Annotated in this window: 57 protein-coding genes (2 of these 57 cut by a window edge); 37 read left to right on the top strand and 20 right to left on the bottom strand. The window is 72.0% G+C overall.

What is annotated here, in order from left to right:
• The 9 genes from BCL76_RS25975 to BCL76_RS25935 all read left to right on the top strand — a co-directional run.
• On the top strand, positions 1–1,000 hold the 3' portion of the coding sequence (locus tag BCL76_RS25975) for a SchA/CurD-like domain-containing protein (RefSeq protein ID WP_109781805.1). Its footprint begins 98 nt before the window's first position; the window shows 1,000 of its 1,098 coding nt (coding positions 99–1,098); its start codon lies beyond the left edge, outside the window; it ends in the stop codon at positions 998–1,000.
• A 180-nt stretch (positions 1,001–1,180) separates the two neighbouring features.
• A complete protein-coding gene (locus BCL76_RS25970; protein WP_030758653.1) occupies positions 1,181–1,624 on the top strand; it encodes a cupin domain-containing protein in 444 nt (147 codons plus the stop codon).
• Complete coding sequence (locus BCL76_RS25965) at positions 1,621–2,892, top strand: beta-ketoacyl-[acyl-carrier-protein] synthase family protein (protein ID WP_109781804.1); 1,272 nt, start codon at positions 1,621–1,623, stop codon at positions 2,890–2,892. The genes BCL76_RS25970 and BCL76_RS25965 overlap by 4 nt, the downstream gene beginning before the upstream one ends.
• On the top strand, positions 2,889–4,115 hold the full coding sequence (locus BCL76_RS25960; protein ID WP_109781803.1) for a beta-ketoacyl synthase N-terminal-like domain-containing protein: 1,227 nt from the start codon (positions 2,889–2,891) through the stop codon (positions 4,113–4,115). Before BCL76_RS25965 ends, BCL76_RS25960 begins: the two co-directional genes overlap by 4 nt.
• 119 nt (positions 4,116–4,234) lie before the next feature.
• Positions 4,235–4,714 carry an SRPBCC family protein gene (locus BCL76_RS25955; protein WP_030758659.1) on the top strand — a complete coding sequence of 160 codons (480 nt, stop codon included), beginning with the start codon at positions 4,235–4,237 and terminating at the stop codon, positions 4,712–4,714.
• A gap of 18 nt (positions 4,715–4,732) precedes the next feature.
• Positions 4,733–5,074, top strand: a complete 342-nt coding sequence (locus BCL76_RS25950) for a TcmI family type II polyketide cyclase (RefSeq protein ID WP_109781802.1) — start codon at positions 4,733–4,735, stop codon at positions 5,072–5,074.
• A gap of 187 nt (positions 5,075–5,261) precedes the next feature.
• Positions 5,262–5,894 carry an NADPH-dependent FMN reductase gene (locus tag BCL76_RS25945; RefSeq protein ID WP_109781996.1) on the top strand — a complete coding sequence of 211 codons (633 nt, stop codon included), beginning with the start codon at positions 5,262–5,264 and terminating at the stop codon, positions 5,892–5,894.
• Positions 5,895–5,960: 66 nt separating this feature from the next.
• Positions 5,961–6,878, top strand: a complete 918-nt coding sequence (locus BCL76_RS25940) for a MurR/RpiR family transcriptional regulator (protein WP_030758662.1) — start codon at positions 5,961–5,963, stop codon at positions 6,876–6,878.
• A gap of 311 nt (positions 6,879–7,189) precedes the next feature.
• Positions 7,190–7,576, top strand: coding sequence for a hypothetical protein (locus BCL76_RS25935; RefSeq protein ID WP_030725700.1), 387 nt, complete (start codon positions 7,190–7,192; stop codon positions 7,574–7,576).
• Between the two features lie 6 nt (positions 7,577–7,582).
• On the opposite strand, the gene BCL76_RS25930 is transcribed toward BCL76_RS25935, so the two are convergent.
• Positions 7,583–7,966, bottom strand: coding sequence for a toxin Doc (locus BCL76_RS25930; protein ID WP_109781801.1), 384 nt, complete (start codon positions 7,964–7,966; stop codon positions 7,583–7,585).
• A gap of 68 nt (positions 7,967–8,034) precedes the next feature.
• The gene (locus BCL76_RS25925; RefSeq protein WP_109781800.1) at positions 8,035–8,889 is read right to left on the bottom strand and encodes a S1 family peptidase; all 855 of its coding nucleotides are present in this window, start codon (positions 8,887–8,889) and stop codon (positions 8,035–8,037) included.
• Positions 8,890–9,118: 229 nt separating this feature from the next.
• Between BCL76_RS25925 and BCL76_RS25920 the strand changes: the two genes are divergently transcribed.
• Both BCL76_RS25920 and BCL76_RS25915 read left to right on the top strand, forming a co-directional pair.
• Positions 9,119–9,625, top strand: coding sequence for a hypothetical protein (locus BCL76_RS25920; RefSeq protein ID WP_109781799.1), 507 nt, complete (start codon positions 9,119–9,121; stop codon positions 9,623–9,625).
• A 45-nt stretch (positions 9,626–9,670) separates the two neighbouring features.
• Positions 9,671–9,919 carry a hypothetical protein gene (locus tag BCL76_RS25915; RefSeq protein WP_109781798.1) on the top strand — a complete coding sequence of 83 codons (249 nt, stop codon included), beginning with the start codon at positions 9,671–9,673 and terminating at the stop codon, positions 9,917–9,919.
• Positions 9,920–9,946: 27 nt separating this feature from the next.
• Here the strand turns inward: BCL76_RS25915 and BCL76_RS25910 are convergent, their stop codons facing one another.
• Entirely contained in the window at positions 9,947–10,849 is a 903-nt protein-coding gene (locus tag BCL76_RS25910; protein ID WP_109781797.1) for an aldo/keto reductase, read from the bottom strand.
• 112 nt (positions 10,850–10,961) lie between these two features.
• On the opposite strand from BCL76_RS25910, the gene BCL76_RS25905 reads away from it, so the two are divergent.
• Entirely contained in the window at positions 10,962–11,948 is a 987-nt protein-coding gene (locus BCL76_RS25905; protein WP_181382748.1) for an ArsR/SmtB family transcription factor, read from the top strand.
• On the opposite strand, the gene BCL76_RS25900 is transcribed toward BCL76_RS25905, so the two are convergent.
• Complete coding sequence (locus tag BCL76_RS25900) at positions 11,929–12,207, bottom strand: SHOCT domain-containing protein (RefSeq protein ID WP_109781796.1); 279 nt, start codon at positions 12,205–12,207, stop codon at positions 11,929–11,931. The genes BCL76_RS25905 and BCL76_RS25900 overlap by 20 nt on opposite strands.
• A 331-nt stretch (positions 12,208–12,538) precedes the next feature.
• Here BCL76_RS25900 and BCL76_RS25895 point away from each other — a divergent pair, with 331 nt between their 5' ends.
• The 3 genes from BCL76_RS25895 (at position 12,539) to BCL76_RS25885 (ending at position 13,982) form a co-directional block, all read left to right on the top strand.
• Complete coding sequence (locus BCL76_RS25895) at positions 12,539–12,913, top strand: hypothetical protein (protein WP_030725676.1); 375 nt, start codon at positions 12,539–12,541, stop codon at positions 12,911–12,913.
• A gap of 181 nt (positions 12,914–13,094) precedes the next feature.
• On the top strand, positions 13,095–13,460 hold the full coding sequence (locus BCL76_RS25890; protein WP_030758679.1) for an ArsR/SmtB family transcription factor: 366 nt from the start codon (positions 13,095–13,097) through the stop codon (positions 13,458–13,460).
• Positions 13,461–13,547: 87 nt separating this feature from the next.
• The gene (locus BCL76_RS25885) at positions 13,548–13,982 is read left to right on the top strand and encodes a glutaredoxin domain-containing protein (protein WP_109781795.1); all 435 of its coding nucleotides are present in this window, start codon (positions 13,548–13,550) and stop codon (positions 13,980–13,982) included.
• Positions 13,983–13,997: 15 nt separating this feature from the next.
• Here the strand turns inward: BCL76_RS25885 and BCL76_RS25880 are convergent, their stop codons facing one another.
• Both BCL76_RS25880 and BCL76_RS25875 read right to left on the bottom strand, forming a co-directional pair.
• Positions 13,998–14,363: a darcynin family protein gene (locus BCL76_RS25880; RefSeq protein ID WP_109781794.1), complete on the bottom strand. Its 366-nt coding sequence runs from the start codon at positions 14,361–14,363 to the stop codon at positions 13,998–14,000.
• Positions 14,353–15,267, bottom strand: a complete 915-nt coding sequence (locus tag BCL76_RS25875) for an NAD(P)H-binding protein (protein WP_109781793.1) — start codon at positions 15,265–15,267, stop codon at positions 14,353–14,355. The genes BCL76_RS25880 and BCL76_RS25875 overlap by 11 nt, the downstream gene beginning before the upstream one ends.
• Before the next feature lie 113 nt (positions 15,268–15,380).
• Here BCL76_RS25875 and BCL76_RS25870 point away from each other — a divergent pair, with 113 nt between their 5' ends.
• Positions 15,381–16,364, top strand: a complete 984-nt coding sequence (locus BCL76_RS25870) for a LysR family transcriptional regulator (RefSeq protein WP_109781792.1) — start codon at positions 15,381–15,383, stop codon at positions 16,362–16,364.
• Positions 16,361–16,774, top strand: coding sequence for a hypothetical protein (locus tag BCL76_RS25865; RefSeq protein WP_146228426.1), 414 nt, complete (start codon positions 16,361–16,363; stop codon positions 16,772–16,774). Before BCL76_RS25870 ends, BCL76_RS25865 begins: the two co-directional genes overlap by 4 nt.
• 70 nt (positions 16,775–16,844) lie before the next feature.
• On the opposite strand, the gene BCL76_RS25860 is transcribed toward BCL76_RS25865, so the two are convergent.
• Positions 16,845–17,510 carry a response regulator gene (locus BCL76_RS25860; protein ID WP_030758691.1) on the bottom strand — a complete coding sequence of 222 codons (666 nt, stop codon included), beginning with the start codon at positions 17,508–17,510 and terminating at the stop codon, positions 16,845–16,847.
• Positions 17,507–18,724 (bottom strand): sensor histidine kinase, encoded by a 1,218-nt coding sequence (locus BCL76_RS25855; RefSeq protein ID WP_109781790.1) that lies wholly within the window; start codon positions 18,722–18,724, stop codon positions 17,507–17,509. The genes BCL76_RS25860 and BCL76_RS25855 overlap by 4 nt, the downstream gene beginning before the upstream one ends.
• Positions 18,725–19,027: 303 nt before the next feature.
• On the opposite strand from BCL76_RS25855, the gene BCL76_RS25850 reads away from it, so the two are divergent.
• The 3 genes from BCL76_RS25850 (at position 19,028) to BCL76_RS25840 (ending at position 25,967) form a co-directional block, all read left to right on the top strand.
• On the top strand, positions 19,028–20,284 hold the full coding sequence (locus BCL76_RS25850; RefSeq protein ID WP_146228425.1) for a hypothetical protein: 1,257 nt from the start codon (positions 19,028–19,030) through the stop codon (positions 20,282–20,284).
• Between the two features lie 357 nt (positions 20,285–20,641).
• Positions 20,642–24,463, top strand: coding sequence for a bifunctional glycosyltransferase/CDP-glycerol:glycerophosphate glycerophosphotransferase (locus BCL76_RS25845; protein WP_109781788.1), 3,822 nt, complete (start codon positions 20,642–20,644; stop codon positions 24,461–24,463).
• Positions 24,456–25,967 (top strand): hypothetical protein, encoded by a 1,512-nt coding sequence (locus tag BCL76_RS25840; RefSeq protein ID WP_109781787.1) that lies wholly within the window; start codon positions 24,456–24,458, stop codon positions 25,965–25,967. The genes BCL76_RS25845 and BCL76_RS25840 overlap by 8 nt, the downstream gene beginning before the upstream one ends.
• Here the strand turns inward: BCL76_RS25840 and BCL76_RS25835 are convergent.
• Entirely contained in the window at positions 25,951–26,919 is a 969-nt protein-coding gene (locus BCL76_RS25835) for an endonuclease/exonuclease/phosphatase family protein (protein ID WP_109781786.1), read from the bottom strand. The genes BCL76_RS25840 and BCL76_RS25835 overlap by 17 nt on opposite strands.
• A 114-nt stretch (positions 26,920–27,033) precedes the next feature.
• Between BCL76_RS25835 and BCL76_RS25830 the strand changes: the two genes are divergently transcribed.
• From BCL76_RS25830 to BCL76_RS25820, 3 genes are all read left to right on the top strand, one after another.
• Positions 27,034–27,993, top strand: coding sequence for an aldo/keto reductase (locus BCL76_RS25830; protein WP_258309906.1), 960 nt, complete (start codon positions 27,034–27,036; stop codon positions 27,991–27,993).
• 126 nt (positions 27,994–28,119) lie between these two features.
• Positions 28,120–29,628, top strand: coding sequence for an alpha/beta hydrolase (locus tag BCL76_RS25825; RefSeq protein ID WP_109781994.1), 1,509 nt, complete (start codon positions 28,120–28,122; stop codon positions 29,626–29,628).
• Between the two features lie 153 nt (positions 29,629–29,781).
• Complete coding sequence (locus BCL76_RS25820) at positions 29,782–30,507, top strand: helix-turn-helix domain-containing protein (RefSeq protein WP_109781784.1); 726 nt, start codon at positions 29,782–29,784, stop codon at positions 30,505–30,507.
• Positions 30,508–30,606: 99 nt separating this feature from the next.
• On the opposite strand, the gene BCL76_RS25815 is transcribed toward BCL76_RS25820, so the two are convergent.
• Positions 30,607–32,025 carry a nucleobase:cation symporter-2 family protein gene (locus BCL76_RS25815; RefSeq protein WP_109781783.1) on the bottom strand — a complete coding sequence of 473 codons (1,419 nt, stop codon included), beginning with the start codon at positions 32,023–32,025 and terminating at the stop codon, positions 30,607–30,609.
• 581 nt (positions 32,026–32,606) lie between these two features.
• Between BCL76_RS25815 and BCL76_RS39135 the strand changes: the two genes are divergently transcribed.
• On the top strand, positions 32,607–32,780 hold the full coding sequence (locus BCL76_RS39135; protein ID WP_181382732.1) for a hypothetical protein: 174 nt from the start codon (positions 32,607–32,609) through the stop codon (positions 32,778–32,780).
• Between the two features lie 92 nt (positions 32,781–32,872).
• Positions 32,873–34,213, top strand: a complete 1,341-nt coding sequence (locus BCL76_RS25810) for a DUF2252 domain-containing protein (RefSeq protein WP_109781782.1) — start codon at positions 32,873–32,875, stop codon at positions 34,211–34,213.
• Positions 34,214–34,217: 4 nt separating this feature from the next.
• Here the strand turns inward: BCL76_RS25810 and BCL76_RS25805 are convergent, their stop codons facing one another.
• Positions 34,218–35,510, bottom strand: coding sequence for an MFS transporter (locus tag BCL76_RS25805; RefSeq protein ID WP_109781781.1), 1,293 nt, complete (start codon positions 35,508–35,510; stop codon positions 34,218–34,220).
• A gap of 134 nt (positions 35,511–35,644) precedes the next feature.
• Between BCL76_RS25805 and BCL76_RS25800 the strand changes: the two genes are divergently transcribed.
• The 3 genes from BCL76_RS25800 to BCL76_RS25790 all read left to right on the top strand — a co-directional run bounded on the left by BCL76_RS25800 (position 35,645) and on the right by BCL76_RS25790 (position 39,763).
• Complete coding sequence (locus BCL76_RS25800; RefSeq protein ID WP_109781780.1) at positions 35,645–36,712, top strand: AI-2E family transporter; 1,068 nt, start codon at positions 35,645–35,647, stop codon at positions 36,710–36,712.
• 78 nt (positions 36,713–36,790) lie between these two features.
• Positions 36,791–38,842 carry a prolyl oligopeptidase family serine peptidase gene (locus tag BCL76_RS25795; RefSeq protein ID WP_109781779.1) on the top strand — a complete coding sequence of 684 codons (2,052 nt, stop codon included), beginning with the start codon at positions 36,791–36,793 and terminating at the stop codon, positions 38,840–38,842.
• Between the two features lie 123 nt (positions 38,843–38,965).
• A complete protein-coding gene (locus BCL76_RS25790) occupies positions 38,966–39,763 on the top strand; it encodes a class I SAM-dependent methyltransferase (RefSeq protein WP_181382731.1) in 798 nt (265 codons plus the stop codon).
• 13 nt (positions 39,764–39,776) lie between these two features.
• Here the strand turns inward: BCL76_RS25790 and BCL76_RS25785 are convergent, their stop codons facing one another.
• Positions 39,777–40,301, bottom strand: a complete 525-nt coding sequence (locus BCL76_RS25785) for a DUF4188 domain-containing protein (protein ID WP_109781777.1) — start codon at positions 40,299–40,301, stop codon at positions 39,777–39,779.
• A gap of 90 nt (positions 40,302–40,391) precedes the next feature.
• Between BCL76_RS25785 and BCL76_RS25780 the strand changes: the two genes are divergently transcribed.
• Positions 40,392–41,069, top strand: a complete 678-nt coding sequence (locus BCL76_RS25780; RefSeq protein WP_109781776.1) for a MerR family transcriptional regulator — start codon at positions 40,392–40,394, stop codon at positions 41,067–41,069.
• Between the two features lie 84 nt (positions 41,070–41,153).
• Here BCL76_RS25780 and BCL76_RS25775 read toward each other — a convergent pair whose 3' ends face one another.
• The 3 genes from BCL76_RS25775 to BCL76_RS25765 form a co-directional block, all read right to left on the bottom strand.
• Positions 41,154–42,179 (bottom strand): NAD-dependent epimerase/dehydratase family protein, encoded by a 1,026-nt coding sequence (locus BCL76_RS25775; protein ID WP_109781775.1) that lies wholly within the window; start codon positions 42,177–42,179, stop codon positions 41,154–41,156.
• A gap of 74 nt (positions 42,180–42,253) precedes the next feature.
• Complete coding sequence (locus tag BCL76_RS25770) at positions 42,254–42,802, bottom strand: GNAT family N-acetyltransferase (protein ID WP_109781774.1); 549 nt, start codon at positions 42,800–42,802, stop codon at positions 42,254–42,256.
• Positions 42,803–42,861: 59 nt separating this feature from the next.
• Positions 42,862–43,380 carry a GNAT family N-acetyltransferase gene (locus BCL76_RS25765; protein ID WP_109781773.1) on the bottom strand — a complete coding sequence of 173 codons (519 nt, stop codon included), beginning with the start codon at positions 43,378–43,380 and terminating at the stop codon, positions 42,862–42,864.
• 173 nt (positions 43,381–43,553) lie between these two features.
• Between BCL76_RS25765 and BCL76_RS25760 the strand changes: the two genes are divergently transcribed.
• The 3 genes from BCL76_RS25760 to BCL76_RS25750 all read left to right on the top strand — a co-directional run bounded on the left by BCL76_RS25760 (position 43,554) and on the right by BCL76_RS25750 (position 46,724).
• Positions 43,554–45,011 carry a L,D-transpeptidase gene (locus BCL76_RS25760; protein ID WP_258309905.1) on the top strand — a complete coding sequence of 486 codons (1,458 nt, stop codon included), beginning with the start codon at positions 43,554–43,556 and terminating at the stop codon, positions 45,009–45,011.
• An 85-nt stretch (positions 45,012–45,096) separates the two neighbouring features.
• Positions 45,097–45,795, top strand: a complete 699-nt coding sequence (locus BCL76_RS25755) for an HAD family hydrolase (RefSeq protein ID WP_109781772.1) — start codon at positions 45,097–45,099, stop codon at positions 45,793–45,795.
• 122 nt (positions 45,796–45,917) lie between these two features.
• Positions 45,918–46,724: a 3-hydroxybutyrate dehydrogenase gene (locus BCL76_RS25750; protein ID WP_109781771.1), complete on the top strand. Its 807-nt coding sequence runs from the start codon at positions 45,918–45,920 to the stop codon at positions 46,722–46,724.
• Between the two features lie 24 nt (positions 46,725–46,748).
• Here BCL76_RS25750 and BCL76_RS25745 read toward each other — a convergent pair whose 3' ends face one another.
• Both BCL76_RS25745 and BCL76_RS25740 read right to left on the bottom strand, forming a co-directional pair.
• On the bottom strand, positions 46,749–47,006 hold the full coding sequence (locus BCL76_RS25745; RefSeq protein WP_030758738.1) for a hypothetical protein: 258 nt from the start codon (positions 47,004–47,006) through the stop codon (positions 46,749–46,751).
• Complete coding sequence (locus tag BCL76_RS25740; protein ID WP_109781770.1) at positions 46,993–47,277, bottom strand: DUF6400 family protein; 285 nt, start codon at positions 47,275–47,277, stop codon at positions 46,993–46,995. Before BCL76_RS25740 ends, BCL76_RS25745 begins: the two co-directional genes overlap by 14 nt.
• 282 nt (positions 47,278–47,559) lie before the next feature.
• On the opposite strand from BCL76_RS25740, the gene BCL76_RS25735 reads away from it, so the two are divergent.
• Together BCL76_RS25735 and BCL76_RS25730 are read left to right on the top strand one after the other, a co-directional pair.
• Positions 47,560–48,966: a serine hydrolase domain-containing protein gene (locus BCL76_RS25735; RefSeq protein WP_258309904.1), complete on the top strand. Its 1,407-nt coding sequence runs from the start codon at positions 47,560–47,562 to the stop codon at positions 48,964–48,966.
• Positions 48,967–49,067: 101 nt separating this feature from the next.
• Positions 49,068–50,105 (top strand): NAD-dependent epimerase/dehydratase family protein, encoded by a 1,038-nt coding sequence (locus BCL76_RS25730; protein WP_109781769.1) that lies wholly within the window; start codon positions 49,068–49,070, stop codon positions 50,103–50,105.
• Positions 50,106–50,167: 62 nt separating this feature from the next.
• On the opposite strand, the gene BCL76_RS25725 is transcribed toward BCL76_RS25730, so the two are convergent.
• The 3 genes from BCL76_RS25725 to BCL76_RS25715 all read right to left on the bottom strand — a co-directional run bounded on the left by BCL76_RS25725 (position 50,168) and on the right by BCL76_RS25715 (position 53,256).
• The gene (locus BCL76_RS25725; RefSeq protein ID WP_258309903.1) at positions 50,168–51,127 is read right to left on the bottom strand and encodes an SDR family oxidoreductase; all 960 of its coding nucleotides are present in this window, start codon (positions 51,125–51,127) and stop codon (positions 50,168–50,170) included.
• 208 nt (positions 51,128–51,335) lie between these two features.
• Positions 51,336–52,448 (bottom strand): sensor histidine kinase, encoded by a 1,113-nt coding sequence (locus tag BCL76_RS25720; protein ID WP_109781768.1) that lies wholly within the window; start codon positions 52,446–52,448, stop codon positions 51,336–51,338.
• On the bottom strand, positions 52,441–53,256 hold the full coding sequence (locus BCL76_RS25715) for a response regulator transcription factor (protein WP_109781767.1): 816 nt from the start codon (positions 53,254–53,256) through the stop codon (positions 52,441–52,443). The genes BCL76_RS25720 and BCL76_RS25715 overlap by 8 nt, the downstream gene beginning before the upstream one ends.
• A gap of 123 nt (positions 53,257–53,379) precedes the next feature.
• Between BCL76_RS25715 and BCL76_RS25710 the strand changes: the two genes are divergently transcribed.
• The 3 genes in view from BCL76_RS25710 to BCL76_RS25700 are tightly spaced (each overlapping or abutting the next) and all read left to right on the top strand, a layout consistent with a single transcriptional unit that may run on beyond the window.
• Entirely contained in the window at positions 53,380–54,096 is a 717-nt protein-coding gene (locus BCL76_RS25710; RefSeq protein WP_109781766.1) for a glycosyltransferase family 2 protein, read from the top strand.
• Positions 54,093–54,713, top strand: coding sequence for a TIGR04282 family arsenosugar biosynthesis glycosyltransferase (locus BCL76_RS25705; protein WP_109781765.1), 621 nt, complete (start codon positions 54,093–54,095; stop codon positions 54,711–54,713). Before BCL76_RS25710 ends, BCL76_RS25705 begins: the two co-directional genes overlap by 4 nt.
• On the top strand, positions 54,710–55,060 hold the 5' portion of the coding sequence (locus BCL76_RS25700) for a class I SAM-dependent methyltransferase (protein WP_109781764.1). Its footprint extends 306 nt past the window's final position; the window shows 351 of its 657 coding nt (coding positions 1–351); it begins with the start codon at positions 54,710–54,712; its stop codon lies off the right edge, out of view. Before BCL76_RS25705 ends, BCL76_RS25700 begins: the two co-directional genes overlap by 4 nt.

Here is a 55,060-nt window from a genome sequence, read left to right as displayed (position 1 = left end):
GCAGTTCTTCGAGGCGTACGAACAGCTCCGCCACGACATCGCGTCGGTTCCGGGCCACATCAGCGACCAGCTGTGCCAGTCCTTCGAGAATCCCTCCCAATGGCTCATCACCAGCGAGTGGGAGAGTGCCCCGCAGTACCTCGCATGGGTCAACAGCGAACATCACGCCGAACAGGTGAAGCCGCTCGGCGCGTGCGCCCGCGCGATGCGCCCGCTCAAGTTCACCGTCCTGCGCGAGACCGGCCGCGGCTACGGCAAGGCGGACCGCCCCGCCGCCGTGCGCCTGCAGAAGACCCCCCGGCTGGGCGCGGGCATCGTGCGCCACGCCCTCACGTTCACCGTCAAGCCGGGCAGCGAGAAGGAGGTCGCCTCCATCCTCTCCAGCTACACCTCGCCACAAGCCCGGGTCGACGACCACACCCGGCTCTGCCGGACCTCGCTGTTCATGTACGGCAACCGCGTCGTGCGCACGGTGGAGGTCCAGGGCGACCTGATGGCGGCCCTGCGCCACGTCTCCGAGCAGCCCGGGGTCCGGGCGGCGGAGGAGGCACTCAACCCGCACCTGGAGAAGGACCGGAACCTGAACGACCCGGAGTCCGCCCGCATGTTCTTCATGCGTGCCGCGCTCCCGGCGGTCCACCACATCGCCGCACCCGAGCCCGAGTCCCCCGAGGTGCAGCGGCACGCGCTCTTCTACCCGGCCAAGCCCGGCTGCGGGGCCGCGCTCGCCAAGTTCCTCGCCCGACAGGACGAGGAGGCCGCACGGAACCCGGGCAGCCCCGTTCGGAGCAGCAGCATCTTCCAGCGTGACGACATCGTCGTCCGGCTCATCGACGTCCGCGGCCCGTTCGACGCCGAGCCCGACACCACCTTCGGCGTATCGGGACCGCGCAAGGCGGCGGTGCTCGACCGGCTGACGGCCCGGGCCGGCAGGCGGGTCCGAGCCACCGGCCACACCATGGACCTGATCACGGACCGCCGGGCACCCGCCGACTCCTGATCCTCCCCGGCCCGGCCGGTCCGACCGGCGCAACAGGCCTTCCCGGCGCATCCGGTCGGTCCGGTCGGTCCGGTCCGTCCGGCCCGGCCGGCCCACCCGGGCCCGTTCCACCCACTCGCCCCATCCCCGATCCCCAGCCATCCGCACCCAGGCTCTCCCCACACGCAGGAGGAACCCGCCATGACCCAACAGCGCCCACGCATCGTGGACCTCAGCGAGACGCCCCCCAACCGCCGGCGCGGCGGAGACCTGAGGGCGGTGCTCACCCCGACCTCCGTGGGTTCCACGAGCGGCTTCATGGGCCTGGCGATCATGGCCCCCGGTGAGTCGATCGCCGAGCACTACCACCCGTACTCCGAGGAGTTCGTGTACGTGGTCAGCGGCCGCCTGGAGGTCGACCTCGACGGCGAGGCCCACCCGCTGCGCACCGACCAGGGACTCCTGGTTCCGCTGAACGTGCGCCACCGCTTCCGCAACGTCGGGGACACCGAGGCCCGCATGGTCTTCCACCTCGGCCCGCTGGCCCCGCGCCCCGAACTCGGCCACGTGGACACCGAGCAGGCCCCGCACCCGGAGGGCACCGCGTGGGAGCAGCCCCCGGACCGTTCGGGAGTGGTCTCGTGACCCGCCGACGGGTGGCCGTCACCGGTGTCGGTGTCGTCGCGCCCGGTGGGATCGGCGTCCGCGACTTCTGGGACCTGCTCTCCAACGGCCGTACGGCGACCCGCGGGATCAGCCTCTTCGACCCGGCCGGGTTCCGCTCCCGGATAGCCGCCGAGGTCGACTTCGACCCCGCCGCGCACGGCCTCGAACCGGGCGAGGCGGAGCAGGCCGACCGCTACATCCAGTTCGCCCTGGTCGCCGCCCGCGAGGCGGTGAAGGACGCGGGACTCGACCTCACCACGGACGAGGCCTGGCGGACCGGGGTCTCCCTCGGCACGGCCGTCGGCGGCACCACCCGACTGGAGCACGACTACGTGGCCGTCAGCCAGTCCGGCTCCTGGTGGGACGTGGACCACAAGCGGGCCGGCCCGTTCCTGCACCGGGCGTTCACCCCCGCCACCCTCGCCTCCGCCGTCGCGGAGCAGACGGGTGCGCGGGGCCCGGTCCAGACGGTCTCCACCGGCTGCACCTCCGGGCTCGACGCCATCGGGTACGCCGTCCACTCCATCGCGGAGGGCCGCATGGACGTCTGCATCGCGGGCGCCTCCGACTCACCCATATCGCCCATCACGGTGGCCTGTTTCGACGCCATCAAGGCGACCTCGCCGAACAACGACGACCCGGCCCACGCCTCCCGGCCGTTCGACGCCGACCGGGACGGGTTCGTCCTCGGCGAGGGCGGTGCCGTCCTCGTACTCGAAGAGCTGGAACACGCCCGCGCCCGCGGTGCGACCGTCTACTGCGAGATCGGCGGCTACGCCACCTTCGGCAACGCCCACCACATGACCGGGCTGACCGCCGAGGGCCTGGAGATGGCCCGGGCCATCGAAACCGCCCTCGCCGAGGCCGGCGTCGCCGCCGACGAGATCGACTACGTCAACGCCCACGGCTCCGGCACCAAGCAGAACGACCGCCACGAAACCGCGGCGGTCAAGCGGGTCCTGGGCGACCACGCCTACAAGACGCCGATGACCTCCATCAAATCCATGGTGGGGCACTCCCTCGGCGCGATCGGCGCCATCGAACTCGCGGCCTGCGTCCTCGCCATGACCCACCAGGTGGTACCGCCGACCGCGAACTACGAGACGCCCGACCCCGAGTGCGACCTGGACTACGTCCCCCGAGTCGCCCGCGGTCGCAAGCTGCGCAGCGTGCTCTCGGTGGGCAGCGGCTTCGGCGGATTCCAGTCCGCCGTGGTCATGACCCGGCCGAAGGAGGTGGTCTCGTGACCAGCCGTACGGTCATCACGGGCATCGGAGTCGTCGCGCCCAACGGCGTCGGCGCCGACGCCTTCTGGAAGGCGACCCAGTCCGGTGCGAGCGTGCTGGACCGGGTCACCCGGGCCGGCTGCGAGCACCTGCCGCTGCGGGTGGCGGGCGAGGTCCGGGGCTTCGACCCCGGCGCGATGGTCGAGGACCGCTTCCTCGTCCAGACCGACCGCTTCACCCACCACGCGCTCGCCGCGGCGGACCTCGCCCTGGAGGACGCCCGGCTCGGCCGGGCCGACTACGAGGGCGACCCCTTCTCCGTGGGCGTCGTCACCGCCGCCGGATCCGGCGGCGGCGAGTTCGGCCAGCGCGAACTGCAGCACCTGTGGGAACAGGGGCCGCGCTTCGTGGGTCCGTACCAGTCGATCGCCTGGTTCTACGCGGCGAGCACCGGCCAGATCTCCATCCGGCGCGGGCTGAAGGGCCCTTGCGGGGTCGTGTGCAGCGACGAGGCGGGCGGACTGGACGCCTTCGCGCACGCCGTCCGCGGGATCCGCCAGGGCAGCCGGGCCATGCTGGTCGGGGCCACGGAAGCGCCGCTGGCGCCGTACTCCATCGTCTGCCAGCTGGAGTACGAGGGGCTCAGCACCCAGGACGATCCCGAGCGCGCCTACCGGCCGTTCACCGACAAGGCCTGCGGGTTCGTCCCCGCCGAGGGCGGCGCGATGTTCGTCGTCGAGGACGAGGCCGAGGCCCGGCGCCGCGGCGCCACCGTACGGGCCGTCGTCGCCGGCCACGGCGCGACCTTCACCGGCACCCGGCGACGGGACCCGGCCGGCGAGGGGCTGGCCCACGCCATCCGCGGCGCCCTGCGGGAAGCCGGCTGCGCGCCCGAAGAGATCGACGTGGTCTTCGCCGACGCCGTCGGGACCCCGGAGGCCGACGCGGCCGAGGCGGCCGCCCTCGCCGACGCCCTCGGCGCGTACGGGCGGAAGGTGCCGGTCACGGCGCCCAAGTCCGGTACCGGCAGGGCGTACTGCGCCGCTCCCGCCCTCGACACCGCGGCCGCGGTGCTGTCCCTGGAGCATGGCATCGTCCCGCCGACCCCGAACGTCTTCGACGTGTGCCACGACCTCGACGTGGTGACGGGCAGCGCCCGCACCGCGGAGCTGCGCACCGCGCTGGTGCTCAGTCGCGGCCGGATGGGGTCGAACTCCGCGCTCGTCGTCCGCAAGGGCTCGTAGGAAGAAGGGAGAACCGGCGCGGGCGGGCCCTGCCCACCCACGCCGACCGCTGCAAGACCCCCGGGGAATTCTGGAATTCCTCGACCTCGTCAACCACAGTCTGATGACCGGAGCCCGATATGCCTGGACACACCGAGAACGAGATCACCGTCAACGCGCCGGTGGACGTCGTATGGGAGATGACCAACGATCTCCCCAGCTGGCCGCACCTGTTCAGCGAGTACGCCTCCCTCGAGATCCTCGAGGAGCAGGGCGACACCACCCGCTTCCGCCTGACCATGCACCCCGACGAGAACGGCAAGGTGTGGAGCTGGGTCTCGGAGCGGACCGTCGACCGCAAGGGCCTCACCGTCCGCGCCCGGCGGGTGGAGACCGGCCCGTTCGCGCACATGGACATCCACTGGCAGTACTTCAAGGTGCCCGGCGGCACCCGGATGAAGTGGACGCAGGACTTCGCGATGAAGCCGGACGCCCCCGTCGACGACGCGTGGATGACGGACAACATCAACCGCAACTCCCCGATCCAGATGGCGCTCATCCGGGACAAGATCGAGAAGCGTCAGCGTGAGGGCCACGCCCCCGCCGTCAGCCGAGTCTGAGACGAAAGGCACGCACGGATGAACCAGCCGCACCGCGCTCTCATCGTCGCCCGGATGGCGCCGGGATCGGCGCCGGACATCGCCGAGCTCTTCGCGGGCTCGGACGCGGGTGAACTCCCGCACCTGGTAGGGGTCACGCGCCGCAGCCTGTTCCAGTTCGGCGACGTCTACCTGCACCTGATCGAGTCGGACCGGCCGCCCGGCCCGGCCATCGCGAAGGTCACCGAACACCCGGAGTTCCGGGACCTCAGCGACCGGCTGACCGCCTACATCAGCCCGCACAACCCGGACACCTGGCGCAGTCCGAAGGACGCCATGGCCCACGAGTTCTACCGCTGGGAGCACCCCGGCGCGAAGTGACCCGCGGCCCGGACGGGACCCGCACACCGAGGTGTGCGGGTCCCGCCGCGCTTCGCCCGAGGACCGGCCGGGCCACGCGTTCCCGTACGGAGCAAAGAGCAGGAGGAGCGGCATGAAGGCGACCGACAGCGACCACTTCCCGACCGATCCGGCGCGTCCGCACGACGGCGCCGCGGCCCGCGGATCCCTGCACGTGCTCGTCCTGTCCGGGTCCTCCCGGAGCGGGTCGGTCAACGTCCGACTCGGCTCGCTGGTCGCGGGGCTGGTGACCCGGGCCGGCGCCACCGCGGAGGCCGTCACCCTCGGCGACTTCCCGATGCCCCCGTACGACGGCGACGCGGAGGCCGACGAGGGGCTGCCCGAAGGCGCCCTCGCCCTGCGTGAGCGCATCGGGGCCGCGCAGGCGCTGATCATCGCCTCGCCCGAGTACAACGCCTCGGTGCCGGGTGTCCTGAAGAACGCCATCGACTGGGTCTCGCGCTACCGTCCGCAGCCCTTCAAGGACAAGCAGACCCTGCTGGTGTCGGCCTCGCCCTCGATGGTCGGCGGCAACCGTGGGCTCTGGGCCCTGCGGGTACCGCTGGAACACCTCGGCGCGCGCGTCTACCCGGACATGTTCAGCCTGGCCGGCGCGCACCACGCGTTCACCGAGGACGGAGCCCTCACCGACCCCGGCCTCGCCGAGCGGCTCACCGCTACGATCGGCTCCTTCCTCGACCTCGTCGAGGCCGACACCCGTTACCTGTGCCTGCAGCGCCGCTGGTACGAGTTCCTGGGCGACCGCACCGACGCTCCCGTGACCTCACGCGCCCAGGACTGATCATCATCGGCCACGGGGGGTGAGCTATGTTGGAGCGCGAGTGACATGAGTTAGGGAGGCCCTCGAGTGTCATCGGGGCAGCAGGCACGCGCACAAGCGGCTGCGATCACACCAGGGGGGCAGTCGTCCGGCGAGGTCCGTCCTCCGGCCGACCGGCTCCTCGCGCTCTTCGACGGACGCCGCCTGTCACCGGGCCAGCGCCGCATCGCCCAGTACCTGATCGACCACCTCACCGAGGCGGCGTTCCTCTCGATCACCGAGCTGGCCGAGCGGGTGGGCGTGAGCCAGCCGTCGGTGACCCGCTTCGCCGCCTCCCTCGGCTTCAGCGGCTATCCCGCCCTGCGCGACGTGCTGCAGCCGATCGCGCTCAGCGCCATCGCCGGCGCCCCGGACACCCGCGCGCAGATCCGCCGCAACGAGCTGCAGGAAGCCGTCGACGCCGAGATCGAGAACCTGGAGAACGTGCGCCGACTGCTCGCCGACACCGACCAGGTGCTGGACATCGGCCGTGAGCTGGCCGCCTCGGTGCCGCTGACCGTCCTGGGCCTGCGCATCTCGGTCTCGCTCGCGGAGTACTTCGCGTACGCGGCCCGGCGCATCCACCCCGACGTACGCCTGGTGACCCGGGGCGGCAGCGTCGCTTTCGACGCGTTGCTGCAGTCCAGGGCGGCCGGCGGGACCTGGGTGCTGGCCTTCGCCATGCCCCGGCACGCCAAGGAGACCCTGGCCGCCATCCGCGCCGCCCGCAGTACGGGGCTCCGTGTGGTCCTGATCACGGACCCCACCCTGGGGCCACTGGTGGACGAGGCGGACGTGGCCCTGACCGCGGGGACCGGATCGAGGCTGGTTTTCGACTCGTACGCGGCGCCCGGCATGCTGTCCGCGGCTCTGTTGCAGGCGATGGCCGACGCGGATCCGGAGCGGACCCAGGCGAGACTGGAGAGCTACGAGCACGTGGCCGACCAGCACGGCTTCTTCCTCTAGCCCCTCCTGGCCTGGTTCACCAGGCGATATTCAGCCCTCGAAGTGCATGAAATTTTTCATACTCTTGCTTACTCGACGGTATATATGTTTACTGACGACGGCGCTCCGGATCCACCAGATGCCAAGGAGGACCCCCATGTCCTCCCGAACGTACTCGCGGTACGACGAACCTCCTCAGGTCGCGACCGCGTGTCGGGTCCAGGCTTTCGGATCCCCGCAGAGCGCCCATGGCGGCCTCGGTCAACCCCTGGGCCGAGGCCGCCCCCAAGAACGTCTCGATCAGAGTTCGACACCACTCGGAAGTGACGAGAATGCCTCAGACGGCCACGTTTACCCTCAGCCCTGACTGGCCCATGCAGGTCAAGGCACCCGGGACGCACGACTGGGAGCGCACGGCCACTCGTTGGCTGCGGGATCTGCTCCCGGCCCGCTACGGCGGCTACCTGACCCTCACCCGCCACCACGCGCTCCTGGCGCGGCACGTCCAGCTCCAGTTGCAGCACGAGATGCGCGCGGTGCGGGCGGCCCTGCAGACCAGCCGCGCCGAGCTGCCGACCATGGGCATCGCCGAGTCGGTCATCGAGAACTCGATCAGGATGTACGCCGTCGAGCTGGAGCAGCTCGGCCGGCTCGCCCGCGGCGCACGCCTGGTGTCCGACGCGCTCCTCGTCGGCACCCCCGCCCAGCGCCGGCGCTGACCCTGCTCACGGCCTCTGCGTCGGCTGCCAGGAGCGGAGCCGGGCGGCCACGTCGAAGACGGTGGCGCGCAGCATGCGGATGTCGGTGATGAGGTCGCGCCACTGCTCGTAGCTGGCGTCCACCGCCTCACCGGAGGCCTCGATGTACGCGACCGCGACCCCGTAGGCGAAGTACTCGTTGGAGTCGGGGAGCGGTCGGAGCAGCACGATCGCGTCGAGCAGGGCGGCGGCACGCCAGTAGGCGTCGGGGTCGTCCACTTCCAGGCTCGGCGTGTTCACCCGGTGCCGGGCCACGGCGGCGACCAGCGCGGAGTGGTCGGCCACCGCCACGTCCTTGAACAGCGCCTCCTGCCGCTCCAGCAGCCAGCGGTGATCGATGTGCAGTTCCACGCTCCCGAGTATCCCCGCCCGGGGCCCGGCCGTGGGGCTTTTCCGGTCGGGCGGGGACGCGCGCGGGACTACGGCTTGGGCAGCGTGCAACCCGGGCGGCTCAGGTCGATCTTGTTGCCGGGGGCTATGCAGGGGACGACGATGTACGTCTGCTGCGCGTAGTTGATGCCCTGGCGGACCGTCACGTTGCCGTTCTGATCGACCTCGCACGGGTTGTTCACCGTGCAGCGGGCGCCGTCCTCGTTGCCCGTGTTGTTGACGGCGACGACCTTGCCGGTCGCCGTGTCGACCACCGGTGACCCGGAGGTGCCACCGATCGTGTTGCAGGCGGAGGTGTAGCGGACCGAGTCCTTCCAGGTCCAGTCACCCTCCTTGAGGCGGTAGGCGAAGCCGTCCACGTTGCAGCTGTAGATCCGCTTCCAGTAGCCGGAGACCACCTTGATGGCCGAGCCCTGGGCCGGGCGGGCGGCGTCGAGGGTCAGCGCGGTGATGCCGTACTGGCTCTGGATCTGGGCGTAGGTCCGGGTCAGCTGGTAGATCGAGATGTCGGTGTCGGTCATCGTCGCGTACGCGACCTTGCTCGCGCGGAGCGTACCGACCTTCGACCCGGCCGAGTTGAGCAGCGAGAACGAGCGGCTGGACGGACGGTCCTTGACGACCTCGCCGGCCGCCGGGAAGCCCGACTCCAGGCAGTGCCCGTTCGACAGGACCAGTGCGAGGTCGTTCGGCTGCGAGCCGGGTGCGCGGACGACGGATCCGGAACAGTTGCTGAGCGCCACGGTGCCGGCGAAGTTGACCGCCACGGCGGTGGCTTCGGGGGCGGTGGGTGTGGTCGTGGACGTGGTGGGCGCGGCCACGGCGGGGGGGACCGCCGCTCCCAGCAGGAGCAGGGAGAGTAAGGCGCCGGTGAGAGGCTTGTTCATGTGGGGGTTCCCCTCTGAGGACAATGCGACCGAAGATCCTCCGGTTGTCATGTGCATTGTTGAGACACCGTCCTCAACTCGCAAGACCGCATCGCCAGTTGACGACGGTTGCGCAAGAGGGGCCCCGGACCGGACCGAAGGCGTCGATAACGGACCGTGCACAGGTGTTCCGCACCGGTGGCTCCGCCTCCTACGGTCGGGGCAGCACAGTTCCGGATCAGGAGGCAACGTGAAGCGCGAGATCGACATCGACCAGCTGGTGGCGGCGATGAAGGCGGTCGACGAGGCGGGGCGGCTCTTCGAGGAGGCCCGCGCCGTGTACGAGGCGCGCGGCCTCAAGAGGATCAGCGACGACTTCAAAGTGGCGGGCGGCTCGGTCCAGACCCTGCAGGGCGCCGAGGAGATGGCCCTCGGAGCCCGCAAGTACCTCGCCGAACTCGCGCTGATCGCCGGCTACGCCGCGGCCGGCCTCCAGGAGCGCGCGGGAGAGAGACCGGAGGCGGCCCGCGCCGGCTTCCCGGGCCTGCGCGGCGGCGGCGCCCGCATGGGTCGCCCGCTGCTCGACCCGACCCTGGAGGGACTGCGACTGCTGCTGGCCGTCGACTTCTTCGAGCCCGACTTCAAGGCCGGGATCGAGGAGGTCCTGCAGGCCGAGAAGGCCACCTACCCCGACCCCTCCACGCTCCGCATCCCCAAGCGCGCCGACCGCGCCGCCACGGTCGGCCGTACCCCCTGACACCCTCGGGGTGCCGGGCCGGGCCGACGGGGCGAGGCTGGAGACATGCATCACGCACCCGTCGTCGTCCACCGGATCCACCCGTCGGGGGGCCGCCAGGTGACCCTGCGAACCTCGAACGGAGAGGAGTCCCTGGGCCTGGCCCGCTCGGACGCGGACGTCATCGAATTCTTGCGCCGCGCCGGCATGCCGGACCCCGACGACGTGGTCCTCGGCGCCGCCGAGCTGCTGGACTGGCAGGGGGACACCCCCCACGTGTACGAGGCCGACCCGCCCACCGACGACCTCCCTTAGTACGTGGGGGGTGTCCTCCTGGTCCGGTCAGCCGTGGTGCACGGCCTCCAGGTCGGCCAGATCCGCCTCCGACAGCCGTAGCGCCCCGGCGGCCACGTTCGCGTCCAGGTGGTCCGGGTCGCCCGTGCCGGGAATGGCCAGAACGTGCGGTCCCCGCCCGAGCGTCCACGCCAGCCGTACCTGAGCCGGGCTCGCCCCGTGCGCCCGGGCGACGGAACGCACCCCTTCGTGCTCGGCGCCGCTCGCGCCCGCCTGCCGTCCGGTGCCGGCGATGGAGTAGAAGGGGACGAAGGCGATGCCCAGTTCACCGCAGGCGCGCACGAACCCGTCGTGCTCGGGCCGCACCCCGATCCCGTACATGTTCTGCACACAGACCACGGGCGCGATGGCCCGGGCCTCGGCGAGGTGCTCGGGGGTGACGTTGGAGATGCCGAGATGGCGGATGAGGCCCGCGTCGCGGAGCTCGGCCAGCGCGCCGAAGCGCTCGGCGATGGAGTCGGTCCCGACGATCCGTAGGTTCACCACGTCGAGGTGGTCGCGGCCGAGCTGGCGCAGGTTCTCCTCGACCTGGCCGCGCAGCAGCTCCGGGGTGGCGTGTTCGAGCCAGTCCCCGGAGGGACCCCGGCCCGGCCCGACCTTGGTGGTGATCACCAGGTCCTCCGGGTAGGGGGCCAGTGCCGCGTTGATCAGCTCGTTGGCGGAGCGCAGCGGCGAGAAGTAGAACGCGGCGGTGTCGATGTGGTTCACGCCGAGCTCGACCGCCCGACGCAGTACGCCGATCGCCTGGCCGCGGTCCCTGGGCACGGCGTCCTCCGCGAACGCCTCGCCCGTCTGTGGCAGGCGCATCGCGCCGAAGCCGATCCGGTTGATCTTCAGGTCACCGAGGTTCCAGGTGCCGGCCGCGTCCGCGGTCATCGTCTGTGAGGTCATGCCCGGATGATCCTCACCGGGTAGGCTGCCAGGCCATTGATTAGGGCATGACTGAATCCTCGGGGTGGACGTGCGGGCGGAACTGGCTTTCTCCGTGAGCGATCTCGCGCAGATGCGGTTCGCCGTCTCGCCGATGTGGGAGGTCGGACCCAGCTACCGGCTGCTGGCCTCCGGGGCCACGCCCCACGTGCACCGGCCCTGGATCGACCAGGTGAGGCCGCGGCTGGCGGCCGCCGGCCTCGATCGGGGCTGGCTGGCCGAACTGATCCCGCCCTCGGGGTACGTACCGGACTTCCTCAACCCGGCGCCCGCCGGACCGGCGCCCTCCCTGGCGGAGGAACTGGCCACGGTCCGGGCCACCCCCACCGCCCGGGTCCGCCAGGACCTCGACCGCCTGCGCCAGGAACAGGGACGCCTGGGCCCGCGCACCCGGACCCTCTACACCGACCCGTCGGCCCGCCTGGTCCGGGTCGCCGAGGAGATAGAGACCTACTGGGAGCTGGCCTTGGCGCCGTACTGGGCGCGGATCCGCGCGGTGCTCGACGCCGATGTCTTCCACCGGGCCCGACAGGCCGCCGAGCACGGCGCCGGCCGCCTCTTCAACGACCTGCACCCCTCGGTGAGCTGGGGCGACGACGCGCTCCGGCTGTCCCGCCGACACCGACCCCTGTCCCGCGGGACGGCCGGCGCGGGGCTGTTGCTGATCCCCTCGGTCTTCACCGGGCCGGTGCCCTTCACCCGCGTGACGCCCCCGGAACCGCCCCAACTCGCCTATCCGGCGCGCGGAACCGGCGCCCTGTGGGAACCTCGGCCCGCCGGCCGGGCCGAGGCCCTGGCCGCCGTACTCGGCCGCTCCCGGACCCGGCTCCTGACCGAACTGGAAAGCCCTGCCTCCACCACCGAACTGGCCCGCCGTACCGGGCTCTCGGCCGCCGGAGTGTCCCAGTACCTCACCGCGCTGCGCGCGGCCGGCCTGGTCAGTGCCCACCGGGCCGGCCGCTGCGTGCTCTACGCCCGCACCTCCGTCGCGGAGTCCCTGCTGGTCGCCACGGCCGGTAAGGCGGCGGGCTTCGGTGGGGTCACGCCGCCCCGTCCTTGAGGGAACGGCCGAACTGCTCGTCCAGTACGGACAGCCGCCGCCAGTACTCGTCCTCGTCGATCTCCCCGGCGGCGAACCGCCGGCCCAGGATCGCGATCGGCGACCGCTCCCCGTAGGCGGCCGTCGTCCCGCGGCGCCCCCACCGGCCGGTGCGACGCAGCACGGTGACGACACCCACGACGACGGCCGCCCAGATCAGCGGAACGAACAGGATCCACGGACCGGGACCGTCGTAGGCGAGGGTGGTGAAGGTATCCATCGCGGTTCATCTCCTTGGAAGCGTGGACGTTTCGTCTCACCCCGAGACTCCTCCGAAAGGCTCCGCCGGTCGTCGTACGGCCGGCTGCACCCCGGGTACTTCCACGGGAGTACCCGGGCCGAAGGTCCCGAGGGCGCGAGCCGGGACGCGTGGGACAGGTGGGACCGATAGGGCGCGTGGGGTAAGAGGGTGCGATGCGCACATTCCACGCAATCCCCCGTTCCCCGTACGCCGCCACGCACGCTCGGTAGCTTCGAGATCACAAGCCGTCCGGTGTCACCAGGAACCGATCATCGGACGGAGTCCGTAGCAGGCAAGGGAGCGAATACCGATGGCGAACGTTGAGGTCTCCTTGAAGGAGACGATGACCTCGATCGAGGGTGCGATGGGAGCCGCGCTGGTGGACTACACCAGCGGTATGGCGCTGGGGACCCTCGGCGGCGGCAAGGAGCTCGACCTGACGGTCGCCGCCGCGGGCAACACGGATGTGATCCGGGCGAAGGTCCGCACGATGGAGATGCTGGGTCTGAAGGACGAGATCGAGGACGTCCTGATCACCCTCGGCGGCCAGTACCACCTCATCCGGCTCCTCAAGGGCCGGGGGCACGGCGGCCTCTTCCTCTACCTCGTACTGGACAAGGGACAGTCCAACCTGGCCATGGCCCGCCACCAGCTCAAGCGCATCGAGGCCGCTCTGGAGCTCTGACGGCGATATTTCCGCGCCCACGCATGCCCATGAGTTGAAGAATTCTTCAATCCGGCACATCTGAAACAGGTAATCGCCGGGCGTGCGTGGGCTCGGCCGTATGAATGTATGGGTGGTCGGCCGACCGGAAGACCCGCGCCCCCAGGCAAGGTTTGAAGCAACAGCAGGAGCACTCATGGGCATGCAGGTACCCCTCTACCAGGCGAAAGCCGAGTTCTTCCGCATGCTCGGACACCCCGTCCGCATCCGCGTGTTGGAACTCCTGCAGAACGGCCCCGTACCCGTACGCGATCTCCTCGCCGCGATCGATGTCGAGGCGTCGAACCTCTCCCAGCAGTTGGCGGTCCTGCGCCGGTCCGGCATCGTCGTGTCCATCCGGGACGGAGCGACCGTCAGCTACGCCCTCGCCGGAGGTGACGTGGCCGACCTCCTGCGCGCGGCGCGCCGCATCCTGACCGAACTGCTGACAGGCCAGAGCGAACTCCTGGCCGAACTCCAGCAACTGGGACCCCAGACCGACCGCACGGACAAGGTCGCCGGCCGCTGACAGCCCCGCCGGGCGACGGTCACCCGGGCGGCGTGATGACGCCCCGCCCGTACGGCCCGGCGGAGGTTGTCGATAGCCTGTTCCACCATGATGCGCGCTTGGACTTTGCCCGTACTGCTCGCGGTCTGCGGCTCGGTCGTCGGGGGTCTGACCGTCTCGTCGAGCCCCGGCACCGCCGCGGTGTTCCTGACCGCCTTCGCGGTGCTCGCGGCGGTGAACTCGCCCTTGATCTTTCCGAGGTCCATCGGCGCGCTGGAAGCGCAGCGTCGTAGCGCGGTCGACGGCCGGCCGGTCGTCTACTGGCGGCCGGGCTGCCAGTACTGCATAAGACTGCGCATCCGGCTGGGCCGCGGCGCGCGCCGACTGCACTGGGTCGACATCTGGCGTGACCCGGAAGGGGCCGCCGCGGTCAGGGCCGCCAACGACGGCAACGAGACCGTGCCCACCGTCGTCGTGGCGGGTCTGCCGCACACCGATCCGCGTCCGGAGTGGGTGCGCGAACAGCTCTCCCCTCCCGCGTGAGCGCAGGCCCCTGTTTCAGGTCGCGATGGTGGTGACGGCCTCGACGCCGTAGGTGCGCGCGTAGCCGTTCTCGGTGCCGACGAGGAGATCGACAACCGTGAAGTAGCGGTCCCAGAAAGGGGTTTCACGCAGTGCGTCGATGAGCCGCTGGTAGGCGTCGTGGTCGTCGGCCTCCCAGACCCAGACGTCGGTGACGCGGGTGGAGTAGAACTCCGTGTCGTAGAACCGTGAACGGACGCCGGTGGTCCTGGCCTCGATGGCGGGGACGACCTGGGTGACGAAGGCGTTCATACGCTCCTGGGGGGTCATGGCGAGCCACTCGGGCGTGGTCTTGATCAGCATGAACGCCGTGACGGGCGGCGTCGTCCTCTCAACCGGCATGACGGGTGCCTCCCGAGCGGACCGCGGGCGCCAGGGTCTGCGCGCACCAGTGCGGGAAGCCGGTGGCGGATCCGGTGGCCGGGGTGCGGGCGACGCCCGCGTCGAGGCCCTCGTTCTTGGCCGTCTTCATGTCGACGACACCCCGCGCGAAGGCCTCGTCGAGGCGATATCCGAGGAGGTCGGCGTACAACTCGTCGAGCGGCTGCTGTACGTAGCGGACGGGACGGCCGAGCTGTTCGGTCATGATGCGGGCCAGGTCGTCGGGGGAGAGGTCCTCGGGTCCGAGGACGGGGACGCTGTCGTTGCCGGACCACGAACGGTTGCGCAGCAGGTCGGCGGCGACGGCCGCGATGTCGGCCACCGCGGCGCGCGGGGCCTTGAGGCCGGCGTCGATGGCGTCCGTGAAGACACCCGTCTCCCGCAGGGTGTCCACGTCCTCGAGAAGGTTCTCGAAGAAGGACGGGCAGGCCAGGGCGCGGTAGGCCACGCCGGTTCCGGCGATCAGGTCGTCCATGGCGTGGGAAGCGGTGACCAGTCCGGCGCGGTGGGCGACGGATGTGCCGCGGCCGAGCGCCGAGACACCGACGACGTGGCCGACACCGTGGGCGACCAGGGCCTTCGTGGCGGGCAGGGTGAAGCCGCAGTAGGCGGCCTCGGGGGTCAGTGACGCGTCCGGGGGGACGAGCCAGAACACGGCGTCGGCGCCCTCGAAGGCGCGGTCGACGACCTCGGCGTCGCCGTGCGAGCCGACGATCACCTCGACGCGGTCGCGCACCGCGTCGGGCAGCCGGGCGGGGTCACGAACGACCACGCGTAGTTCCTCGCCGGGGGCGGAGGTGGGGTTCAGGAGCAGGGACAGCAGATGGCTGCCGATGTTCCCGGTGGGAGCGGTGATGACGATCATGGAAACCTCGTGGGTCGTGCCGGATCGGGACGACCCTCATCCTGGGGAGGGCAAGGGTGTTGCCACAATGGGAACTTGAGCACGGGATCATTGCCTGAAATGGAATAACGCCTATGAGCAGCAGTGCAGAACCTGTCATCGACGCCAATCTCGCCGTCGCGCTGGACGCTTTGCTGACCGAGCAGAGCGTCACGCGTGCCGCTGCCCGCCTGCACACGTCGCCGGCCGCCATGAGCCGTACGCTCGCCCGGCTACGGCGGATCCTCCAGGACCCGTTGCTGGTCCGGGCCGGCCAGGCCATGGTCCCCACTCCCCGGGCCCAGGACCTGCGCGAGGAGACGGCCGTGCTGGTGCGCCGCCTGGGGGCGTTGCTGGCCCCTGGCGCCGGTGTCGATCCCGCCGACCTGCGCAGCACCTTCACCCTCCAGGCGGCCGACCTGGTCGGCGCGGCGCTGGCCCCGGGAATGTCGGGGCTGGCCCGGCAGGAGGCGCCGGGGATCTCGTTGCGGTTCCGGGCCGAGGAGATGGAAGCCGGATCGGCACTGCGCGACGGCCGGATCGATCTGGAGATCGGGTCCATCGACCACGTGGACCCCGAGACCCGGATCGAAGAACTGGTCACCCTCCGGATGGCGGCGGCCGTTCGGCCCGGCCACCCTCTCACCGAAGGAACCCTGACCCCGGAACGTCTCGCCGCCGCCGAGCACGTGGTGGTCAGCCGCCGCGGCCGGTTCACCGGTCCCTTGGACGCCGCTCTGGCCGAGCTGAACCTCCGCCGACGTGTAGCCGTCGTCCTCCCCGGCCACCTGGCCGCGATGACGCTCGCCGCCGGCAGTGACATCGTCTGCCTCGTCCCGACCGCACCCCCGGGCGGCTCCGCCTCACCGCTGACCGACGTCGCCACCGCTCTGGGCCTGCGCCTGCTGGACATCCCCTTGCCCCTCCCGCCGCTGACCATCGGTATGGCGTGGCACCCCCGCCACGCCGCCGACGGCGGCCATCACTGGCTCCGCTACGCGGTCCGCCGAACCTTGCGCGCCCCCGGCGGTTCACCTCATCCGAGGCGGCGGGACGAGGAGGGGCCGTCGTGGGCATGAGCCTGATGATCTTCAAGTTCGTCGACGGAGGCGAGGCGCCGGTGCCGCCGGACACGGCGGTGGTACGGGCCGTGCTCGAACCGCACGATGTCGGCGATCCCCGGCTCACAGTCGGGGAGGACGGGTCGATGTCATTCTGGATCCGCGCCCCGGACGGCGGAGAGGCCGAGGTCTTCGCCGATGTCCACGGCCTCGGGGTCTCCCGCCCGAACGCCGGCGACGTGTTCGCCGTCATCGCGGAACTGACCTCCCGGCTCGGCGCGGTCGTCCTCAACCCGAGCAGGGTAGGGGTCGTGTGTGGGGTGGAGGCCTACACACACCTGCCGGCGGAGATGCGCGACGATGCCGTCGTCATCGACATGACGGGCGAGGCCCTCGAAGCCGCCCTCACCGGACCACGTCGCCCCTGACACGCCTGCCGATGGTGGGCGGCGAGGTCCCGAGCGGACGGTCGGCCCGCTGTGAGCGGGGCGCTGGTCCTCAGCCGAGCCAGCCGGGGCGGACCAGGCCGGATTCGTAGGCCAGGACGACCAACTGGGCGCGGTCGCGGGCGCCCAGTTTCACCATGGCGCGGCTGACGTGCGTCTTCGCCGTGAGGGGGCTGACGACCAGGCGGCGGGCGATTTCCTCGTTGGACAGGCCCATGCCCACCAAGGCCATCACCTCCCGCTCCCGGTCGGTGAGTCGGCCCAGCCCGGCCGCCGTCGCGGGCTGTTTCGAACGGGCCGCGAACTCCGCGATCAGTCGGCGGGTGACACCCGGGGACAGCAGGGCGTCGCCCGCGACCACCGCGCGGACCGCCCGCAGCAGTTCCTGCGGTTCGGTGTCCTTGACCAGGAAACCGGAGGCGCCCGAGCGGATCGCCTCGAAGACGTACTCGTCGAGCTCGAAGGTGGTGAGCATGACCACCCGCACGGCGGCCAGGGACTCGTCCTCACCGATCCGGCGGGTCGCGGCGAGTCCGTCGAGCACCGGCATCCGGATGTCCATGAGCACGACGTCGGGGCGCAGTTCCCGGACCAGCCGTACGGCCTCGTCGCCGTCGGACGCCTCGCCCGCCACCTCGATGTCGGGCTGGGCGTCGAGCAGGGCCCGGAACCCTGCCCTGACGAGCAGTTGGTCGTCGGCGAGCAGTACGCGGATCACTGGTCCTCCTCGAACGCGTCGGCCTGGAGCGGGAGTACGGCGATCACCCGGAAGCCGCAGTCCGGTCGCGGGCCGGTTTCCACGGTGCCTCCGAGAGCCGAGGCCCGCTCACGCATCCCGACCAGGCCGTTGCCGCCACCACTCGGGGCGCCACCCGGGGCGCCGCCCGTGGCCGGGCCCTCGTCGTCCACCTGTAGCTCCACGGCGTGCGGCCGCCAGGTGAGGCGGATCCGCGCGGTGCGCGAACCGGAGTGGCGCACCACATTGGTCAGCGCCTCCTGGAGGATGCGGAAGGCGGCGAGGTCCACGCCGGGCGGCAGCGCCCTCGCCTCCCCCTCGGCCGCGACGTCCACGCTCAGCCCGGCCGTCGCGGCCTGCTCCACGAGCTCGGGGAGGCGGTCCAGGCCGGGCGCGGGGGAGCGCGGCGCCTCACCGGGGGAGCGCAAGGTGTCCAGGACCTGTCGGACCTCGCCCAGCGCCTCCTTGCTCGCCGCCTTGATGGTGGCGAGCGCCGTACGGGCCTGTTCGGGATCGGAGTCGAGCAGGGCCAGCCCGACCCCCGCCTGCACATTGATCACCGAAATGCTGTGCGCGAGGACGTCGTGCAGTTCCCGCGCGATCCGCAGCCGCTCCTCGTCCACCCTGCGTCTCTCGGCCGCCGCCCGCTCGGCCCGCTCCCGGGCCCACTGTTCCCGGCGTACGCGGACCAGCTCCGCGACGGCGAGCACCGCGAGGACCCATGCGGTGGCGCCCACCTCCTGGGCCCAGGGCGTCGGGCCGTCCCCCGAGGGCGGGAGCCACCGGTAGAGCCAGTGCCCGATGAGCAGGTGCCCGGCCCAGAACAGGCCGACGGCACCCCAGGCGGCCCGGCGGTGTCCGGCGACGACGGCGGCGAAGCAGGCCAGGGCCAGACCGAGGAACACCGGGCCGTACGGGTAGCCGGCGCCCACATAGACCAGGGTGACGACGCTGACCCCGTACGCCACGGCCACCGGGTGCCGGTGCCGCACCACGAGCAGGGCGGGTCCGATCAGCAGCAGGAGCCGGGCGAAGCCGTCCAGCGCCACCCGCCCGCTCTGCGCGTGCGCCGCCCACCCCGCGCCGATCTGCGTGAAGACGGCGACGAACAGCGCCGAGCGCCAGGCCGGGCCCCGCCCGGTCCGCTCCACCCATCGCCGCCACGGGGGACCATGGCGTTCGCGCAGCTCGTCCATACGGCCACGCTAGACGGCGTCCCCCGTCACCCGCGTCACCCCGGCGTAGCGTTTCAGGCGTACTCCCCACGTAGTACCCGTACCCGACTTTTCGGCCTTGCGGACGACGGTCCGGCCGGCGGCGAGGTCCGGCCGGTACCTGCTGGTGGAGGCGGGCGGATCAGGCTAGGTTGCACGCAAGCGGAGGCTGTCGTGGACATCCGCCCCCGACACCCGCCGGCTGCCCCACTGACGTAAATTGTCCAACGGCCCGCCGGGTAAGGCCGGGCAAAAGGTACGAGTTGGGGCAGGTGTGGGCAGGACATGGCGCGACGCGGACGGATGGAAGCGGACCGAGGTGTCACCTCCGCCGCGCCCGCGGTGCCGGGATCCGCGATAGCCGCGGCGGCCGACGGCGGGAGCGCGGCCCGGAGCTGGCTCCGGCTGGGTCGGGACGGCCGACTCACCGCCTACGCGAGCTGCGCGGACGGCCTGGTGCGCTGGACCGAGTCCGCGCCCGGCTCCGACATCTGGCAGGGCCCCGAGCTGTTCCCCGTAGAGGGGTGGGCGGGCCGGTTCACGCTCGCCCAGGACTCCAACGGGTTCGTCTGGTTCGCCGGCACCCGCCACCGGGAGGGGGCGCCGGGCGGCCGCGAGCTGATCATCGCCACCCAGTACCAGACCGGCCGCCCGCTGGGCGACTGGCGCGCGGTGGGCAACCCCTTCCCGGAACGTAAGCGGCGGCAGGAGCACGGGCCGGAGCGGGGTCAGGGCCAAGGCCAAGGCCAAGGCCAAGGCCAAGGCCAGGCCGGGAATCAGGACCCGTCCGAGGCGGAGTCGGGGGCGCCCCTGCCCCCGCCCGGCGACCCGATCGTGCTCCCCGACGGCACCGGCGCGCTCCACGTCCTCTCCACCCGGTTCGGCGTCGGAGCGCGCGGCCGGACCCGGCGCGCCGACGGCGCATGGGTCAATTGGGCCGACTACCAAGGCAAATGGGTGCGTGGAGCCGTCGTTCCCCTGGTGACCGCCCAGGGCCGGGCCGAGTTCCTGGTCACCTTCCGCGGCGGGGCCTCGTACTGGGGGCAGGACATGCCGGGAAGCGACTTCAGGTGGCTCGGGCGGATGAAGGCGGACGCCGTCGAGGGGACGTACAGCGCCTACGAGACGGGACCCGGCACCGGCACCTACTTCTGGCGGCACCCGGCGGACGGCGGCGTCATCGCCTACCGCCCGCAGGCCCCCGCCGGCGTGGCGCCCGCGCTCATGCCGCTGGGCGGCGCGGGCGGCGTCGGCCCGGTGGACGTCGCCCGTACGGCCATCGGCGGCTACGACTGCACCGTCCTGCTGCAGCGGGGGGCCGAGGGCTACCCGGAGATCGCCGCCTACCCGACGGAAGGTGAGCAGTACGGCACTTGGTGGGCCCCCGTTGGGGACCGGTGCGCGGGGCTGCCGGCCATCTCGCTCGACGCCCGCGGCTCGGTCACGATCGCGATGATCGACATGGACGGCGGACTGCTGATCGCCCGGCAGGATCGGACGGACCCGGGCCTGGCCTTCGGTCCGTGGTGTCGGGTGGGGTGATCCACCTCACCCGAACGGCCGTGCTGTGGCGATTGAAGCAACGCATCCGCATGCCGCACCCTGGCTACAGGCGGAGTTGACCTCCCCCACGGACGTGGGAGGTCGCCGCTCATTCGCATTCGTGAAGCTCTGAGCCCGTGAAGAGCCCATGAACACTTGCTCGCCATTAAGTGATTGGCCTACGCTGCGCACACGCTGTCAAGGTCGTATAAGTGTGCGGTCGAATGCGGTGGGGTGGGTCGAGTGTCCGGGGAGCGGTGGGTGACCAGATTCCGGGGCGGGTCTGGCGGCGTGTCCCGGCAACTTCCGGTGCGCCGTGAGAAGTGTGTCTATCGAGGAGCTTTCTGAGTGGCAGGTATGCCCCGCCTGAGTGTTGTCGTGCCCTTCCAGGATGTTGAGATATACCTCCAGGAATGTCTGGAATCGATAGCCAGGCAGACGTTCTCCGCGCTCGAAGTGATCATGGTCGATGACGGCTCGACCGACTCTTCGACGGCGATAGCCTCCGACTTCGCCCGCCGCGACCCCAGGTTCAGGCTCCTGCGCCAGGATTCGATGGGGCCGGGGCACGCCCGTAATGTCGGCATTCGAGCCGCTCATCCCCAGGCCGAATTCCTCGCGTTCGTCGACGGCGACGACGTCATACCCGAGTACGCCTACGAGCTGCTCGTGCAGACCCTCGAAGGGTCCGGTTCCGATTTCGTGTCGGGCAACGTGCAGATGATGAACTCCACCAAGCGGTGGCAGTCCCCCCTGCACAAGGCGCCCATGCAGAAGAGCAGGCGCGGCACGCACATCACCAAGCTGCCGGACCTCATCTACGACCGCACCGTATGGAACAAGGTGTTCCGGCGGTCCTTCTGGGACTACCACTACATCGCGTTCCCCGAGGGCGTCATGTACGAGGACTCCTGGGTCAACATGTTCGCCCACTTCCGGGCCGCCAAGGTCGACATCCTCACGGACATCGTCTACTTCTGGCGTCGGCGCGAGGGCGGTGCGGCCCCCTCCATCACCCAGCGGCACACCGAGTTCAGCAACCTCCAGGACCGCGTCTCCGCGGTCCGATCGGTCAGCCGCTTCCTCGCCGGCCACCGCGCGCGGTCCTACTCGGACCACAAGCGCAAGTACGACCTGGCCTGCCTCAAGTCGGACCTGATGCTGCATCTGAAGGTGCTGCCGGACGCCGACGAGGAGTACCAGGACGCCTTCATGCAGTGGGCGAACGAGTTCCTGGACGAGGCCGACGCGGACATCATCCAGGAACTTCCCGCCGACGCCCGGGTCAAGTGGCTCCTGGTGCGCGAGGGCCGCCTGAAGGAACTGCTCGACGTCGTCGAGTTCGAGCGCAAGGGCGGGCCCCTGCCCGTGCAGCGCCGCTTCCACCGCTACCTCAACTACCCCTACCTCGGGGACCGTTCGATCGGCCTCGACAAGAGCGCCTACCGGCTCGACAAGGAACTCTCGCTCCACGGCTCGCTGATCCGGGCGGGCTGGGACGACAAGGACCAGCTGACCCTGGAGGGGTCCGCGTACGTCCGCTTCATCAACGTGCACAAGCGGCACATGTCGATGAAGGCGATCGCGCTGCGCAACAAGAAGCAGGGCCGCGTCGTCGTCGCCAAGGCGAAGACCACGTACTACCCGCAGGCCACCGAGTACTCGAACCAGAACCGCTACTGCTACGACTGGTCCGGCTTCCAGGTCAGCTTCGACACGTCCCGGCTCAAGCGCAAGGGCGTGTGGGTCGAGGGCACGTGGGACGTCGCGGCCGGCGTGCTCAGCCGCGGCCTGTTCCGCTACAAGGGCATTGCCCGGGGCGGCGCCGGCAGCGCGGCCAACCCGCCCTACCGGTACGTCGACAAGAACATCCGCGTGGTGCCCCTGTTCCTTCAGGGCAAGCTCAAGCTCCGCGTCGAGACCGTCCGTTGCCGTATCACCCGGCACCGGATGGTCGGCGACCACATCGAGCTCGGCGGTGTCTACCTCGGTGCCAAGCTCCCGGAGTGGGGCAAGTTCCGGGTGACCAGCATGAGCGGCGCCGGCCGCCACGACTCGTGGGTCCACTTCACCCCCGGCGGCGAGGGGTGGTACCTCTTCGTCACCCGCATACCGGTCAAGGCCCTCGTCCCCGGACACCGCACGAACTCCTCGGACGGGGTCCCCGAGACCTGGAACACCGGAGCCAACGGCTGGAAGACCACCTTCCACGTCGAGGGACGCAAGGCCGCCATCTACCCCGTCATGGCGGAGGACGCCACCGACGGCCACTACCGGATGCCGGCCGGGCTGCAGACCGACGGCGGCGACCGCGAGGTCTTCGTGCACCGCAACGGCTCCGGCTACGTGGTCCTGTTCGAACGGGACACCCTGCCGCTGGCCAAGTCCGCGACCTGGCGCGCCGACGGCTCGCTGGAGGTCGTCGTCGGCTACGCCGCTCAGGACATGCTCGACGCGTCCGAGTACGCCATGGCGCACGTCGTCGTCCGTTCCCGCGCCCACGGCGCGGAGCGCGTCGCCCCGATCACCTGGAACGGCGACGAGTTCCGCTTCGTCGTCACCCCTGCAGCGATGCGCACCCTGGCCGGCGACATCCCGCTCGCCTCCGGCCGCTGGGACTTCTTCCTGCGCCGTCAGGACCATTCCGCGGTCGCCCCGGAGCAGCGCACGAGCGACCTGATGATCAAGATGACGCAGGATCTGATCCCGACCCTGCCGCAGGACATGGCCAGCAACGAGCGCCGCTACGAGCTCCAGTCGGAGGCCTACGACCGGCTCTCCCTGCTGGTCCACTCGGCCATGCCGGACGAGGCCCGCGGCCCCTACCGGCAGAAGCTGATGCGCACCAAGGCGTATCCGGCGGCCCGCCGGCAGCCCGTCACCCAGGCCGTGCTGTTCGACGCGTTCAAGGGGACCCAGTACTCCGACAGCCCGCGCGCGCTGCACGAGGAGTTGGTCCGCCGGGGCCTGGACCTCGAACACCTCTGGGTGGTCCGCGACGACCAGGTGGAGGTACCCCCCACCGCACGCCCCGTCCGCATGTGGTCCCCGGACTGGTACGAGGCCATGGCCCGGTGCAAGTACATCGTGGCCAACAACCACATGCCGGACTGGTTCGAGAAGCGCGACGGGCAGATCGTCGTGCAGACCTGGCACGGCACCCCGCTCAAGCGCATCGGACACGACATCGAGGCCGTGCACTTCGCCGACAAGCGGTACCTGGAGCGCGTGGAGAAGGAGGTGCAGAACTGGGACATGCTGGTGTCCCCGAACAGTTTCAGCACCCCGATCCTCAAGCGGGCCTTCCAGTTCCCCGGCGAGATGGTCGAGAGCGGCTACCCGCGCAACGACATCCTGCGCCGCGCCGACTCCGGTCGGCGGGCGGCGGAAGTGCGCCGCCGCATCGGCCTGCCGCCGGGCAAGAAGGCCATCATGTACGCGCCGACCTGGCGCGACGACCAGTTCTACGCACCCGGGAAGTACAAGCTCGACTTCCGCATCGACCTCGACGAGGCCAAGGCGCAGTTGGGCCACGACCACGTCCTGCTCGTACGGCGCCACCCCAATGTGGTGGACCCCGTACCGGGCGCCGGCGACGGCTTCGTCTTCGACGTGTCCGACTACCCGGACATGGCGGACCTCTCGCTCATCGCCGATGTGATGATCACGGACTACTCCTCCCTGATGTTCGACTTCGTCAACACCGGGCGGCCGATCCTCTTCTTCACCTACGACCTGGACCACTACCGGGACACCCTGCGCGGCTTCTACTTCGACTTCGAGCAGTCCGCCCCCGGCCCGCTCGTGTACACCTCCCCGGAGCTGATCGGGGCGATCCGCAACATCGACCGCATCCAACAGGGCTACGCCGCCCGCTACCGCTGGTTCCAGCAGGAGTTCTGCGACCTCGACGACGGTTACGCCTCGGCCAGGCTGGCCGACCGCATCCTGATCGCCGGCGGGGACCTCGACCCCGCGCGGGCCCAGGCCCCGGCCGTCGGCGCGGCCGGCGGCCGCGCGGCGGGTCCGGCCGGCCAGGCGGGTCGCCGGGCCGACGCGGGTCACGCGGCTCCGACGACTCAGGCGGGTCAGGCAGGTCAGGCAGGTCCCTGGAACGGAGGCACCCTCGGTCAGGTGCCGCGCCAGCCGGCGAGAAGAATGGATTCCGAGCATGTCTAAGACAGCCCAGAGCACGCGCCGCGTCTTCACCGGCGTGGACTCCTCGGGGGCGGTGCCCATCGAGTACCGGTTCTCCCACGCGCGGAACGGCAATCGCCATCTGGTCGTCGTCTTCGCGAACCGCTACGCGACCAACGAGTACGGCTGGGCCAACGGGAAGCTCGACCTGCTGCGTTCCAACATCCTGTGGGTCCGCGACCTGTTCGACGGCGCGAACACCTACTACCTCTGCAAGGGGATGGACTTCTCCCTGGAGCAGTCCGTCGCCGGGCTCATCTCGCGCGTCATGAGCGCCCTGTCCCTCTCGCCGGACCAGGTGACCATGTTCGGCAGCTCCAAGGGCGGCAGCGCGGCCCTGTTCTACGGCCTGAAGTACGGCTTCAGGAACATCGTGGCCAGCGTGCCCCAGTTCCAGATCGGCACCCGCGTCAAGGAGGGCAACCCCGAGGCCGTCCGGGTGATGATGGGCGAGGCCACGGAGCAGAACGTACGCGTCCTCGACTCGGTCCTCCCGGACCTGGTGCACAGCGGGGCGAACCGCTCGGCCAACATCTATCTGGTCAGCTCGCCCCAGGACGAGCAGTACGCGAGCCAGGTGGAGCCTTACCTCAGGCTGTTCCAGGGCCACGAGAACTTCAACTTCGTCTACAACGACTCTCCCCTGATCACCGACCACGGGAAGGTCACCCTGCGCAACCTCCCCACCCTGATCGGACTGTTGAACCTCCTCGTCGAGGGCATCACCCCCCGGTTCGGCATGGTCCGCAACGGCTACGAGGAACCGCAGCGCGACACGTCAGCGATCGACGCGTACCTGACGCAGACCTCCCTGGTGCAGCGCGACGAGTCCTTCCCCCGGCCGGTGGTGCTGACGCCGACGACGGAGGAGCGGGTCCCCGCCAACACCGTCCGTTTCACGGGCACCGCCGTGGGCGCCGTACGCGTCAGCTTCTGGCAGGACGGCAAGCACAAGGGCTCCGCCCCCGTCGCCGCGGACGGCACGTGGGTCTGGGAGCGCAGCACCCCTTGGCCCAAGGGCAGGCACGTCATCAGGCTGTTCGCCGCCGACGCGAGCAACTACCAGACCGAGCGCACCGAAGTGGTCTTCACCGCCGTGGAGAACGCGGCCGCGGCCCTGCCCGAGTACGAGCCGGCGCCCCCGCCGCTGCCGCGGCCCGAGCAGCGCCTCGTGCTGACCGTGACCGCGCCGGCCGCCCACCAGCAGGTGCCGGGCCCCGCCGTCGGCTTCGCCGGCTACGCCCCGGGTGCCGTCCGCGTGGACTTCCAGGAGGGCGGAGCGGCCCTGGGGACGTGCGAGGTGCGGGCCGACGGGACCTGGACGTGGGAGCCCGGCTGGGCCTGGAACCAGGGCGACCACTTCGTCGAGGCCATCGCGGTGGACGCCGTCGGCAACCCCTCGCCGTGGACGGCCGTCCCCTTCACCCTGATCATGAGCTCCTACCCCGTGCCCGCGCAGGGGGCGTACTTCAACGCACGGTACTGATCGTGGCCGGGTCTTCGGGCGGCCGGGTCACCCGCATCACCAGCGGCCGGTGGTCGGACGCCTTGGTGTCCACCACCTCGCAGTCCGTGCGGGGGAGCCGGGTGAACAGGTAGTCGATCTTCGTACCGTCCTTGAGGGTGGGGCGCCCCGCCCGCGAGCCGCCCTTCTGGTCGCACTCGCGGTAGGTGGTGTACGCCTCGGTCGGCCAGATCCAGGCGGACGTGTTCTTGTCCTTGTCGCCCACCGGCGGCGGGGTGTTGAAGTCCCCGCCGAAGACCGTTGCGCCGTCCGTCGACGCGGCGGCGACCAGTGAGCTCAGCTGGTCGTCGCGGAAGTCCCAGTCCGGGTGCTCGTCGTCGCTCTCCCGTAGCGACAGGTGCGCGTTGCACACCCGCACCCGCTGGGCCGGGACCCGCGCGCACAGGATGCCGCGGTGCAGTCCCACCGTCGGCTGCTCGGTCGGGATCGCCTCCACGTCGGTGAGTTGGGAGCCGGCCAGCAGGCCGTAGCCGGCTTGCCCCTTCCCCTGTCCGGTGCAGTCGACGGACCTACGGCTGCCGGCCGCGTCCACCTCGGCGTACGGCTCGAAGGCCGACTGCCACTGCGGGCCGAGGCCGTGGGCGAAGGAGACCAGGTCCTCGGAGCACACCTCCTGCAGGAGCAGGACCTGGACGTCGGAGTCATCGATCAGGTCGCGCAGTTGCTTCAGCTTCTCCTTCGGTCCGCCGGTCTTCTCGCAGCTCCACTGCCGTACCCCGCACATGTTCCAGGTCGCCACGGAGACGTCGTCGGCCGTCCCGGCGCCCCCACCGGCGCCCGCCACCGAAGCCGGGGTCTGTGCCGATGTGCACGCCACCGCGGTCAACAGGCCCAGGGTCGTCACCGCGCGGCCGAACCGGAGGCGGAGCGACCGCCGCCGCGACCACCGCCCGGTCTCCATGTGTCTCTGCATGCGGACATCATTGGGTATGAGCCGGTCAGACCGTGCATCGGGCCCGGTGTGAGCCGTTGCGCATCGCCGCCGGAAACCGTCAGGCGAACCTCGCGGACCGCATAGGGTGGGACGGTGACGAACGCGAGTACGAACCCCGGCGGCGACCGAGTGCTGTACGGGTGCATGGGCCTGGGCGGGAGCTGGGACCCGGACCCGTACGGGCCCGCCGACATCGACGCCGCCGAGGCGGCCGTCGTCGCCGCCCTCGACAGCGGCATCACCACCTTCGACCACGCCGACATCTACCGGCACGGGAAGGCCGAGGCCGTCTTCGGCGAGGTGCTCGCGCGCACGCCCGGGCTGCGCGAGCGCATCACGCTCCAGACCAAGTGCGGGATCCGGCTCGGCGACGAGGACCGCCCCGGGATGTACGACCTGCGCGGGGACACCATCGCGCGCCGTGTCGAGGAGAGCCTGACCCGGCTGCGGACCGACGTGATCGACGTCCTGCTGCTGCACCGGCCCGATCCGCTGGCGGACGTGGACGAGACGGCCGCCGCGCTGTCCTCCCTGCACCGCCAGGGCCTCGTACGGGGCTTCGGCGTGTCGAACATGGGCGCCGCGCAGATCGCCCACCTCCAGGCCCGGCTCGACGTACCGCTGGTCGCGAACCAGCTGGAGATGAGCCTGCACAGCCGAGCCTGGGTCGAGGCCGGAGTGCTCCTCAACACGCCGGAGTCCGCGCGGAACGGGTTCCCGTTCGGCACGCTGGAGCACTGCCGCGACCACGGCATCCGCCTCCAGGCCTGGGGCGCGCTGGCGCAGGGCCGGTTCACCGGCCGCGAGGAGACGCCCACCGAGCGCGCCACCGCGGCGCTGCTGGCCGAGCTGGCCCGTAAGAAGGGCACCACGCCCGAGTCGGTCCTGTTGTGGTGGCTGATGCGGCACCCCGCCGCCATCGCGCCGGTCATCGGCAGCGCGCGCCCCGAACGGATCCGTGCGTGCGCCGACGCGGCGCTGCGGGAGCCCGAGCTCACGCACGAGGAGTGGTACGAGCTCTGGATCGCCGCCCGAGGCGTGCCGCTGCCCTGAGCCGACCGGGACGGGGAACGGGGGGCGGGGGGCGGGCAGCGGGGGTGGGCGGCGGGGGATAGCCCCACCGGTGGCCGACCGGGAAGCCGGATGGGACCCCGAGGTGAGATCAACAAGGCTTGCGCCATGACGACTTACCCGCACAAGGCCCTGCTCCTCGCCCTCGCCACGGCCACCGTGGTGGCCGCGACCGCGACCGCCGCTCCGGCCGTGGCCCGACCGGCGCCCGCACCCGCCGGTCCGCGGCTCGCCTGGCACCCCTGCACGCATCCGGGCGCGCCCGCCGCCCAGGAGTGCGCCGAGCTACCCGTCCCGCTCGACTACGACGACCCCGACGGCCGCCAGCTCACCGTCGCCGTCTCCCGGATCCGCAGCGACCGCCCCGAGGCGCGGCGCGGCACCCTCGTCGTGATCCCCGGCGGACCGGGCGGATCCGGCGTGCAGCGTCTGACGCAGAAGGCCGACGCACTGCGACGGGAGCTCGCCGGGGCCTACGACCTCGTCGCCCTCGATCCGCGCGGAGTGGGGGCCAGTACCACCGCGAGCTGCGGGCTCGCCCCCGAGGACCGCTACCTGACCAGCCTGCGGTCCTGGCCGGGCCCGAACGGCGAGATCACCGAGAACATCGCCCGCTCCGAGCGCATCGCCGAGGCCTGCGCCCGCAACGGCGGCCCCGAGCTGCGCAGTTTCACCACGGCCAACCAGGTCCGCGACATGGACCGCTTCCGCGAGGCGCTCGGCGAACGGAAGCTCTCCGCCTGGGGCACCTCGTACGGGACGTACGTCGGCGCCGTGTACGCGCAGAAGTACCCCCGGCACACCGATCGCTGGGTCCTGGACAGCAGCGGCGACCCCGACCCGAAGCGGGTGGCGCGCGGCTGGCTCGCGAACATGTCGCAGGGCGCGGCGGACCGCCTCCCCGACCTCGCGGCCTGGGCGGCCCACCCCGACCGGGACCGCGACGGCCTGCGACTGGCCGCGCAGCCGCACGAGGTGGAGCCGCTCCTCGTCTCCCTCGCGGCCCGACTGGACCGGGAACCGAGGGCTTCGACGACCCCGGGAGTGCCGCTGACCGGCAACGGCCTGCGCCAAGCCCTCCAGAACGCGCTCTACGCCGACGCCGCCTTCGCACCCTTCGCCCGGCTCGTGCAGTCGGCGCAGGACCCGGCGGGGACCCCGGTCCTCCCGAGGGAACTCGCCGCGCCCGTCCCGGACACGGACGCCGCGCTCATGGTCAGCGTCATCTGCAACGACGTCAGGTGGCCGAACACGCCCATGGCCGAGTACCGGAAGGCGGTCACCGCGGACCGGGCCCGCCACCCGCTCATGGCCGGCATGCCGGTGAACGTGACGCCCTGCGCCTTCTGGAAGACCCCCACCCAGAAGCCGACCCGGATCACCGATGACGGTCCGTCCGACATCCTCATGCTGCAGAGCCGGCGCGACCCGGCCACTCCGCTCTTCGGAGCCCTGAAGATGCGCGAGGTGCTGGGCGACCGGGCCCGCCTGGTCACCGTCGAGCAGGGCGGCCACGGGCTGTACCTCGGCAACGGCAACGCGTGCGGCGACCGGACCGTCACCGAGTTCCTCACGAGCGGCCGCCGCCCGACCCGGGACGTGGACTGCGCGAACTGAGCCGGTCGCGCCCGTACGGCCTTGGATTCGTAGGGGTATGGACGGATACGCCCCACTGAACATCTGTTAGTGTGCCCGCGCTTGGTGTTCATCCATCGATCCGTCCTCCCCTCGACCGCCGCGCGCCCGAGGGGGCTGCGAGGTGTCTCGTACGTGCACAGCACCATTCCCTTCTCCCCGACCGAGGCCAGATCCGCGCGCGCCCGCATGGGCCTGACCACGACCCAGGTGGCCCACTCCATGGCCGCCTGCGGCACCCCCGTCCACCCCCAGCTGGTCCTCGCCTGGGAGCAGGGCGCCGAGGTGCCCTCCGATCGGCAACTCTTCGCCCTGGCGGACGTCCTGTGGTGCGACGCCACCACGCTGATGGGCATCGCTCCGCGCACCCTCGCCGAGCATCGGCTGGCGCGTCGACTCACCGTCGATCGGCTGGCGTACCGCATAGGCATGGACCCGTCCGAGTACCGCGCGGCCGAATCGGCGCGGCAATGGCACGGGGACACCTGGCAGACCAGGGCGCTCGTGGAGGCCCTCGGGCTGTCGCTGCGCGAACTGATCGGGATCATGGGACGGGTGGAGGAACTGGCCGAGCACCTGCGCTCGGCCGTCGCCGGGCGGTGGAGGACGTACGTCGACCCGGTGGCGGAGATCGTGGTGGTGGACGCGACCGGCGTCGGCGACGCGCTGCGCACGATGCACGCGGAGTTCGCCGCCTTCTCGGAGCGGTACATGGGGCACCTCCTCGCGCGCAACGACGACGCCCGGCTCAAGGAGATCGCCGCGGAACGAGCCGCCTACCTAAGCCGACTGGTGGACCATTTCTGGGAGTTGGTGGGGGAGGCGGGCGAGGCGCCGCCGTTCCCCGCGGCCGGACGCTGACCCGGCCCGCCGACCGCCGACCGCCGTTCACGGGCCGGGCGCACGGAGCGCCCGGCCCGCGGTCCGTTCCGTGGTCCGTTCCGTGGTCCGCGGTCCGTCTCAGCGTGCCGGCGCGCCGAAACGCGGTTCGGCCGGGTCCTGTTCACCGATGTCGTCCCAGTCGATCTCCGACCCGGCGCGCCGTGTGAAGACGTTGAAGAGCAGGTTCAGCGTGATGGCCGTCAGGGCGCCCAGCGTGATCCCGCTGTCGAGCACGGCCCGCAGGTCGTCCGGCATCCGGTCGAAGAACGGGCCGACGGTCGTCGGGAGCAGGGCGGCGCCCAGACTGACCGCCAGGATCAGGGTGTTGCGCTCCTCGCGCAGATCGGCCTTCCCCAGGATCTGGATGCCGACCGCGGCGACGATGCCGAACATGGAGAGCGCCGCTCCGCCCAGTACCGGATGCGGGACCGAGGCGACGAGGCTCCCCGCCTTCGGCAGCAGGCCCAGGACGACCATGAACACACCGGCCGCGACGACCACGTACCGGCTCATCACCTTCGACATGCGCACGAGGCCGATGTTCTCGGCGAACGCCACGTACGGGAAGGAGTTGAGGACGCCACCGAGCACCGTGGCAGCGCCGTCCGCGCGCAGGGCCCGGGCGACCGTGTCGGCGTCGACCTTCTTGCCGGTGATCTCGCCGATCGCGTAGACGTCACCGGTGGTCTCCACCATGGTGATCAGAGCGACGACGAGCATGGCGACGATCGGCAGCAGCTCGAACCGCGGCATGCCGTAGTGGAACGGGGTGGTGATCCCGAACCAGTCGCTCTCGCCGACCGCGGCGAAGTCGGTGTCGCCGAAGAGCCAGGCGGCCGCCGTGCCGACGACGAGCCCGAGCAGGACGGCGAGGCTGCTGAGGAACGGCTTGCCGATCCGGACGACGGTGAGGGTGAACAGCAGGGTGCCCAGCGCGTAGGCGAGGTTCTTCGGGTCCCCGTACGCCGGGGTGCCGATGAGGTGCGCGCCCCCCGCGGCGTCCTGCAGGGCCACCGGGATCAGCGTGATGCCGATGATGGTGAGGATCGTGCCGATGACGACCGGAGGGAAGAACCTCACCAGCCGGCTGAAGAGCGGGGCGAACAGGAAGGTCGCGATGCCCGCCGTGATCACTGCCCCGTAGACGACGAGCAGCCCTGCGGTACCGCCGCCCGCTCCGATACCTATGGCGATCATCGGGGAGACCGCGGTGAAGGTGACGCCTTGGACCAGGGGCAGCCGGGCGCCGATCTTCCAGACGCCGAGGGCCTGGATGATCGAGGCCACGCCGCAGGTCAGCAGGTCCGCGTTGATGAGGTGGACCAGCTCCTGGCGGGAGAGGCCCAGAGCGTTCCCGAGCAGGACCGGGACGATGACGGCCGCCGCGTAGAAGGCGAGGACGTGCTGGAAGCCGTACAGGGCGAGCCGGGGGAGCGGGAGTCGTTCGTCGACAGGGTGCGTCTGCGGCCGGGGGGACCGACGTGGCATTCGTGCCATCTCTGCCTTGCCTTCGCGAGGTAGGTGAATGAGAAGACCGCCGCCCTCCAGCCCTGGGTGACAGGGCGAGGGCAGGTCGGCTCGTACCGAGCCGACGCCGGGCGGTGTTGCCGACATCGCGTCGCTCTGCACTGCATAGTCATGCCCCGGATGCGGGAAATCCTTCGATCGACATGGCAGATCCGCATTTGATCATGGGATCCGAAGGGGGCTCGACCGGAGGGCGCTCACCATAGCCAAAGGTCGTGTTTCCTCGCGAGTAACCTCCCGGCAAGGTGCCCGCCCAGCTCCCCGTCACTGCCCCGGTCCCGCGCAACCCGTACGACGTCACCCGCCTCGCCCGGGTGACGGCGGACCCGGCCGCCCCGACCCCGGTCCGAGGGCGAACTCCGGGCCACCGCAAGGCTTTCGGCGCCCGTGGAGGCTGCCCGCGGCCATCTCCCCTTCCCCTTCCCGGCCCACTTTCCGTACGGCCGTGGCCCCGGATATCCATCCGTACTTGTGGGTACTGCGGCCGAATGGCGCCGGATTTGATAGTTCTGGACTGGTCCGGTGTGAGAAAGCTGCGGGAAGGATCCGGCATGTTCGATCTACTGCGCCCGGAGACCGTCATGTGCCCCTTCTGCAAGGCCACCGCCACCGACGGAGTGGTGCGGACCTTACGGACCGGAGCGGGGTCACTCTCGGTGACCTGGCACGCCCTCAACTGCCCGCATTACGCGGCCGACCGGATCCTCGCCGAGAAGGAGGGCTGACCCGAGCCGTCCCGGACCGGCCGAGGACGGCGACATGCGGGACCTGACCCGTACGGCGAGGATGAGGAGGGACCGGCGACGAGGAGCGGCGCATGACCAGTCCAGCGGAGCGGCTTCGGCGCGGACGGGCCGTCCGCAAGATCACCGGACGCTCCGCGCACGGGCGCTGGACCGCTTCACCGGACCGGCCCGACCCCATCGGCGTACTGCGGCGGCAGGGCACCGACCGCGTGCCCGAGCTGCTGCCGATCCGCTACGGCCGCATGGCGGCGTCTCCGCTCGCCTTCCTGCGCGGCGCGGCCGCCGTCATGGCCGCAGACCTGGCCACCGGGCCGCAGACCGGCCTGACCGTCCAGCTGTGCGGGGACGCACACCTGCTGAACTTCGGCATGTTCGCCTCGCCCGAACGCGCCCTGCTCTTCGACCTCAACGACTTCGACGAGACCTTCCCCGGCCCCTTCGAATGGGACGTCAAACGGCTCGCCGCGAGCGTCGCCGTCGCCGCCCGTGACAACGGGCACGGCGACGACCAGGCCGCGAGAGCGGCCCGCGGCGCGGCCCGGGCCTATCGCCGGACCATCCGGGAGCTCGCCGGACACCGCGAGCTGGACGTCTGGTACCACCGGATCGACACCGCCGACCTGCTGCCCCTCATCCGCGAGCGCGAACTGCGCGACCGGGTGGCGGCCAACCTGGCGCGCGCCCGCCGCCGCACCAGCCTGCGCGCGCTCGGCAAGCTCACCGAGGTCCAGGGCGGGCGCCGGCGGATCGTCCACGATCCGCCGCTGCTGGAGCCGCTCGCCCGCGCGGACTCACGGGAGGTCGACCAGATCTTCGGCAAGTACCGCAGCACCCTCCCCGAGGAACGCCGCCTCCTGCTCGACCGCTTCCGCTTCGCCGATGTGGCGCGCAAGGTGGTCGGCGTCGGGAGCGTGGGGACCCGCTGCTTCATCGTGCTGCTCCTCGGACGTGACGCCGACGACCCGCTCTTCCTGCAGATCAAGGAGGCCGTGCCGTCCGTCCTGCACGGCCATCTCCCCGACGACGGGCACGATCACCAAGGCCACCGGGTGGTCGCGGGCCAGCGCCGCATGCAGGCCGCGGGCGACATCTTCCTCGGCTGGACGACCGGGCCCGCCGGGCGCCATTTCTACGCCCGGCAGCTGCGTGACATGAAGGGGTCCGCCGAGGTCGCCGGGATGCCCCCCGAGCTGCTCGGCCGGTACGCCGAGCTGTGCGGCAGGGCCCTGGCCCGCGCCCACGCCCGCACCGGCGACCGCATCGCCATCGCCGGCTACCTCGGCGGCGGCGACACCTTCGACCGCGCCGTGGCCGGCTTCGCGCTCCGCTACGCGGACCGGACCCTCGCCGACCACGCGCTGCTGGCCACCGCGATCGCCGACGGGCGGATCACCGCCACCAGCGGCATCTGAACCCTCAGGCCGCCGCGCCGCTCGGCTCCGCCTCCCGGGCCGCCCGGCGGCGCAGCGCGTCCTCGTCGGTGTCGGCGTCGTAGGAGAGCAGCTTCGGCAGCAGGGCGGCCAGCACCGCCACCGATGCCACACAGGCCAGGCCGCCGCCCCAGAAGGCCGAACGGGTACCGGTCCAGCCGGCCATCGTGCCCGCCCGGACCTGCCCCAGCTGCGGTCCCACGCTGTACGAGAGCACCTCGATGCCCGCGAGCCGGCCCCGCAGCTCCTCCGGGATCGTCTGGTTCCAGATCGTCGCCCGGCCCAGCCCGCTCACCATGTCGCCCGCGCCCGCCACCGCGAGGCACAGCAGCACGAGCCAGATGCCGGAGGACGCGCCGGCCCCGGCGACCGCCAGGCCCCAGACCGCCGCACCGAACACCACCAGCAGCCCGTGCCGGCGTACCCGGGACATCCAGCCGCTGGTCATGCCGAGCGCCAGCGAGCCCACCGCCCCGGCCGCGTACATCAGCCCCAGCGCCCAGACGGCGTCGAGCTCGTCCGCGAGGAAGGGGTAGATCGCGTTCGGGAAGGCGAAGAACATCGCCGCCAGGTCGACGGCGTACGTCCCCAGCAGTACGGGCCGGCTCCAGGCGTAGCGCGCGCCTTCGGCGATTCCGCGCAGCGACGGGCGTTCGGCCCCCTTCACCGGCGGCGCCGGACTGAGCCGCAGGCACAGCAGCACGGAGGTGGCGAATCCGAGAACGGTGACGGAGTAGGCCGCGGCATGACCGGCGAAGGCGACGACCACACCGGCCAGCGCCGGACCGGCGATCGCCCCGAACTGGTAGCGCAGCCCGTTGAGCGCGGCGGCCGCCGTCAGCTGGTCGTGCGGCACGATCCGCGCCATCAGCGAGTCCAGGGCCGGCCGCTGGAGCCCGCTCAGCGCCGACACCCCCGCCGCCACCACGTACAGCGGCCACAGCAGCGGATCCGGCAGCAACGCGTTCACCAGCAGCACCAGGGCGAGTACCCCGAGCCCGGCCTCGGTCAGCAGGATCAGGCGCCGCCGGTCGACCGCGTCGGCGAGGGCGCCGCCGTAGAGCCCGAAGACCACCAGCGGAACGAGCTCCACCGCACCCATCGCACCCACCGCCATCGGCGAGTCCGTCAGGTGCTTGATCTGCAGCGGCAGGGCGATCATCGCCATGAACGAACCGAAGTACGTCACCGTGCCCTGGTAGAAGAGCAGCCTGAAGTCCCGACCGGATCGGAACGGTGCGAAATCGGGCAGTACGGCGGACCATCGGGAAGTGCTCACGAGATGCCATCGTCCGTGGACCTCACGGCCGGGGCAACGGATTTTCTGCGCACACCGGCCGCGTATCGCTCACGGACGGGCGAATCCGGGGCCCGGCGCGTGGGATCACGCGCCCGCCGTGGCACCCATGGGTCATGCCGCCGGTGTCAGCGTTCCTGCGTACGGCAGCGTCGTACGCCTGGCGCCTGCTGGTGGTCGGCGCCGCCGTCTACGCCCTCTTCGCCGTGCTCGGCAAGTTCCACGAGATCGCCGTGGCACTCTTCCTCGGCCTCGTCGTCTGCGCCCTGCTCTGGTGGCCCACCCGACGCCTCGCGCGCGTCCTGCCCCGCTCGGTCGCCGTCGCCGTCGTCCTCCTCGGCAGCGCGCTGGTCCTGCTGGGCGTGCTGACCCTGGTCGGCACGGCGGTGGCGGGGGAGAGCACCACCTTGGCCCGGGAGTTCCGCGAGGGGCTCTCCAGCATCGAGACGTACCTTCAGCGACCGCCCTTCCGGCTGAATCCGAACGCCCTCTCCGACCTCCAGTCCCGCCTCGGCGAGTACCTCTCCAGCCACCGTTCCACGCTGCTCAGCCAGGCGGTCAGCGGAGCCGGGCGTCTGGTGCACGTCCTGACCGTGCTCGCCCTCGGGGCCTTCTGCTCGTTCTTCTTCCTGCACGGCGGCGACCGGCAGTGGTCCTGGTTCTGCGCGCAGCTGCCCCGCTCGGTGCGAGCCCGCGTGGGCATCGCCGGCGCCGCGGCCTGGCGTACGTTCACCGGCTACACCCGCGGGATCGTCCTCGTCGCGGCGACGAACGCGGTCCTGGTGGGGGTGGCCCTGTACTTCCTCGGGGTCCCGCTGGCCGTGCCGCTGGCCGTGCTGGAGTTCTTCGCGGCCTTCATCCCGCTCATCGGATCGCCGGTCGCGCTGGCGGTGGCCGCGGTGGTCGCGCTCGCCGCGAAGGGGCCGTTCGTCGCGGGCCTGGTGGTCGCGCTGATCGTGGTCATCGGCCAGATCGAGGGCCACCTGCTGCATCCGCTGGTGATGAGCCGGGCGGTCCGGCTGCACCCGCTGGTGGTGGCGATCTCGGTGGTCGCGGGAGCCATCGCGGCCGGGGTGGTCGGCGCGGTGGTCGCGGTCCCGCTGGTGTCGGTGATCTGGTCGGTGCACACGGCGCTGCGCGACGCCCGCCTCGGGTCCGTCGGCCCGACGATCGACGACGACTGAGAAACGGACGGCCCACGAGCGGGACGACCGGCGGCCGGACGGCGCACACCCGCCGGTCGCTTCCTGCACAATCGCCTGATGAGCGATGAAGACCCCTACCTGTGGCTGGAAGACGTATCCGGCGACGCCGCCCTCGCCTGGGTGCGGGAGCGCAATGCCGAGACCGTGGACGAGCTGACCACCTTGCCCGGGTTCAAGGTCCTCGAGCAGGAGATGCGCGAGGTGCTGGACGACGACGGCCGGATCCCCTGGACCGTCCGGAGAGGCGCCCACCTCTACAACTTCTGGCAGGACGCCGACCACGTTCGCGGCCTGTGGCGGCGGACGACCTTGGAGGAGTACCGGACCGACCACCCGGCCTGGGAGGTGCTCCTGGACCTCGACGCGCTCGCCGAGGCCGAGGGTGAGAAGTGGGCCTGGGCGGGCAGCCGCGTGCTGGCCCCCGAGCACCGGCACGCTCTCGTCCTGCTGTCCCGGGACGGCGCGGACGCCTGCGTGGTGCGCGAGTTCGACCTGGAGACCCTGGAGTTCGTCGAGGACGGGTTCGCCGTCGCCGAGGCCAAGACCCGGATCGGGTGGATCGACCACGACCGGGTGTGGATCGGTACGGACTTCGGCGCCGGCTCCATGTCCGCGTCCGGCTACCCGCTGCAGGTACGCCGCTGGCGGCGCGGCACGCCGCTCACGGACGCCGAGCTGGTCTACGAGGGCCGGCCGACGGACCTGTCCGCCTCCGGATGGCACGACGACACCCCCGGCTTCGCGCGGGACTTCGTCCACCGGCAGATCGACTTCTGGAACCGGGAGCTCTTCCTGCTCCAGGAGGACTCCGCCGGCCCGCCCCTGAAGATCGACGTCCCCGACGACGCGGGCGCCTCCGTCCACCGCCGGTGGCTGACCGTCACCACCAAGTCCCCGTGGCTCGGCCACCCCGCGGGCAGTCTGCTGGCCTTCGACTTCGAGGCCTTCCTGGCGGGGGAGCGGGAGGCCGAGGTGCTGTTCACGCCGGACGAGCGCACCGCGCTCGCCGGATACAGCTGGACCCGCGACCACCTCATCCTCAGCACCCGCGCCGACGTCTCCTCGCGGATGGAGCTGCTCACCCCGGGCGCGGCCACGGGCCCCGGCGCGAGCTCCGGTGGCTGGAGTCGCGCGCCGCTGCCGGGCCTGCCGCCGCTGTCCACCGCCTCGGTCACCGACACGGACCCGGACGTCGGCGACGAGTACTTCCACCAGGTCTCCGGCTTCCTCCAGCCGGCCACCCTGTACCGGGGCACGGCCGGCGACGGCGGCGAGAGTGAAAGCCTCAAGCAGAACCCGGCCCTCTTCGACACCGCCGGTCTCGCCGTACGCCAGTACTTCGCGACCTCCGCGGACGGCACGAGGGTGCCGTACTTCGTCGTCGGACCCGAGGACCGCCCGGGCCCCGGTCCCACCCTGCTCTACGGGTACGGCGGCTTCGAGATCTCCATGGTCCCGCAGTACAGCGCGGTCACCGGACGGGCCTGGCTCGCACGCGGCGGCACGTACGTCGTCGCGGGCATCCGGGGCGGGCACGAGTACGGGCCCGGCTGGCACAAGGCGGCCCTCGGCGCGAACCGGGTCCGGGCCTACGAGGACTTCGCCGCGGTCGCCCGGGACCTCACCGCCCGGGACATCAGCACCCCCGCCCAGCTGGGCATCGAGGGTGGCAGCAACGGCGGGCTGCTCATGGGCGCCATGCTCACCCGCGAACCGGAACTGTTCGGCGCGGTCGTCGCGCACGTACCGCTGCTGGACATGCTCCGCTTCCACAAGCTGCTCGCCGGAGCCAGCTGGATCGCCGAGTACGGGGACCCCGACGACCCGGCCGACCGACCGCACCTGGAGGGGATCTCCCCCTACCACCGGATCCGGACGGACGGGCCCGCGTACCCGCCGCTGCTCCTGCTGACCTCGACCCGCGACGACCGGGTACACCCCGGCCATGCCCGCAAGATGGCCGCCCGGCTGCGTGAGCACGGGCATCCGGTCCTCTTCCACGAGCACCTCGGGGGCGGCCACGCGGGCGCCACCGACCACCGGCAGACGGCCTTCAACGAGGCCCTCGTCCACACCTTCCTGTGGGAGCGGCTGACCCCGCGGGACTGATCGGGTACCCGGGTGCAGGTGAACGGGAGGCATCCGTACGGGGGATTTGCGGGGCCGGACGCTGCCCGGGGCCGGGTTGTGCTCCACCATCGGCGGATGCGACCCCGGTCAGGGAGGACCCCCATGAGTACCCCGTACGCGTCCGCCGCCCCGTACTACGCCCGCCACCGGCCGCCGTACCCGGCGGAGCTCTACGCGCTCCTCGCGGACCGGTTCGCGCTCGACGGCTCCCAGACCGTCCTGGACCTCGGCGCCGGACCGGGCACGATCAGCCTGCCGTTGGCTCCGCTGGTCGAGCAGGTCTACGCCGTCGACCCGGAGCCGGCCATGCTCGCCGAAGGGTGCGCACGCGCCGACGAGCAAGGCCTCGGGAACATCTCCTGGCTGCGGGGCGACGCCGCCGGCATCGGCCGGCTGTGCCTGCCCCGGATCGACCTGTGCGTCATCGGCGACGCGTTCCACCGGATGGACCGGGCCCGGGTTGCGGCCGACCTGGACGCCGTGCTCGCGCCACGGGGCGGGATCGCCGTCGTCACCTCCCTGCTGGCGGCCTGGCCGGCCGTCGTCGATGAGGTGCGCGCACGCTTCCTCGGACCCGGACCCGGGGCGGCACAGGGAACGCCTGCACGGCGTGCGGAGGCATCGGCGGCGGACCGTCTGCGGGACGCGGAGGACCAGCTCGCGAAGTCGGCCTTCTCCCGCGTCGGGACCACCACGTGGGAGCGGTCCACCCGCTGCACCGTGGACCAGGTGATCGGCCTGCAGTTCTCCCGCGCCTCCTCCAGCCCGGCCCTGCTCGGCGAGCGCAAGGACGCCTTCGCGTCCGAACTGCGCACCGCCCTGCTGGACCACGACCCCGGCGGTACCTACACCCGGACCGTCACCGTCGCGGTCACCGTCGCGACCAGGCCGCGGCGGTGACCGCGGGTCCCCCTCACCCGGCTCGCTGATCCGTCCCGGCCGCGGGCGTGCGGTGCGCGAACCGGTCGGCCGCGCGCCGGCCGCGGCTCTCCAGGGGCAGTACCCCGGTCGCCGCGGCCAGCCCGAACGGCGGCATGTCGAAGTAGATCGACTCGTACGAGCCCTCGGGCACGATGTAGGACTCGTGCCACAGCCCCACGTGGCGGCGCAGCTTCCCCGCGCGGTCCTTGCGGTTGATGATCGACCAGGCCTTGTGGTGCAGCATGTCCGGGGCCGCGGCGTACGCGTAGAGCTTCTCCTTGGACTCCCAGTACTGGACCACGTAGTACGTGCGGGGCGAGGCGGTGAGCAGGACGTGGCCGAGCAGGCCCCGGGTGGGGTGCTTGGCGAGCTCGCGGAGCATACGTGGCATGGCCAGGACCACGGGAACCCAGTGGTGCACGGCCCAGAAGTGGTTGATGCGCATTCCGATGAGCAGGACGACGACGTCCCCCTCGGCGGCTGCGGTGGTACGGCCCGGTAAGGGTTTCGCGAACAAGTCGGCCTCCCCATAGCCCTGTTGGATAGCACTGCTGTCCAACCATCACATGATTGGATAGTGACACTCGCCAAGGGAAGGTTCAAGAGATTGCGGCTCGCGGAACTGAGTGAGCGGAGCGGCGTGGCCATCGCCACCATCAAGTACTACCTGCGCGAGGGGCTGTTGCCGCCGGGCCGCCGGGTCAGCGCGACCACCGCGGACTACGACGAGGGCCATCTGCGCAGACTGCGGCTCGTCCGCGCGATGATCCAGGTCGGCCAGGTGCCGGTGGCGCGGGTCCGGCAGGTGCTCGCGCACGTCGACGACGAGTCCTTGGGCCGGACGATGCGCCTGGGCGCTGCCTTGTGGGCCCTTCCCCTCGAGCCCGAACGGGCCGACGGCAAGAGTGACGGCGGCGACGACCGTGACGGTGAGGACGAGGCCACGACCGCCGCGCGCGCCGAGGTCGACCAACTGCTACGGACGCTGGGCTGGTCCACGGCACGGGAGTTGGGGGAACTCTCCCCGGTCCACCGCTCGCTCGTGGCGGCGGTGGCCACCCTGACGCGGCTCGGCTATCCGTGGGACGCCACGCTCATGGCCCCGTACGCGCGGCTGATGCACCAAGTGGCGGCGCGAGACCTGGACTTCGTGGAGACCTTCCCCACGGAGGCGGAGAAGGTCGAGACCGCCGTCGCGGCGACCATCCTGTTCCAGCCGGTGCTGAAGGCGCTGCACCGGCTGGCCCAGGAGGAGGAGTCGGCCCGGCGGTACGGACTGGAGTGAGGCGCCGCCGGTGCCCTCGGACCTCCTCGCGGCTGCGGCCACGGCCGCGGCCGCAGCCGTCGCCCGCGCCGACGTGATCGCGGGTCAGGGCGCCGGGGTCGTGTCCCCGGCCGGAGCGTCGGCGAGTGCGGTGAGCAGTTCCCGCTCGCGGGCCGTGCTCAGACCGGCCCGGCGGGGGCGCTCCAACCCCTCGGCGCGCTCCCACCGCAGGAGGTCCTTCAGCATCTCGGCGCGTGGGCGGTCGCGCAGCCCGGCCGCGTGCGCCGCGGCTCCGCTGCGCGCGCAGAAGCCGGCCCACTTCGGATCCGGCATCCACATGGCCATCGACTCCGGGCCCATGAACGCCCCGACGCCCTGGTCGAGGAGCCACTGCGGGTCCGCCACCGCCTTCGGTCCGGTGTACCCGGCCGTACGGGCCGACAGGGTGACCCAGTCGTCGAAGGGGACGACGGGCCCGACGGCGTCGAAGGTCCCGGTGGTGCCCTGCTGGGCCAGGTCCAGGAGCCAGGCCGCCAGATCGCGCACGTCGATCGCCTGAGTCGGCACCTCGCCGGGCTCGGGAAGGAGCACGGGCTGGTCCACGTCACGGGCGAAGCGCGCCGTCCAGTACCCCGACCGTCCGCTCGCGTCGCCCGGGCCGCCGATCAGACCGGCCCGGGCGATGACGAGCCGATCTCCCACGGCGGCGCGTGACAGCTCCTCGCAGGCGACCTTGGCCTCCCCGTACTCCTCCCGCCCCACGTACTCGCCCTCGGCCGCCGGCAGCAGCGCGGCCGACTCGTCGGCGCCGACCGTGCCGTGGTCGGCGTAGGCGCTGATGGAGGAGACGTAGGTCCAGTGCCGGGCCCGCCCGGCGAGGGCCGCGAGCGCGCCGCGGACGAAGGCCGGCTGCCAGGACACCTCGATCACGGCGTCCCAGTCGCGGTCGCGTTCGAGGAGTTCCGCGTAGGCGGACTCCTCGTTCCGGTCCGCCGCCACCAGCCGCGCGCCGGGCGCGACGGCGCCGCTCTCGCCGCGTGCGAGGCAGGTCACCGTGTGCCCCCGCTCCAGCGCCTGCCGCGTGATCTCACGCCCCAGCCATGCGGTCCCGCCCAGTACAAGAAGATCCATCAGGCCACCTCAGCACATCGTGTGCACCCCCGCGATGCCGGTTCGCGCTCGGCGAAGAAGGGCCGTCCACCGCGTCACGCGGAATTCGCCCACTCCTCGCGCAGCATTCCGAAGAGCACGCTGTCGTAGCGCTCGCCCTCCATCAGCACGGCCGACCGGCGGCGGCCTTCCTCGCGGAAGCCCAACCGGCCGAAGGCACGCACGGCGCGTTCGTTGCCGCTCCAGGTGTCCAGTTCCAGGCGGCTCAGGCCGTAGGCGCCGAACAGGTGGTCCACGAGCAGCCGTAGCGCGTCGCTGCCGTGGCCGCGACCCCACAACTCCTTTTCACCGATGGTGACTCCGAGTGTGGCCACTCCGGCGTAGGGGTCCAGGTCCCGGTAGTCGACCATGCCGATCACCCGGCCGTCCGTCAGGTCCTCGACCGTGAACACGGCCGACTCCCGAGGCATCAGGCGCAGCATGCTGTCGAAGCCGAGCCCGACCGCCTCGGCCGTGACCGGGCCGAAACACGGATCACCGGCCGTGGCCCAGCGGACCACCTCCGGATCGTTGCGCCACCGAAGGTGATGCTCCGCGTCCTCGACGCGCAGCGCACGCAGTCTTACCAATCGTCCTTCGAACATCGTGCATGCCTCTTCGCATCGTTCAGTGGTATCGATCAGGTGGTCGGCCCGAGGTGCCGTCACAGGTCCCGCCGCATGCAGACGCGGGGCCACCGGTCCAGACCGTGCGCCGCCTCGCGCTCGCGGATCTTCCGGAGGCCCGGGGTGAGCTCCGCTTCGTCCAACTGCCGGAACCCGCAGCGCGCGTAGTACGGGGCGTTCCACGGGACCTCGGTGAAGGTGGTCAGGGTCAGGGCGGGCACGCCCGCACGCCGGGCGAACTCGGCCAGGTGCTCCAGCAACCCCCGGCCGAGCCCGCGACGCGCGTGGTCCGGGTGCACGGACACCTGCTCGACGTGCAGATTCCCCTCGACGCGCTCGGCGATCAAATAGGCGACCGGGACGTCTGCCGCCCCGACCGACACCCAGGCCCGCCCGGCCCGTCGGTGGGCGGCGAGCTCGTCGAGGGTCGGCGGCTCGTCGTCGGCGATCTCCGGCATGCCGATGTCCCGGAAGCAGCGCCCGGCGGCCCTCTCGATGTCCTGGAGGACGGCCGCTTCGGTGGGCCGTGCCGGGCGGACGGTGAAAGCGATAGCCATGGCCGCATTGTCGCGGGCGGCTCGGGCGAGGGCATCCGAGTTTCGGGCCCGCGGCCGTTCCCCGCTCGCCGGGGGCGGCTTCGGTGCTCCGTCCGAGTTCTCTTCGGTGCCCGTTCGGCCGCAGCGCCGAGGGAGTGATCATCATTTTGGTGCCACATCGCTTTGATACGGCTATGTCACGAATGCGACGGAGACAACCGACCAAGACGTGGGGCGCCGTGGCCGCGGTGACGGGGGCCATGCTGGTCGTCGCCGCCGCGCCGGGTCGCGCGCCCGACGCGGACACCGCGGAGGGGGCCCTCGCGGGCCCGCCGCGCGAAGCCGCGGTCACCCTGCTGGTCGGGAGGGTGCTGGACGAGGGCCGCGGGTCCGGTGACGGGCCGTGCGCGGTGCGCATGTTCCGGCCCGGCCTGTGCAGCGGCTGGCAGGAACAACGGGTACGGGCCACCGCCCGCGGGACGGGATCCGTGGTGAAGGAGCCCGCCCTCGGTGACACGGCACGCAGCGCCCGGACCGACGTCCTCCCGACGGACTCCGGCGGGCCGCTCCAGATCGCCCTGGCCGAACCGGGCCGGCTCACGGACGTGACGGTGCGCGACGGTCACGGCCGTCACCTCGCCGGCGAACTCGCCCCGCACAGCGAGCGCTGGCTGAACAGCGAGCCGCTGCGGGCGGGGGAGACCTACACCGTGCAGGTCGGCGCCCTGGACCCGGACGGCACCGCGGTCGGCGTGACCATGGCGTTCCGGACCGCGCCCCCCGCGGACGGGGGCAGGCTCACCGTCGAGTTCGGGCCGGGCCCCGGCACGTACGGGGCGGGGGAGATCGTGACGGCGAGCCTCAGCCGCCCGGTGCCCGCCGACGACCTCCCGGCACGCGCCCGACTGGAGCGGGGCCTGCAGGTGACCTCGGAACCCCATGTCGAGGGCGCGTGGCACTGGGTCGACGAATCGACCCTGCACTTCCGGCCGCGTACGTACTGGCCCGCCCATACCGTCGTGCGCGTGCGCAGCGGTCTCGACGGGGTCGAGGTCGGGGACCACGACTACGGCGGCCCCTCCGACGCCGTGCAGTTCACCATCGCGGACCGGATCGAGGCCGTCACCGACTCCGCCACCCACCGGATGACCGTACGCCGCAACGGACGGGTCATCAGGACCATCCCGGTCACCACCGGCAAGGAGGGCTTCAGGACCCGCAGCGGCATCAAGGTCGTGCTGCGCAAGGAGCCCAAGGTCCGCATGCGCGGTGACACCGTCGGCATCAGGCGCGGCACCAGCGAGTTCTACGACCTGCCCGTCTCCTACGCGACCCGGGTGACCTGGAGCGGCGAGTACATCCACGCCGCGCCGTGGTCGGTCGAGGCGCAGGGCGAGGAGAACGTCAGCCACGGTTGCACGGGCATGAGCACCGAGGAGGCCGCCTGGTTCTTCGACACCGTCCGCGAAGGAGACATCGTGGAGGTGGTCAACAGCGGCGGAGAGAAGATGGCCCCCTTCGACAACGGCTTCGGGGACTGGAACGTCGACTGGCGTACCTGGCTGGCGGGCAGCGCCCTGGCCGCCATCGACGGGAGCCCGCATAACCCACCGGCCGGCCCCGTCCCGTCGCGGCTGCACCCGTCCACCTGACCCCGCCCCGGGCGCCACGGTCGGCCGTCCGACCGAGGTGCCCGTACCCGCTCGGCGGCGGCGCGCACCGGACTACGATCACCACATGATCAAAGGAGTGATGTTCGACTTCTCCGGCACACTGTTGCGCGTCGAGTCGACGCAGGAGTGGCTCGCCGCCGCCCTCGCGGAGACCGGCATCCCGTCGGCCGAGGAGGAGTTCGGCGGGACGGTGCGGCGGCTGACCGAGTACGGGGCGCTGCCCGGCGGGCTGTCGCCCCAGCACATGCCGGCCCACCTCGAAACCCTGTGGGACGGGCGCGACATCAGCGCCGAGCAACACCGGGCCGCATACTGCGGTCTGATCGACGCCGCCGGTGTCACGGACCCGGAGCTGGTGCGGGCGCTCTACGACCGCCACATGACCCCGGCCGCCTGGCGCCCCTACCCGGACACCGAACCCACCCTGCGCGCACTGCGCCGCCGGGGGATCCCGGTGGCCGTGGTCAGCAACATCGGATGGGACCTGCGGCCCATCTTCCGCGCGCACGGGCTCGACGAACTGGTCGACGCCTACGTGCTCTCCTTCGAGCTGGGCGTCCAGAAGCCCGATCCGGTGATCTTCCAGGCCGCCTGCGACCGGCTGGGCCCGGCCCCGGCCGAAGTGCTGATGGTCGGCGACAGCCGTGAGGCCGACGGCGGCGCGCGGGCGCTCGGCTGCCCGGTACACTTCGTCGACCACCTCCCGGTCGACCGGCGGCCCGCCGCACTGGCCCCGCTCCTGGACCTGCTCGGTCCGGCGTAGAACGCTCCCCGGGGCGTGGGCGGGGTGGGCCGTCTCCTGGCGACCGCCGACACACCCCGCGGCCCGACTGTGGCGGCCGCGCACATGGGAGCGACCCACGGGTGTCCCGGATGATTCCGGGCATGACGAGCGGATACCTTCCCGTGCCCCCTCCCGCGCCGCATGCGACAGCCGCCGCCGCGGGCATCGACCTGGCGGGTCGCACCGCCCTCGTGACCGGGGCCGGCGGTGGCATCGGGCGGGCCTGCGCCTCGGCCCTCGCCGCGGCCGGGGCCCACGTACACGTCGTGGACATCGACGCCGCCGCGGCGAAGGCCGTCGCCGAGACGATCGGTGGGCGGGCGCACGTGGTGGACCTGGCCCGCGCCGAGAGCGTCGAGGAGCTGCCGGCCGACATCGACATCCTGGTCAACAACGCCGGCCTGCAGCACGTCGCCCCGCTGACCGAGTTCCCGCCGGACCGCTTCGCCCTCATGCAGCGCGTGATGGTGCACGCCCCGTTCCTGCTGATCCGCCGGACCGTGCCGCACATGCGCGCACGCGGCTGGGGCCGCATCGTCAACATCTCCAGCGCGCACGGGCTGCGCGCCAGCGCGTTCAAGGCCGGATACGTGACCGCGAAGCACGCCTTGGACGGGCTGAGCAAGGTCGCGGCCGTCGAAGGCGCCCCGCACGGCGTCACCAGCAACTGCGTGAACCCGGGCTACGTCCGCACACCACTGGTCGAGCGGCAGATCGAGGCCCAGGCCGCCGCCCACGGCATCGACACCGGGCAGGTGGTGTCCGACGTGCTGCTGAGGCGCTCCGTGATCAAGCGGCTGATCGAACCGGCGGAGGTCGCCGCGGCCGTTCTGTGGCTCTGCGGCCCGCACACCGGCTACATCACGGGTGCCTCGATCCCCCTGGACGGAGGCTGGACCGCCACCTGAGCCCCGTGAGCCCCGGCGGCACCGTCAGAAGCCGGGCCCGGCGCCCGTGACGCGGTCCCACAGGGAACGGGTGGCCCCGAAGCCGCTCTCGTGCACCCAGACGTGCGTGCACCCGGGGCACTGGAGGTGGAGCATGCTGCCGGTGTTGGTCAGCAGGTAGCGCCAGTGCGTGGAGCACGTCCGCCGCTGCTCGCAGGGCTCGCAGCCGCGCGCGTCCGCACACTTCGGGCAGGCCACCCAGGCACGGCGCCCGGGGTCGGCCTGCGGGTCAAGCGGCAGCACTGCCGTCTCCGCGCGAAGGCAGCACACCGGCCGCGACCAGGTCGTCGTAGAGGCGCTGCTGCTCGGCGTCGAGCCCGGAATAGAGCAGGTCGTACGCGGCTTCCTCGCCGAGGAGCACCTCCAGCGGATCCCAGTCGGGGCCGAGGGCCGCCATCACCTGAGCGCGCCGGAGCACCTCCTGCGAGGTGAGGTCGACGGCGAAATCGACCAGCTCGGACGCGTCGGAAGCACCGGTGGCGTCGCAGGGAGGAGTGGGTTCGTGGGGGGCCATACCTTCGAAGTTAGGTAGCCCTTCCTTCCCCGGTCAAGGGAGCGTGGGCGGAGTCACATTCCCCTGATCAGGGGGTGTGCGGGCCAGGAGGAGTCGCTCCGGAGCGGGCGGCGCGGCCGGGCAGGTGGTGTGACAAATGTAATGGCCTGTCAAGGTGCTTCTCGGTCTGGAGGTTGATGCCCGCTTCGTCCTCGCGGAGGAGGTCGCGGCACAGCTCCGGAGCCAAGAATTGCAGGGACCGAGATCGCCGGGCCCCACCGGGGCCACCGACGAGGAGCCGCCGTGCCCCACACCCGCCCCACCGACCGCCCCGCCCCTCGCCTGCGACGGGCCGTCTCGGCCACGGCCGTCGCCGTGGCCCTGCTGGCCGGCCTCGCGCCGGCCGCGAGCGCCGCGACCCCGGAAGCGCCGGGCACCTACGGCCAGGACGCCGCAAAGCGCCTGGACCCGGCCCAGCTGCAGGCGGGACTGGACGCGATCCACGCGGCGGGCATCTACGGCGTCCACTCCGGGGTCCGCGACGGCCGCCGGCGTTTCGACGGCGCCGCCGGTCTCGCCGACATCGCCACCGGGCGCGCGGTCCGCCCCGACCTCCGCCACCGCGTCGGGAGCGTCACCAAGACGTTCACCGCCGTGGCCGTCCTCCAGCAGTCCGCGAAGGGCCGTATCGACCTGGACCGGCCGGTCGGCGACTACGTACCCGATCTGCTGCCCGGCGAGCGTGGCCGCACGGTGACCGTACGTATGCTCCTCAACCACACCAGCGGCATCCACGACTACATCGGTGACGCCTTCCCCTCCCTCCTGAAGGGGACCACGGAGAGCCTGGACGAGAACCGGTACCGCACGATCGAACCCGCCGTGCTGATCGGCTACGGCGTGGCCGGTCCGCAGCGGTTCGAGCCCGGAACCGACTGGTCCTACTCCAACACCAACTACATCCTGCTCGGCGAGATACTCCGCAAGGTGACCGGCCAGGACCCGGAGCAGCTGATCACACGGGACGTGATCCGGCGCGTGGGCCTGCGCGACACCTACTTCCCCGGCACCGACCCGCGCATCCGTGGCGCCCACGCCCGCATGTACGAGAACTTCTACGGGCTCATCGACCCGCCGCGCGACTACAGCGACTACAACATGACCTGGGCCGGTACCGCCGGCGCCCTCGTCTCCACCCCGCAGGACCTCAACACCTTCTACCGTGCCCTGCTCGGCGGCGACCTCCTGCCCCGCCGCCAGCTGGACCAGATGCGCACCACCGTCGACGTCAAGGGCCCGGAGGGCACCGTGGTCATGCACTACGGCCTCGGCATCTACTCCCTGGACACGCCCTGCGGACCGGCCTGGGGCCACGACGGGGGAGTCTGGGGCGCCGGGACCTGGGCGCTGTCCAGCCCGGACGGCAGCCGCCAGTTCGCCGTCGGGTACAACCTGATGAAGTACCAGCGCCTCGACGCGGCCAGCACCGCCTTCGACCCGCACCCGGCCGACGCCGCCATGCGGGACTACCGCGACCGGGCCCTGTGCGGCGCCGGCACGCCGCGCCTCCCGGACCCGGCCGCGAAGAACCGCCCCGCCGAGGCCCCACCGGCCCAGGCCCCGTCGCCCCAGGCACCGGCCGAGCGGCGGACGGCACTGCCCCCGACCATGCCCGCGCTCCCCGGACCGCTCTCGGGTCCCCTGCGCTGACCGGACACGGGTGAGGTACCGCCCGGCCGCTGTTCTTACGGATCCGTGACGTACGGCCCGGTATGGGCGAAGCGGGGCGGTGCGCGGCATAGCGTCGGGGCATGCGCGTACTTGTGACTGGAGGAGCGGGCTTCATCGGCTCGCACATCGTCGCCGAGCTGATCGGCCGTGGCCATGACCCGCTGGTTCTCGACCTGGCGAAGGACGGGCGGGACGTACGGGACCCGCATGCCGTGGCGGAGGCGTTGGCGGGCGTGGACGCGGTCTGTCACCAGGCGGCCAAGGTGGGGCTCGGGAAGGACTTCGGCGACGCCCCCGGCTACGTGTCGGCCAACGACCTGGGCACCGCGGTGCTGCTGGCCGAGATGGCACGTGCCCGCGTGCCGCGGCTGCTGCTCGCCGGGTCGATGGTCGTCTACGGCGAGGGGCGCTACGAGTGCCTCGACCACGGCATCGTCCGGCCCGGCCCGCGCGCCGAGAGCGACCTGCGGGCCGGGCGGTTCGAACCGCGCTGCCCGGTCTGCGGCGCCGACCTGGCGCCGGGGCTGGTCACCGAGGACGCCCCGACCGACCCCCGCAACGTCTACGCCACGACCAAGCTGGCCCAGGAACACCTCGCGTCCTCCTGGGCCCGGGCCACCGGTGGGCGCGTCATCTCGCTGCGCTACCACAACGTCTACGGGCCGGGGATGCCCCGCGACACCCCGTACGCGGGAGTGGCCGCGCTGTTCCGGTCCTCGCTCGCGCGGGGCGAGGCACCGCGCGTCTTCGAGGACGGCGGACAGCGCCGGGACTTCGTCCACGTGCGGGACGTGGCCGCGGCCAACGCGGTGGCCCTGGAGGCCATGGAGGCCCCGGCCGGGGTCACCACGGCCACCGGGCCCGCGGGCTTCACCGCCTACAACGTCGGCAGCGGCGACCCGCGGACCGTCGGCGACATGGCCGAGGCGCTGGCCGCCGCGTGCGGCGGCCCGACGCCGGTCGTCACCGGCGAGTACCGCCTCGGGGACGTCCGGCACATCACCGCCGACTCGGCGCGGCTGCGCTACGAGTTGGGCTGGCGCCCGGTCGTCCCGTTCGCCGCGGGCATGGCCGAACTGGCCACGGGCCAGGCCGTTTCCTTTGCGACGGGGCCGTGACCCAGGCCTAGCAGACCTTGATCATCCGGCGGGGGTCGAGCCACCCCGCCGGTCGGCCGGGGTCAGCGGAACACGTCGATGTGCTCGCGCACCCAGTCGTCGTACGTGCGCGGGGGACGGCCGATGACGTCCTGCACGGACGGCCGTTGGTCGAGCGTCCATCGAAGGAGCTCGGCGTATCGGGCGCCGTACACCTCGAGGGCGAACAGCGTCACGTCGATCGCGCCTTCGGGCCAGCCGAGACCTCGCCACACCGCCCGGCACTCGTCGGGCGTCAGGTCGACCGTGCCGAGGTCACGGCCGAGGGCGGCAGCGACGCTCCGTATCCGTGCACGCGTGCTCAGCGGTGGGCCCACCGCCTCCACGACCGTCCCGGCGTGGTCGTCACCGGTCAGGGCCGCGGCCGCCACGGCGGCGAGGTCCTCCTCATGGATGAAGGGGTAGTGCCCGGCACCGAGGAAGGCCTCCCGGACCACCCCGTCGGCCCGGACGGTGTCGGGCCAGTCGGACCCCGTGGCCGGGTAGGTGCCCTCGATGACGGCACCCATCACGGCCGACGGCCGGATGTGCGTCCAGGCGAGGCCCGAAGCCTCCACGGCCTTCTCGATCGCCAGCCAGAACCAGGTCTCCGGTGGATTCGCCGCCTCGTACTCCGGCCCGTGGGACGACAGCAGGACGATCTTCCCGGCACCGGCTCTCCGAGCGAGAGCAAGGGCGTCCTGGACCGTCGAGGGATGGGCACCGGCGAGGAACACGGCCCCGACACCGTCGAAGGCGTGGGCACACTCCAGCGGTCGCGTGATGGACCCCTCCACGACTTCGACCCCGTCGGGCGGGCCGTCGAACCGGTCCGGCTCCGCCATCACCCGCACCCGTCGGCCCATGGCGAGCAACTGCCGTGCAAGGCATCGGCCGACGATCCCGGTGGGGCTGTTGCCCTCGTCCTTGCGCGGACCGACGACGGTCAGCAGAACGGGGCGTTCGCAGGGCGGCACCTTCTCATGGCGCTCGAAATTGTCCACGGCAAGAACCTTCCACGTGTAAGCGGAGATCTTGCACCTGGCCCGGACACCGGACGGCCGAGGCCGTATCCCGTGCCGACAAGAACCATGGCTGCGGATCGAGTTCGACCACCCTAACCCGGCGCGGGCTCACATGGGAGGGCAGTCGCACATCCGGTCCCCGTGCATCCCCTGGGCGTTCAATCGCCCTGAGACGGCCGGGTATTACCTAGCCGGCGGCGGCCGGCAGGGTCAGTTCGAAGCGGCAGCCGCCGGAGACGTTGTGGACGTTCGCGTGGCCCGCGTGGGCCTCGACGATGCCCCGGACGATCGCGAGGCCCAGGCCCGCGCCGGAGGGAGGGGTGCGGGCCGGGGTGCCGCGCCAGCCCGTGTCGAAGACGCGCGGGAGGTCCTCCTCGGGGATGCCTCCGCAGGCGTCGGTGACCGAGACCACCACCGAGTCCGCGCGGCGTTCGGCGGCGATCGCGACCGTACCGTCGGCCGGGGTGTGGCGGATGGCGTTGACCAGGAGGTTGGACAGCACCCGGGTCATCTCCTTGCCGTCGACCTCCACCGGCAGTGAGGCGACCCCCTCGCCGACCAGCCGTACACCGTGCTCGCGGGCGAGCGCGTCGGTACCGGCCAGGGCGTCGCCCACCAGGTCGTGCAGCGACATCCGGGTCAGGGTGAGGGACAGCGCGCCCGCGTGGATGCGGGAGAGCTCGAAGAGGTCGCCGACCATCGAGTTGAGGCGGTCCACCTCGGTGCGGATCTGCCGGTGGTAGCGGGCGGGATCGGCCGCCATGCCGTCCTCCAGCGCTTCGGACATGGCGCGCAGCCCGGCCAGCGGGGTGCGTAGATCGTGCGAGATCCAGGCCACGAGCTCGCGCCGCGAAGCCTCCAGGGCCCGCTCGCGCTCCCGGGAGGCGGCCAGCCGGTCGCTGGTGAGGGCCAACTCGCGGCTCAGCGCCGTCAACTCGGCGGGGGCGGGCACGGTCGGCGCCGCGAACGTACCCTCCTCCCCGAAGACCCGGGCCGCGCGGACGAGTTCCCGGCAGCGCCGAACGACCTGACGGCCCAGCAGCAGCGCGGTGACCATCGAGACGGCCGCCGCCGTCGCCACGACCATGGTCACGACGGCCAGGTCGTGGGAGGACAGGAACATCGCCCAGGCCACGGTCAGGGTTCCGGCGAGCATCGCGGACACCGCGACCGCGGCGACGATCGCGAGGGAGACGGCGACACTGCGCCTGCGCAGTATCCGCAGCGCCACCGCCCCGAGCAGGCCGGCCGCGCCCGCGCCGAGGAGCGCGTACAGGGCGATCAGCAGAAAGTCACGCATGGCCGTCCTCCGAGCGGACGTCGTGAGCGGACCCGGTGTCCGGGGCCGCCTCGAAGCGGTACCCGGCACCCCAGACGGTCCGGATCAGCTGTGGGTTCCCCGGATCGTCCTCGATCTTGCCCCGGAGCCGCCGGACGTGCACGGTGACCGTCGACAGGTCGCCGAAGTCCCAGCCCCAGACCTCGCGCATCAGCCGCTCCCGGTCGCAGACCTGGCCGGGGTGGCCCAGGAAGTAGGCGAGCAGGTCGAACTCCCGCAAGGTAAGGGCGAGTTCCCGGCCCTCCTTGTGGACCCGGCGGGCCGCCGGGTCCAGCACCAGGCCCGCGACCGACAGACGCGGACCGCCCTGCGGGCCGCCCTCCGGAGCGTCGGCCGGGGCGCCGGCCTGCGCCCGGCGCAGTACGGAGCGCACCCGCAGCACCAGCTCCCGCGGGCTGAAGGGCTTGGTCACGTAGTCGTCCGCGCCCACCTCCAGGCCCAGGATCCGGTCGTCCTCGTCGCCACGTGCGGTGAGCATGATGACGGGGACGGGCCGGCGACCGTTCTCCCCGGCGCGCAACCGGCGGCAGACCTCCAGCCCGTCCATCCCCGGGAGCATCAGGTCGAGGACCATCAGGTCGGGCCGGTGCTCCTGGGCGGCGCGCAGTCCGGCCGGGCCGTCCGCCGCCAGGCGGACCGCGAATCCGGCCCGCTCCAGGTAACCGGCCACGACCTCCGAGACCGTCGGATCGTCGTCGACGACCAGAACGCTGCCCTGGGCGCCGGCGCCGAGCCCCTCGTTCGTACTCTCCGTATTGCTCACTGCCATGCCCCCAGGCTGCCACCCGTCGCGGCCCGCGGGTGGCCCAGCCCCCCTTCCACAGGACGGCGTCCGCGTTTCGTAAGGTCTGCGGCCCCCCTTTCCGCAGTTCCGGTTCCTACGGTGTGGAGGGTGACTTCATCAGCTTGTGCTCCGCCCCGCGCGGACCTCGTACTGCCGTGCCTCGACGAGGCGCAGGCGCTCCCCTGGGTGCTGGCGCGGGTGCCGGCCGGATGGCGCGCCATCGTCGTCGACAACGGTTCGACCGACGGCTCGGCGGAGATCGCCCGGAGCCTGGGCGCCACCGTCGTCAAGGAGAGCCGGCGCGGGTTCGGCGCCGCCTGCCACGCCGGGCTGCTCGCCGCCCGCGCCGACCTGGTCTGCTTCTGCGACTGCGACGCCTCCATGGACCCCGGGCTGCTCGCCGCCATGGCGGTGCGCGTCGCCGCCGGCGAGGCCGACCTGCTGCTCGGCCGCCGCCGACCCCAGGGGCGCGGCGCCTGGCCCGTGCACGCCCGCGCCGGGAACCTCGCGCTCGCGCGGATGCTGCGCCGCCGTACCGGACTGCGACTGCACGACCTCGGACCGATGCGGGTCGCGCGCCGCGAGGCCTTGCTCGGCCTGGACCTGACCGACCGGCGCAGCGGCTACCCGCTCCAGATGGTCGTCCGGGCCGCCGACGCCGGCTGGCGCGTCGCCGAGACCGACATCCCCTACCTGCCCCGATCCGGGAAGTCCAAGGTCACCGGCACCTGGCGGGGCACCTGGCACGCGGTGCGGGACATGCGCGAGGTGCTCGCCGAGCCGCCGGGCGGCCGGCCCGCGCCCACCGAGGGGGTTTCCGCATGAGCACCCTCCTCGTCATCGCCAAGGCGCCCGTCGCCGGCCGGGTCAAGACCCGCCTCACCCCGCACTTCACCCCGGAACAGGCCGCCGAGCTGGCGCGGGCCGCGCTCCAGGACACCCTGGCCGCCGTCCTCGCCACCCCGGCCCGGCGGCGCGTCCTCGTACTCGACGGGGCGCCCGGGCCCTGGTTGCCCCACGGCATCGAGGTCGTCCCGCAGTGCGCGGGCGGGCTCGACGCCCGGCTGGCCGCGGCCTTCGCCCGGGCCGAGGGGCCCACCCTGCTCATCGGCATGGACACCCCGCAGGTCACCCCGGACCTGCTCGCGCGCGGCCTCGACTTCGGCGAGACGGACGCCTGGTTCGGCCCCGCCGACGACGGCGGCTTCTGGGCGCTGGGCCTGGCCGAGCCGGACCCGGCCCTGCTCCTCGGCGTACCCATGTCCCTGCCGACCACGGGCGAGGCACAGCGTGCCCGGCTGATCGCCTCCGGGCGGACGGTACGGGACCTGCCCGAGCTGTGCGACGTGGACACCCCGGCCGACGCGGCGCGCGTCGCCGCCGACGTACCCGCCAGCCGCTTCGCCACCCTGCACTGCGGCCTGCGCGCGGTGACACGATGACCGCCCAACTCGCCGAACCCGCCCTCGCCTGGCGGGCCGACCCCTACGCCGACGCGCTGCGCGCGGGCCAAGGCCCCCTCTACCTACGGCGCTCGGACGGCTGGCTGCTCCCGCTGGACGTCGAGCGGTGGTGCGCCGAACCGGACGAGGCGGACGAAGGCGTCCTCGCCCGCTGTACGGGGCCCGTCCTGGACATCGGCTGCGGCCCCGGGCGCCTCGTCGCCACCTTGGCCACGCGCGGGCACCGGGCGCTGGGAGTGGACGTCACCCCCGAGGCCGTGGCCCGCACGACGCGGGCCGGCGGCAGCGCGCTGTGCCGGTCCGTCTTCGATCCGCTGCCCGGGGAG

It is taken from the genome of Streptomyces sp. CG 926, from assembly GCF_003148825.1.
GTDB lineage: Bacteria > Actinomycetota > Actinomycetes > Streptomycetales > Streptomycetaceae > Streptomyces.
Note: the sequence above shows the minus strand (reverse complement) of the source record. Positions and strands in the feature narration are given on the sequence as shown.

Coding starts and splice junctions, on each gene's coding strand:
- BCL76_RS25905 (WP_181382748.1), top strand. CDS start 10,962: ATGCGGTTCGCCGTCTCGCCGATGTGGGAGGTCGGACCCAGCTACCGG.
- BCL76_RS25825 (WP_109781994.1), top strand. CDS start 28,120: ATGACGACTTACCCGCACAAGGCCCTGCTCCTCGCCCTCGCCACGGCC.
- BCL76_RS25765 (WP_109781773.1), bottom strand. CDS start 43,380: ATGGCTATCGCTTTCACCGTCCGCCCGGCACGGCCCACCGAAGCGGCC.
- BCL76_RS25730 (WP_109781769.1), top strand. CDS start 49,068: ATGCGCGTACTTGTGACTGGAGGAGCGGGCTTCATCGGCTCGCACATC.
- BCL76_RS25840 (WP_109781787.1), top strand. CDS start 24,456: ATGTCTAAGACAGCCCAGAGCACGCGCCGCGTCTTCACCGGCGTGGAC.
- BCL76_RS25750 (WP_109781771.1), top strand. CDS start 45,918: ATGACGAGCGGATACCTTCCCGTGCCCCCTCCCGCGCCGCATGCGACA.
- BCL76_RS39135 (WP_181382732.1), top strand. CDS start 32,607: ATGTTCGATCTACTGCGCCCGGAGACCGTCATGTGCCCCTTCTGCAAG.
- BCL76_RS25875 (WP_109781793.1), bottom strand. CDS start 15,267: ATGATCGTCATCACCGCTCCCACCGGGAACATCGGCAGCCATCTGCTG.
- BCL76_RS25760 (WP_258309905.1), top strand. CDS start 43,554: ATGTCACGAATGCGACGGAGACAACCGACCAAGACGTGGGGCGCCGTG.
- BCL76_RS25815 (WP_109781783.1), bottom strand. CDS start 32,025: ATGGCACGAATGCCACGTCGGTCCCCCCGGCCGCAGACGCACCCTGTC.
- BCL76_RS25955 (WP_030758659.1), top strand. CDS start 4,235: ATGCCTGGACACACCGAGAACGAGATCACCGTCAACGCGCCGGTGGAC.
- BCL76_RS25950 (WP_109781802.1), top strand. CDS start 4,733: ATGAACCAGCCGCACCGCGCTCTCATCGTCGCCCGGATGGCGCCGGGA.
- BCL76_RS25850 (WP_146228425.1), top strand. CDS start 19,028: ATGGCGCGACGCGGACGGATGGAAGCGGACCGAGGTGTCACCTCCGCC.
- BCL76_RS25885 (WP_109781795.1), top strand. CDS start 13,548: ATGATGCGCGCTTGGACTTTGCCCGTACTGCTCGCGGTCTGCGGCTCG.
- BCL76_RS25740 (WP_109781770.1), bottom strand. CDS start 47,277: ATGGCCCCCCACGAACCCACTCCTCCCTGCGACGCCACCGGTGCTTCC.
- BCL76_RS25705 (WP_109781765.1), top strand. CDS start 54,093: ATGAGCACCCTCCTCGTCATCGCCAAGGCGCCCGTCGCCGGCCGGGTC.
- BCL76_RS25775 (WP_109781775.1), bottom strand. CDS start 42,179: ATGGATCTTCTTGTACTGGGCGGGACCGCATGGCTGGGGCGTGAGATC.
- BCL76_RS25720 (WP_109781768.1), bottom strand. CDS start 52,448: ATGCGTGACTTTCTGCTGATCGCCCTGTACGCGCTCCTCGGCGCGGGC.
- BCL76_RS25770 (WP_109781774.1), bottom strand. CDS start 42,802: ATGTTCGAAGGACGATTGGTAAGACTGCGTGCGCTGCGCGTCGAGGAC.
- BCL76_RS25870 (WP_109781792.1), top strand. CDS start 15,381: ATGAGCAGCAGTGCAGAACCTGTCATCGACGCCAATCTCGCCGTCGCG.
- BCL76_RS25865 (WP_146228426.1), top strand. CDS start 16,361: ATGAGCCTGATGATCTTCAAGTTCGTCGACGGAGGCGAGGCGCCGGTG.
- BCL76_RS25915 (WP_109781798.1), top strand. CDS start 9,671: ATGCATCACGCACCCGTCGTCGTCCACCGGATCCACCCGTCGGGGGGC.
- BCL76_RS25890 (WP_030758679.1), top strand. CDS start 13,095: ATGCAGGTACCCCTCTACCAGGCGAAAGCCGAGTTCTTCCGCATGCTC.
- BCL76_RS25900 (WP_109781796.1), bottom strand. CDS start 12,207: ATGGATACCTTCACCACCCTCGCCTACGACGGTCCCGGTCCGTGGATC.
- BCL76_RS25715 (WP_109781767.1), bottom strand. CDS start 53,256: ATGGCAGTGAGCAATACGGAGAGTACGAACGAGGGGCTCGGCGCCGGC.
- BCL76_RS25855 (WP_109781790.1), bottom strand. CDS start 18,724: ATGGACGAGCTGCGCGAACGCCATGGTCCCCCGTGGCGGCGATGGGTG.
- BCL76_RS25790 (WP_181382731.1), top strand. CDS start 38,966: ATGAGTACCCCGTACGCGTCCGCCGCCCCGTACTACGCCCGCCACCGG.
- BCL76_RS25895 (WP_030725676.1), top strand. CDS start 12,539: ATGGCGAACGTTGAGGTCTCCTTGAAGGAGACGATGACCTCGATCGAG.
- BCL76_RS25755 (WP_109781772.1), top strand. CDS start 45,097: ATGATCAAAGGAGTGATGTTCGACTTCTCCGGCACACTGTTGCGCGTC.
- BCL76_RS25925 (WP_109781800.1), bottom strand. CDS start 8,889: ATGAACAAGCCTCTCACCGGCGCCTTACTCTCCCTGCTCCTGCTGGGA.
- BCL76_RS25795 (WP_109781779.1), top strand. CDS start 36,791: ATGAGCGATGAAGACCCCTACCTGTGGCTGGAAGACGTATCCGGCGAC.
- BCL76_RS25835 (WP_109781786.1), bottom strand. CDS start 26,919: ATGCAGAGACACATGGAGACCGGGCGGTGGTCGCGGCGGCGGTCGCTC.
- BCL76_RS25810 (WP_109781782.1), top strand. CDS start 32,873: ATGACCAGTCCAGCGGAGCGGCTTCGGCGCGGACGGGCCGTCCGCAAG.
- BCL76_RS25845 (WP_109781788.1), top strand. CDS start 20,642: ATGCCCCGCCTGAGTGTTGTCGTGCCCTTCCAGGATGTTGAGATATAC.
- BCL76_RS25910 (WP_109781797.1), bottom strand. CDS start 10,849: ATGACCTCACAGACGATGACCGCGGACGCGGCCGGCACCTGGAACCTC.
- BCL76_RS25880 (WP_109781794.1), bottom strand. CDS start 14,363: ATGCCGGTTGAGAGGACGACGCCGCCCGTCACGGCGTTCATGCTGATC.
- BCL76_RS25800 (WP_109781780.1), top strand. CDS start 35,645: ATGCCGCCGGTGTCAGCGTTCCTGCGTACGGCAGCGTCGTACGCCTGG.
- BCL76_RS25935 (WP_030725700.1), top strand. CDS start 7,190: ATGCCTCAGACGGCCACGTTTACCCTCAGCCCTGACTGGCCCATGCAG.
- BCL76_RS25970 (WP_030758653.1), top strand. CDS start 1,181: ATGACCCAACAGCGCCCACGCATCGTGGACCTCAGCGAGACGCCCCCC.